General features: G+C 41.6%; 46 protein-coding genes and 1 pseudogene (1 of these 47 running past the window's edge). 31 read left to right on the forward strand and 16 right to left on the reverse strand.

Annotation, left to right across the window (positions count from 1 at the left end):
• Positions 1 to 158 precede the first annotated feature (158 nt).
• Positions 159 to 1,217: an N-acetyl-gamma-glutamyl-phosphate reductase gene (gene argC, locus V7K73_RS07050; protein WP_334878432.1), complete on the reverse strand. Its 1,059-nt coding sequence runs from the start codon at positions 1,215 to 1,217 to the stop codon at positions 159 to 161.
• A gap of 240 nt (positions 1,218 to 1,457) precedes the next feature.
• Between argC and ribBA the strand changes: the two genes are divergently transcribed.
• Positions 1,458 to 3,131: a bifunctional 3,4-dihydroxy-2-butanone-4-phosphate synthase/GTP cyclohydrolase II gene (gene ribBA, locus V7K73_RS07055; protein WP_334878511.1), complete on the forward strand. Its 1,674-nt coding sequence runs from the start codon at positions 1,458 to 1,460 to the stop codon at positions 3,129 to 3,131.
• 125 nt (positions 3,132 to 3,256) lie between these two features.
• Here ribBA and V7K73_RS07060 read toward each other — a convergent pair whose 3' ends face one another.
• The 3 genes from V7K73_RS07060 to V7K73_RS07070 form a co-directional block, all read right to left on the reverse strand.
• The gene (locus V7K73_RS07060) at positions 3,257 to 4,135 is read right to left on the reverse strand and encodes a peptidoglycan recognition protein family protein (protein WP_334878434.1); all 879 of its coding nucleotides are present in this window, start codon (positions 4,133 to 4,135) and stop codon (positions 3,257 to 3,259) included.
• Between the two features lie 611 nt (positions 4,136 to 4,746).
• Positions 4,747 to 5,586, reverse strand: a complete 840-nt coding sequence (locus tag V7K73_RS07065) for a DUF4351 domain-containing protein (RefSeq protein WP_334878513.1) — start codon at positions 5,584 to 5,586, stop codon at positions 4,747 to 4,749.
• Between the two features lie 54 nt (positions 5,587 to 5,640).
• Positions 5,641 to 6,036, reverse strand: a complete 396-nt coding sequence (locus V7K73_RS07070; RefSeq protein ID WP_334878436.1) for a DUF4126 domain-containing protein — start codon at positions 6,034 to 6,036, stop codon at positions 5,641 to 5,643.
• 663 nt (positions 6,037 to 6,699) lie between these two features.
• Here V7K73_RS07070 and metH point away from each other — a divergent pair.
• The 18 genes from metH (at position 6,700) to V7K73_RS07160 (ending at position 32,386) form a co-directional block, all read left to right on the forward strand.
• Entirely contained in the window at positions 6,700 to 10,227 is a 3,528-nt protein-coding gene (metH, locus tag V7K73_RS07075; protein ID WP_334878438.1) for a methionine synthase, read from the forward strand.
• A gap of 171 nt (positions 10,228 to 10,398) precedes the next feature.
• Positions 10,399 to 10,767, forward strand: a complete 369-nt coding sequence (locus tag V7K73_RS07080) for an endonuclease domain-containing protein (RefSeq protein ID WP_334878440.1) — start codon at positions 10,399 to 10,401, stop codon at positions 10,765 to 10,767.
• An 893-nt stretch (positions 10,768 to 11,660) separates the two neighbouring features.
• Positions 11,661 to 16,352, forward strand: a complete 4,692-nt coding sequence (hpsA, locus tag V7K73_RS07085) for a hormogonium polysaccharide biosynthesis protein HpsA (RefSeq protein WP_334878442.1) — start codon at positions 11,661 to 11,663, stop codon at positions 16,350 to 16,352.
• A gap of 24 nt (positions 16,353 to 16,376) precedes the next feature.
• Complete coding sequence (hpsB, locus tag V7K73_RS07090; RefSeq protein ID WP_334878443.1) at positions 16,377 to 17,126, forward strand: hormogonium polysaccharide secretion pseudopilin HpsB; 750 nt, start codon at positions 16,377 to 16,379, stop codon at positions 17,124 to 17,126.
• A 452-nt stretch (positions 17,127 to 17,578) separates the two neighbouring features.
• Complete coding sequence (hpsC, locus tag V7K73_RS07095; RefSeq protein WP_334878445.1) at positions 17,579 to 18,601, forward strand: hormogonium polysaccharide secretion pseudopilin HpsC; 1,023 nt, start codon at positions 17,579 to 17,581, stop codon at positions 18,599 to 18,601.
• Between the two features lie 38 nt (positions 18,602 to 18,639).
• Positions 18,640 to 19,314: a pilus assembly FimT family protein gene (locus V7K73_RS07100; RefSeq protein WP_334878447.1), complete on the forward strand. Its 675-nt coding sequence runs from the start codon at positions 18,640 to 18,642 to the stop codon at positions 19,312 to 19,314.
• Positions 19,315 to 19,499: 185 nt separating this feature from the next.
• On the forward strand, positions 19,500 to 20,459 hold the full coding sequence (gene hpsE / locus V7K73_RS07105; RefSeq protein WP_334878449.1) for a hormogonium polysaccharide biosynthesis glycosyltransferase HpsE: 960 nt from the start codon (positions 19,500 to 19,502) through the stop codon (positions 20,457 to 20,459).
• A gap of 25 nt (positions 20,460 to 20,484) precedes the next feature.
• A complete protein-coding gene (gene hpsE / locus V7K73_RS07110; RefSeq protein WP_334878451.1) occupies positions 20,485 to 21,477 on the forward strand; it encodes a hormogonium polysaccharide biosynthesis glycosyltransferase HpsE in 993 nt (330 codons plus the stop codon).
• Positions 21,478 to 21,479: 2 nt separating this feature from the next.
• Positions 21,480 to 22,559 (forward strand): glycosyltransferase, encoded by a 1,080-nt coding sequence (locus tag V7K73_RS07115; RefSeq protein WP_334878453.1) that lies wholly within the window; start codon positions 21,480 to 21,482, stop codon positions 22,557 to 22,559.
• Positions 22,525 to 23,091 (forward strand): prepilin-type N-terminal cleavage/methylation domain-containing protein, encoded by a 567-nt coding sequence (locus tag V7K73_RS07120; protein WP_334878454.1) that lies wholly within the window; start codon positions 22,525 to 22,527, stop codon positions 23,089 to 23,091. The genes V7K73_RS07115 and V7K73_RS07120 overlap by 35 nt, the downstream gene beginning before the upstream one ends.
• A gap of 32 nt (positions 23,092 to 23,123) precedes the next feature.
• Positions 23,124 to 23,771, forward strand: a complete 648-nt coding sequence (locus tag V7K73_RS07125) for a TIGR04282 family arsenosugar biosynthesis glycosyltransferase (protein ID WP_334878455.1) — start codon at positions 23,124 to 23,126, stop codon at positions 23,769 to 23,771.
• 549 nt (positions 23,772 to 24,320) lie between these two features.
• Positions 24,321 to 25,163 carry a hormogonium polysaccharide biosynthesis protein HpsJ gene (gene hpsJ-B, locus V7K73_RS07130; RefSeq protein WP_334878457.1) on the forward strand — a complete coding sequence of 281 codons (843 nt, stop codon included), beginning with the start codon at positions 24,321 to 24,323 and terminating at the stop codon, positions 25,161 to 25,163.
• A gap of 126 nt (positions 25,164 to 25,289) precedes the next feature.
• Positions 25,290 to 26,198 (forward strand): glycosyltransferase family 2 protein, encoded by a 909-nt coding sequence (locus V7K73_RS07135; RefSeq protein WP_334878459.1) that lies wholly within the window; start codon positions 25,290 to 25,292, stop codon positions 26,196 to 26,198.
• A 302-nt stretch (positions 26,199 to 26,500) separates the two neighbouring features.
• On the forward strand, positions 26,501 to 27,259 hold the full coding sequence (locus V7K73_RS07140) for a DUF502 domain-containing protein (protein WP_334878461.1): 759 nt from the start codon (positions 26,501 to 26,503) through the stop codon (positions 27,257 to 27,259).
• Between the two features lie 155 nt (positions 27,260 to 27,414).
• A complete protein-coding gene (nusB, locus tag V7K73_RS07145) occupies positions 27,415 to 28,056 on the forward strand; it encodes a transcription antitermination factor NusB (protein ID WP_334878463.1) in 642 nt (213 codons plus the stop codon).
• Between the two features lie 246 nt (positions 28,057 to 28,302).
• Positions 28,303 to 29,961 carry a signal recognition particle-docking protein FtsY gene (gene ftsY / locus V7K73_RS07150; protein WP_334878465.1) on the forward strand — a complete coding sequence of 553 codons (1,659 nt, stop codon included), beginning with the start codon at positions 28,303 to 28,305 and terminating at the stop codon, positions 29,959 to 29,961.
• Between the two features lie 137 nt (positions 29,962 to 30,098).
• On the forward strand, positions 30,099 to 30,347 hold the full coding sequence (locus tag V7K73_RS07155; protein WP_334878467.1) for a hypothetical protein: 249 nt from the start codon (positions 30,099 to 30,101) through the stop codon (positions 30,345 to 30,347).
• 647 nt (positions 30,348 to 30,994) lie between these two features.
• Positions 30,995 to 32,386: a PP2C family protein-serine/threonine phosphatase gene (locus V7K73_RS07160; protein ID WP_334878468.1), complete on the forward strand. Its 1,392-nt coding sequence runs from the start codon at positions 30,995 to 30,997 to the stop codon at positions 32,384 to 32,386.
• Between the two features lie 633 nt (positions 32,387 to 33,019).
• On the opposite strand, the gene V7K73_RS07165 is transcribed toward V7K73_RS07160, so the two are convergent.
• On the reverse strand, positions 33,020 to 34,303 hold the full coding sequence (locus tag V7K73_RS07165; protein WP_334878470.1) for an ankyrin repeat domain-containing protein: 1,284 nt from the start codon (positions 34,301 to 34,303) through the stop codon (positions 33,020 to 33,022).
• Positions 34,304 to 34,570: 267 nt separating this feature from the next.
• On the opposite strand from V7K73_RS07165, the gene V7K73_RS07170 reads away from it, so the two are divergent.
• Complete coding sequence (locus V7K73_RS07170; RefSeq protein WP_334878471.1) at positions 34,571 to 35,041, forward strand: DUF4079 domain-containing protein; 471 nt, start codon at positions 34,571 to 34,573, stop codon at positions 35,039 to 35,041.
• 58 nt (positions 35,042 to 35,099) lie between these two features.
• Here the strand turns inward: V7K73_RS07170 and V7K73_RS07175 are convergent, their stop codons facing one another.
• A complete protein-coding gene (locus V7K73_RS07175) occupies positions 35,100 to 35,774 on the reverse strand; it encodes a DUF1997 domain-containing protein (protein ID WP_334878473.1) in 675 nt (224 codons plus the stop codon).
• 179 nt (positions 35,775 to 35,953) lie between these two features.
• Here V7K73_RS07175 and V7K73_RS07180 point away from each other — a divergent pair, with 179 nt between their 5' ends.
• Entirely contained in the window at positions 35,954 to 36,610 is a 657-nt protein-coding gene (locus V7K73_RS07180) for an NAD(P)H-binding protein (RefSeq protein WP_334878475.1), read from the forward strand.
• Positions 36,611 to 36,915: 305 nt separating this feature from the next.
• Here V7K73_RS07180 and V7K73_RS07185 read toward each other — a convergent pair whose 3' ends face one another.
• On the reverse strand, positions 36,916 to 37,029 hold the full coding sequence (locus tag V7K73_RS07185; RefSeq protein WP_334878477.1) for a DUF29 family protein: 114 nt from the start codon (positions 37,027 to 37,029) through the stop codon (positions 36,916 to 36,918).
• Between the two features lie 19 nt (positions 37,030 to 37,048).
• The gene (locus tag V7K73_RS07190) at positions 37,049 to 37,381 is read right to left on the reverse strand and encodes a DUF29 domain-containing protein (RefSeq protein WP_334878479.1); all 333 of its coding nucleotides are present in this window, start codon (positions 37,379 to 37,381) and stop codon (positions 37,049 to 37,051) included.
• A 531-nt stretch (positions 37,382 to 37,912) separates the two neighbouring features.
• Between V7K73_RS07190 and V7K73_RS07195 the strand changes: the two genes are divergently transcribed.
• Positions 37,913 to 38,566, forward strand: a complete 654-nt coding sequence (locus V7K73_RS07195; protein WP_334878481.1) for a glycoside hydrolase family 24 protein — start codon at positions 37,913 to 37,915, stop codon at positions 38,564 to 38,566.
• Positions 38,567 to 38,580: 14 nt separating this feature from the next.
• Here V7K73_RS07195 and menH read toward each other — a convergent pair whose 3' ends face one another.
• The 6 genes from menH to metG all read right to left on the reverse strand — a co-directional run bounded on the left by menH (position 38,581) and on the right by metG (position 43,980).
• Positions 38,581 to 39,390 (reverse strand): 2-succinyl-6-hydroxy-2,4-cyclohexadiene-1-carboxylate synthase, encoded by an 810-nt coding sequence (gene menH, locus V7K73_RS07200; protein WP_334878515.1) that lies wholly within the window; start codon positions 39,388 to 39,390, stop codon positions 38,581 to 38,583.
• A 92-nt stretch (positions 39,391 to 39,482) separates the two neighbouring features.
• Positions 39,483 to 39,626: a hypothetical protein gene (locus V7K73_RS07205; RefSeq protein ID WP_334878483.1), complete on the reverse strand. Its 144-nt coding sequence runs from the start codon at positions 39,624 to 39,626 to the stop codon at positions 39,483 to 39,485.
• Positions 39,627 to 39,707: 81 nt separating this feature from the next.
• Positions 39,708 to 40,109: a metal-sensing transcriptional repressor gene (locus V7K73_RS07210; protein ID WP_334878485.1), complete on the reverse strand. Its 402-nt coding sequence runs from the start codon at positions 40,107 to 40,109 to the stop codon at positions 39,708 to 39,710.
• Between the two features lie 255 nt (positions 40,110 to 40,364).
• On the reverse strand, positions 40,365 to 41,576 hold the full coding sequence (gene lptC, locus V7K73_RS07215; RefSeq protein ID WP_334878487.1) for an LPS export ABC transporter periplasmic protein LptC: 1,212 nt from the start codon (positions 41,574 to 41,576) through the stop codon (positions 40,365 to 40,367).
• Positions 41,576 to 42,205: a LabA-like NYN domain-containing protein gene (locus V7K73_RS07220; protein WP_041565095.1), complete on the reverse strand. Its 630-nt coding sequence runs from the start codon at positions 42,203 to 42,205 to the stop codon at positions 41,576 to 41,578. The genes lptC and V7K73_RS07220 overlap by 1 nt, the downstream gene beginning before the upstream one ends.
• Positions 42,206 to 42,375: 170 nt before the next feature.
• The gene (metG, locus tag V7K73_RS07225; protein WP_334878489.1) at positions 42,376 to 43,980 is read right to left on the reverse strand and encodes a methionine--tRNA ligase; all 1,605 of its coding nucleotides are present in this window, start codon (positions 43,978 to 43,980) and stop codon (positions 42,376 to 42,378) included.
• A gap of 374 nt (positions 43,981 to 44,354) precedes the next feature.
• Here metG and V7K73_RS07230 point away from each other — a divergent pair, with 374 nt between their 5' ends.
• From V7K73_RS07230 to V7K73_RS07250, 5 genes are all read left to right on the forward strand, one after another.
• The gene (locus tag V7K73_RS07230) at positions 44,355 to 45,080 is read left to right on the forward strand and encodes a lysophospholipid acyltransferase family protein (RefSeq protein WP_334878491.1); all 726 of its coding nucleotides are present in this window, start codon (positions 44,355 to 44,357) and stop codon (positions 45,078 to 45,080) included.
• 173 nt (positions 45,081 to 45,253) lie between these two features.
• Positions 45,254 to 46,081, forward strand: a complete 828-nt coding sequence (locus V7K73_RS07235) for an alpha/beta fold hydrolase (RefSeq protein ID WP_334878493.1) — start codon at positions 45,254 to 45,256, stop codon at positions 46,079 to 46,081.
• Positions 46,082 to 46,156: 75 nt separating this feature from the next.
• Positions 46,157 to 46,405 (forward strand): hypothetical protein, encoded by a 249-nt coding sequence (locus V7K73_RS07240; RefSeq protein WP_334878495.1) that lies wholly within the window; start codon positions 46,157 to 46,159, stop codon positions 46,403 to 46,405.
• Positions 46,392 to 46,853, forward strand: coding sequence for a type II toxin-antitoxin system PemK/MazF family toxin (locus V7K73_RS07245; RefSeq protein ID WP_334878497.1), 462 nt, complete (start codon positions 46,392 to 46,394; stop codon positions 46,851 to 46,853). Before V7K73_RS07240 ends, V7K73_RS07245 begins: the two co-directional genes overlap by 14 nt.
• Before the next feature lie 192 nt (positions 46,854 to 47,045).
• Positions 47,046 to 48,212, forward strand: coding sequence for an EcsC family protein (locus V7K73_RS07250; RefSeq protein ID WP_334878499.1), 1,167 nt, complete (start codon positions 47,046 to 47,048; stop codon positions 48,210 to 48,212).
• A gap of 258 nt (positions 48,213 to 48,470) precedes the next feature.
• Here V7K73_RS07250 and V7K73_RS07255 read toward each other — a convergent pair whose 3' ends face one another.
• A complete protein-coding gene (locus tag V7K73_RS07255) occupies positions 48,471 to 48,656 on the reverse strand; it encodes a hypothetical protein (protein ID WP_185580931.1) in 186 nt (61 codons plus the stop codon).
• A 194-nt stretch (positions 48,657 to 48,850) separates the two neighbouring features.
• On the opposite strand from V7K73_RS07255, the gene V7K73_RS07260 reads away from it, so the two are divergent.
• From V7K73_RS07260 to fabD, 4 genes are all read left to right on the forward strand, one after another.
• Entirely contained in the window at positions 48,851 to 50,329 is a 1,479-nt protein-coding gene (locus V7K73_RS07260; protein WP_334878501.1) for a leucyl aminopeptidase, read from the forward strand.
• 258 nt (positions 50,330 to 50,587) lie between these two features.
• Complete coding sequence (gene plsX / locus V7K73_RS07265; protein WP_334878503.1) at positions 50,588 to 51,610, forward strand: phosphate acyltransferase PlsX; 1,023 nt, start codon at positions 50,588 to 50,590, stop codon at positions 51,608 to 51,610.
• A gap of 258 nt (positions 51,611 to 51,868) precedes the next feature.
• Positions 51,869 to 52,861 carry a beta-ketoacyl-ACP synthase III gene (locus tag V7K73_RS07270; RefSeq protein WP_334878505.1) on the forward strand — a complete coding sequence of 331 codons (993 nt, stop codon included), beginning with the start codon at positions 51,869 to 51,871 and terminating at the stop codon, positions 52,859 to 52,861.
• Positions 52,862 to 53,121: 260 nt separating this feature from the next.
• Complete coding sequence (fabD, locus tag V7K73_RS07275) at positions 53,122 to 54,003, forward strand: ACP S-malonyltransferase (protein ID WP_334878507.1); 882 nt, start codon at positions 53,122 to 53,124, stop codon at positions 54,001 to 54,003.
• 9 nt (positions 54,004 to 54,012) lie between these two features.
• Here the strand turns inward: fabD and V7K73_RS07280 are convergent.
• Positions 54,013 to 57,671: pseudogene (locus V7K73_RS07280) on the reverse strand (trifunctional serine/threonine-protein kinase/ATP-binding protein/sensor histidine kinase) (it continues 1,800 nt past the right edge of the window).

Genomic DNA, 57,671 nt, shown 5'->3' on the forward strand with positions numbered 1-57,671 from the left:
GTTTGGAGTTTGGAGTTTGGAGTTTGGAGTTTGGAGTTTGGAGTTTGGAGTTTGGAGTTTGGAGTTTGGAGTTTGGAGTTTGGAGTTTGGAGTTTTTAATTCATGACTAATCACTCCTAAACAGAGGCGGAGCGTCTCCGGCTCCGCTCCTAACTGATTTATGGATAAAACCCCAACTTTGGCAACCCCAAGGTTTCATCCCAGCCCATCATCAGGTTTAGGCACTGAATTGCTTGGCCCGCCTGTCCTTTAATTAGATTGTCAATTGCTGACATGACAATCACACGACCTGTGCGCGGGTCAGCTTCTACACCGATGTAACAAAGATTACTGCCGGTTGCCCACTTGGTTTGGGGATAAATGCCGCTACCGCAGACTCTCACCCAAGGAGAGTTGCGGTAGAAGGCTGAGAAAATTGTAATTAAATCTTCTCGCTCTAGACCGGGATCGCTCATGGTGGCATATACGGTTGCTAAGATACCGCGTACCATTGGGATAAGGTGCGGTGTAAATTGGATTAGGAGTTCGTGACCAGCTAAGTCACTGCAAATTTGCTCAATTTCTGGGGTATGACGGTGACGGCCGATATTGAAAGCTGCTATAGAGTTGTCTGCTTCAGATAGTAATAAATTAGTTTGAGCTTGCCGTCCACTGCTAGATGTACCAGATTTGGCATCGATAATAGCTGTTTCTGGTTTGATTAAGCCTTGCTTTAAGAGTGGCGAAAGTGCAAGAAGGCTAGCGGTGGGATAGGAACCAGGACAGCCAACAAGTTGAGCTTCGGCAATGCGATCGCGATAAAGTTCTGGTAATCCATAAACTGCTGTAGCTGCAATTTTGCGATCGCTTCTCTCAATGCCATACCAATTTGTATAAGTTGTCAAATTACGGAAGCGATAGTCTGCACTTAAATCTAGTACCTTACATCCTTTTTCTAATAATTTGGGCGCGATTTGGCAAGCTAGACCATTTGGTAAAGACAAGAAAACTACTTCACAACGGTGAGCAATTATTTCTGGTTCTACCGCCTCTATTGGCAAGTTAGCTGCATGAGTCAGATGCGGGTAGAGATCCCCAAAGGATTTTCCGATACTGCTCTGATCGCCTAAATAAACCAGTTCAACTTCTGGATGATCCATCAGTAGCCGTACCAACTGTACTCCGCCATAGCCCGACGCGCCAACAATCCCAACGGGTACGCGTCTAAATTTGCCCATGATCTGAAATCCTTATCCCATGAATGGTGAATTCGTTATCAGCTATCAACAATATCAGCGACTAGATGCACACCGTAGAAAATGCCCCCTCATGTTTTACTGTCGCTGCACTTTATAATGGCAAAAATTGTTATCACCTTATCAAATCATTGCTAGTCTACTTCTCTGCCTTATAAAGGAGCTACAATCTAAAAGAAGAAATTGTTAAAAAAATTTACGTTGGTAGCTGGAAATCTTTCTGTGTCACAGCCTAATACTAACCAAGCTTTTAAATTTGATTCGATTGATGCCGCCTTAGCAGACCTAAAAGCTGGCCGCGTCATTGTAGTGGTAGATGATGAAAATAGAGAAAATGAAGGGGACTTAATTTGTGCTGCCCAATTTGCCACACCCGACACGATTAATTTCATGGCGGTGGAAGCTAGAGGGCTGATTTGTTTGGCAATGACAGGCGATCGCCTAGACGAGCTAGACTTACCCTTGATGGTAAGCAATATTACAGATACTAACCAAACTGCCTTCACTGTTAGCATTGATGCTGGCCCAGAATTGGGTGTAACCACAGGCATCTCAGCAGAAGACCGCGCCCGCACTATCCAGGTTACTCTCAACCCAGCCACAAAACCCACCGATTTACGTCGTCCTGGTCATATTTTCCCGATTCGGGCTAAAGCTGGAGGCGTACTCAAACGCGCAGGACATACGGAAGCGGCTGTGGATTTAGCTAGGCTAGCAGGACTATACCCAGCAGGAGTAATTTGTGAAATTCAAAACTCCGATGGTTCAATGGCGCGGTTGCAGCAGTTAGTCGAATATGCCAAACGCCATAATTTAAAAATCATTAGTATTGCGGATTTAATCAGTTATCGCCTAAAGCACGATCGCTTAGTCTATCGTGAGGTGATTACTAAGCTGCCTAGTCAATTTGGCCAGTTTGAAATTTACGCCTATCGCCACACCTTAGACAATACAGAACACGTCGCAATTGTCAAGGGCGATCCAGCTAATTTTAAAGATGAGCCGGTAATGGTGCGGATGCACTCAGAATGCTTAACTGGTGATGCTTTGGGTTCTTTGCGCTGCGACTGTCGGATGCAGTTACAAGCAGCACTGAAAATGATTGAGGCTGCCGGTCAAGGTGTAGTTGTATACCTGCGCCAAGAAGGACGGGGAATCGGCTTGATTAACAAACTGAAAGCCTACTCATTGCAGGATATGGGACTGGATACAGTAGAAGCAAACGAGCGTTTAGGATTTCCCGCCGACTTGCGAGACTACGGGATGGGCGCACAAATGCTCATGGATTTGGGGATTAAAAAGATACGTTTGATTACAAATAATCCCCGTAAAATTGCTGGAGTTAAGGGCTATGGGTTGGAAGTAGTCGATCGCGTTCCGTTATTGATTGAAGCAACCGACTACAATTCCTATTATCTGGCGACAAAGGCGAAAAAACTGGGTCACATGCTGTTACAGACTTATCTGGCAACAGTAGCAATTCATTGGCAAGATGACCCGGAAGTTGTGACAGAACGTTATGAACGCTTGGAGAAACTGCGACACTTAGCGAAAAGTAATGATTTATTGTTACAGGAAGAAGCGCGTCCATTAGCGATCGCTATATTTGACGAGCCATCTTTAACAGTACACTTGGGTTTCGATCAGCCAAAAGTTGCTAGCTGTGATTGGTATCGCCAGGATGGCCATCCTTATATCCAGGCTATCTTCCAAATTCTGGATAACCTCGCAACTTTGCCTTACATCCAGAAAATAGAATTTCTGATTTCTTCTGGTAGCGATCCTTTGAGTAATTTACAAGTTCAACTGGATCGACAGACATTTTCAGATGGTACACTGCCTTCATCGATTAGCGATCGCCTGGAGACACAGCAAATTTATAGCTTTAGCAAATAGCTTGGTTAAATAGACCTGCTTGAGCTTTTACTTGTGCAAAACCTATCCCTCTGGCCCGTCGGAGAGGGACAGACTTCAAGTAAAGTTCAAGCAGGGAGAGGTTTATCAAACTCACCCACGTTAAATTAATTACTTACTCTATATATTGGTCTAATTTGACGATAAGTATTAAGTAAGCTCAGAAATTTATTCCCATCAAAATTTATCGGGTCAACTTTTTTACCAGAACGGTCTACTAGATGGTGCGTAGTAATGCGATCGTCTGGGACTTGACTTTGAGCAATTAACCAAGCAAGAGAATTATATTGAGCCTCCTTATAGCCGCTATGGTTTTGTTGGCTGCTAGCGTCATAACTATCTGGCGGTGTTTCCAAAGAGACGTGATAAGCAAAATTATTCACAGACGCAGGTAAATTCGGATTCGTTTGCACAGTTTCCACTCCTTGTGGAGTTTCAAATACTGAGTTAGCTGCACCAAAAGCCCGCTTTTCTGGCGGTACTAGATAAACTACCGTTCCATCTAACTTGATTAAAGCGTGGTAACTTGCTTGCACACTTTCATCAGTATGGGCTACTTGAAAGAAATTAACCGCGCTGGAAGCAGAATAACCAGTTTCATGGAGGACGATAATTGGTTGATTGTTGACAAGAACGCCGTTAACATCTTGGGTGTAACGTTCTCCATAGTTACTTGGGTCAACCGAAGCAACTTGATAATTAGGTCTGTACTGTGCAAAAGCTTGAGTCGTTACGTACCTTGCTACAGGCTTGTTAATGTTGACTGGGGACTTGATAACATTTTGAGATTTATTCTCTGGGTATTTCGCTGATTGAAATTGCGCTTGGGGATATTGACTCCAGGCCATAATCCGTGGATTGGATATATGGGATGTAGTCGGATTATTTTGTAATTTTGTCGCTCGTCCAATTAGCAGCACTACAATTAAAGCCATGAACATCAGCGAGATTAGTAGCACCCTAGTCGCCCAGTCTTTAAACCTCATTTTTCTAATACCCGTAAAACGGTAGATTTTAATTTATAGCTAAACTGGCATATCCCTCGTAGAGGCACACATCTGTAAACCCCTACTGCTTATAGTATCCAAACAATAATCGCTATAATACCTTAATTCTAGTTAAATATACCTTTATAATCCCTGCAATAGTGCTGTTACGAGCCAACGATTAGCAACTTAGAAAGATATCATTGTTTACCTTCTAACTTGGCTCGAAGATAGGTCAAAATTGCCTGCGTTTCCTGTTCAACAATTTCATCAGGCGGCGAGCTTAATTGTGGATTGTTATTGTAATATTTAAATTAGCAGGGTGCATAGGACGCTGCGCGTAACAAGAACCCCGTAGGGGTACAAGTCGGGAAACCTGCTGTTAGCGCCTAGCTCGACTTTGCGCTAAATCCCCATTACAAAACTTAAATTACTAATTACGAATTATTTTAACGAACTTTGGGGGTTTAAGTCCCCTGTTTATACAGGCAGCGCGAATTGAATGCCTCAGCTAAATCGCACGTTGTAATGCGAGTCGGAAACCGTCCCCACAACAGCACTCTTCGTCACAAAACGTAATTACGAATTACGAATTACGAATTACGAATTATTTAACTGCTTGTATTTTGCTCAAGCCAAGCAACTAAATCAGATACATTTGAAAAATCTAAAAATTCTTCTCCCAATCCTTCCAATTGTTCAGTAGATAAGACTTGGAGACGTTCAATTATTAATGAATTTATCTCACCAAAGCGTCTATTTAAAAGGCGTAAAGTATATTTCAATGCTTCCTTCTGCTCTCCCTTCTGCTCTCCCTTCTGCAAAATATCTTGATAAATTACTGACTCTTGCATAATTTCCTCCCGGAATAATTGACGAATAAAATCTTTTTCAAATTTTAAGCCTGCTAAAATCTCCGTGTAAGCAGCAGTATTTTGTCTCGTCTCGATATCTGGAATTTTAGCAATTTCCTCAGCTACCTGGGATAATAACGCTTGGGCTGAATCTGTTCGCGTTAACGGTGCTAAAGGCAATAACGCCAGATTGCTAAGAAATAGTGCCGAATCTTGCTCCCATAACCGGATAACTCGATAACGGTGGGTTGTGACTTCGCTGATATATTCTTCAGTAAAGGCGATTTTGTCGTTTGTCTGTTGCAAGAAAATTACTACCTGCGTAACAGGAACTTGATATTTACGTACCAATCGAACGTAATAATCTAGCATCCGCAGAGAAATTGGTTTTTGGGATTTGATTGTGGTTTGAAATTCCAGGTGTAAAATCCGATTTTCTGTTTGCAAAAATGTCACCGAATCAGCACGTATTGGTTCGATACCCAATTCAGTTTTTAATATTTCAATTGTTCGCGGTTCTTGATTTAATAACCAACGGGTAAAATCACGGGGATACTTTTCTGCGAGTATTTTACAAAGGTTGTCATATTCTGCCATTTGGCATGATTGCACCTGATTTTATTGATTACCACTAGATTTAGTATCTTCCATCTATAAGTTTGATCCCTGAGTTAATCCTGCGGTTCCACCACCAGCAACTAAAGCTAACGTCCATTGCGCCAGGGGATTCATCTCTGGAGCAACAGATGCTGTTACGATTGTCCCGGCGATAAATGCCGCAGGAGTGGCTACAATATCCAGCAGATGATCCAACCAAGGAATGTAATAACCGGTAATTTCCAGCAAACAAGCGACTGCAAATACAATTACAGCTTGAGGTGTTTCCACCCAATCAAAGTTAGTCGGCAAATCTAAATGTCCAAAAACTGAAGCCACACTTAATGCTAGCAGTGGTACAAAGACTCGAAAGCCAGCCGCCGCGCTCAAACTAATCCCCAGTAATAATTCAATAAATGTATTTAGATTGAACAAAGAATTTAAATCCATAGTAAGACTCAAGTTATACTCCTGGTGTTTTTTCCATCTTTGAGCTGAACGGAGTAACAACTCTAAGCTGTGATCCCAAGATAATAAACTTGGCGAAAATATTTCATCTGACTATGTGTATAATTCAGTGAAACTGTCACACTCACCCACATCCCGCCCAGAACTGAAGTTCAGGGCTGATAGCTGAAGTCCACTCAAGTGGACTGAACGAGCAATTTAGTCCACTTGAGTGGACTTTAGCTATGAGACTCGGAATTCATTCCGAGGCGGGATAGAAACTTTAGCTATGAGACTCGGAATTCATTCCGAGGCGGGATAGAAACGCAGTGCGAGATTTATTAATCGAGATTTATTAATAAAGATATGGCTGCGGCAAGACTTGTGTCCACACCATAGCCGCAAACGGGGAGGGAAGACAAAGCGTAACTTTCGCGGGGTGGGGTTCTTCGAGTTTAATAAGCACTCAAGCGACATGATATGAGGACGCTTTTACATAATTTTACCATCGCCAACCTTGATAAATCAGGTCAAAATGAGCCAATAGTGAGTTTCAGCAAAACAGACTTAATTAAAAGATGCCGAAAATATCACAATCTTGGAAAATAATAAAGTAAGCCGAGTATCACAAGACTCACTTGATATCCTCATTTCTTCTAGGAAAATATGACTCATCCTTTCCTTGAACGCCTGCGTAGTCCAGATAGCCCAGTCCTCGTATTCGACGGGGCGATGGGAACCAACTTACAAACCCAAAACCTGACTGCTGAAGACTTTGGCGGCCCACAGTATGAAGGTTGTAACGAATACTTAGTCCACACCAAACCCGAAGCCGTGGCTAAGGTTCACCGTGACTTTCTCGCGGCTGGTGCTGATGTCATTGAAACCGATACTTTTGGCAGTACGTCCCTAGTGCTGGCAGAATATGACTTAGCAGACCAAGCCTACTACCTCACTAAGACAGCAGCCGAATTAGCCAAGGGTGTCGCTGCGGAATTTTCCACACCAGAAAAACCCCGGTTTGTGGCAGGTTCCATCGGCCCGACAACGAAACTCCCTACCTTGGGACATATTGACTTTGACACCATGAAAGCTACTTTTGCTGAACAAGCAGAAGCGCTGTGGGATGGTGGTGTCGATTTATTTCTGGTGGAAACTTGCCAAGATGTGCTGCAAATTAAAGCGGCGCTGAATGCCATCGAAGAGGTGTTTGTTAAAAAAGGCGATCGCCGGCCGTTGATGGTGTCTGTGACAATGGAAAGCATGGGTACAATGTTGGTTGGTTCAGAAATCAGCGCTGTGCTGACAATTCTGGAACATTACCCAATAGATATTCTCGGTCTAAACTGTGCCACAGGCCCAGACTTGATGAAACCACATATCAAGTATTTGGCAGAACATTCACCTTTTATCGTTTCCTGTATTCCCAACGCGGGTTTACCTGAGAACGTCGGCGGTCAAGCGCACTACCGCCTGACACCGTTAGAATTACGGATGTCATTGATGCATTTTGTTGAAGATTTGGGTGTCCAAGTGATCGGGGGTTGCTGTGGGACGCGTCCAGAACACATTCAACAATTGGCAGAACTTGCTAAAGACTTGAAGCCAAAAGTTAGACATCCTAGCTTAGAACCGGCAGCAGCATCAATTTACACCACTCAGCCTTACGATCAAGATAACTCCTTCTTGATTGTTGGCGAACGTCTTAACGCCAGTGGTTCCAAAAAGTGCCGCGATTTGCTAAATGCCGAAGATTGGGATGGACTCGTTTCAATGGCGAGGGCGCAAGTCAAAGAAGGCGCACATATTCTCGATGTCAACGTCGATTATGTGGGACGCGATGGTGTACGGGATATGCACGAATTAGTTTCGCGCATTGTTAATAATGTGACATTACCTTTAATGCTTGACTCCACCGAATGGGAAAAAATGGAGGCGGGTTTAAAGGTTGCTGGTGGTAAGTGTTTGCTGAACTCCACCAACTACGAAGATGGGGAACCGCGCTTTTTGAAAGTGCTAGAGTTAGCGAAAAAATACGGTGCTGGTGTAATCATTGGTACTATCGATGAAGATGGGATGGCGCGGACAGCAGATAAAAAGTTTGCGATCGCAGAACGTGCATACCGTCAAGCTGTAGAATATGGCATACCACCCACAGAAATATTCTTTGATACCCTAGCGTTACCAATTTCCACCGGGATTGAAGAAGACCGAGAAAACGGTAAAGCCACAATTGAATCCATCCGGCGAATTCGTCAAGAATTGCCTGGATGCCATGTAATTTTGGGTGTTTCCAATATTTCCTTTGGTTTGAATCCAGCCTCGCGGATGGTGCTAAACTCAGTGTTTTTGCACGAAGCGACAACGGCGGGAATGGATGCAGCCATTGTCAGCGCTAACAAAATTTTACCGCTAGCGAAGATTGACGCCCGCCATCAAGAAATTTGTCGCCAGTTGATTTATGACGAACGGAAATTTGAGGGTAATGCTTGCGTTTACGATCCCTTGGGAGAGCTTACCACAGTATTTGCTGGAGTTACAACTAAGCGCGATCGCTCCTTAGATGAAAGTCTCCCCATCCCAGAACGTCTCAAACGCCACATCATCGACGGCGAACGCATCGGCTTAGAAGAACATCTCAAAAAAGCCTTAGAAGAACATCCCCCCTTAGAAATTATCAACACCTTCCTGCTAGATGGCATGAAAGTTGTCGGGGAATTATTCGGTTCAGGACAAATGCAGTTACCCTTCGTCTTGCAATCTGCCGAAACCATGAAAGCGGCAGTTGCCTTTCTAGAACCGTTCATGGAAAAATCAGAATCAGGTAACAATGCCAAGGGAACCTTTATCATTGCCACAGTTAAAGGCGATGTCCACGACATTGGTAAAAACTTGGTGGATATCATCTTATCCAACAACGGCTACAAGGTGATTAACCTGGGAATTAAACAGCCGGTAGAAAACATCATCAACGCTTACGAACAGCACAAAGCTGATTGTATAGCCATGAGTGGTTTGCTGGTAAAATCTACCGCCTTCATGAAAGAGAATTTGGAGATATTCAACGAAAAGGGAATTAGTGTCCCCGTGATATTAGGCGGTGCAGCCTTAACTCCCAAGTTTGTCTATGAAGATTGCCAAAATACCTATAAAGGTAAAGTTGTTTATGGCAAAGATGCCTTTTCAGACTTGCACTTCATGGATAAATTAATGCCAGCAAAGTCCGCTGGTAACTGGGAAGATTTGCAAGGATTTTTAAACGAAATTGAAACTGCTGAAGTTTCAAAAAATGGTCACAAAGAGCCAAAAGCTACAACTGCGGAAGAAACATCTGCTGAACTAAAAGAAGTAGATACAAGACGTTCGGACGCAGTGGCAATAGATATTGAACGTCCCACGCCGCCTTTTTGGGGAACGCAGTTATTGCAGCCTAATGATATTCCCATCGAGGAAATATTCTGGCACTTAGATTTACAAGCTTTAGTTGCTGGACAATGGCAATTCCGCAAACCAAAGGAACAATCTAAAGAAGAATATCAGGCTTTCTTGGCTGAGAAAGTGTACCCAATTTTAGAAACTTGGAAACAGCGAATTTTTGAAGAAAATCTGTTGCATCCCCAAGTGATTTATGGTTATTTCCCTTGTCAAGCCGAGGGGAATTCTCTACATATATATGATTCAGAGAACCAATCACAACAGGTTACAACTTTTGAATTCCCCAGACAGAAGTCATTAAGGCGGCTGTGCATAGCAGATTTCTTCGCACCAAAGGAGTCAGGAATTATTGATGTGTTCCCCATGCAGGCTGTGACTGTAGGGGAGATTGCGACAGAATTCGCCCAAAAGTTGTTTGCTGCCAATCAATACACCGATTATCTGTATTTCCACGGTATGGCGGTGCAGGTAGCAGAGGCTGTCGCTGAATGGACACACGCCAGAATCCGCCGAGAGTTAGGCTTTACTGCTGAAGAACCCGACAATATTCGGGATATATTAGCACAACGCTATCGTGGCTCACGGTATAGCTTTGGGTATCCAGCTTGTCCAAATATCCAAGACCAATACAAGCAACTAGAGTTATTGCAGACTGACAGAATTAACTTGTATATGGATGAAAGTGAACAACTTTATCCAGAACAGTCTACCACTGCGATTATTGCTTACCACCCCCTAGCAAAATACTTTAGCGCCTAATCCATATCCCCTCCCCCTCTCCTTAATAAGGAGAGGGGTGCCCGAAGGGCGGGGTGAGGTTATTATATTGTGAGCAATTCAATCAAGGCGGGATAAACATTTACAGTTATTAGTTGACCTCACCCTAACCCTCTCCTTATAAAGGAGAGGGGACTGGAATTTGAAATAAAAATGACTAAACTTTATAACAAAAATAGTGAAATAGATAAAAGGCGACACTTACGCCAAAATATAACAAAAGCCGAAAAAATGATTTGGGATAAAATCAGAGATAGACAGTTGGAAAACTGTAAATTTCGCCGACAATATAGTGTAGATAAATTTGTTATAAATTTTTATAGTTCTGAATTAAAATTAGCTATAGAAATTGATGGCGAAAGCCATTTTCAAGAAGATGCTGCTGAATATGATAAGGCAAGACAAGAATTTATTGAATCAGCAAGAATTAAATTTATTAGATTTACGAATAATGATGTCTATGCTAATTTGTCTGGGGTGCTGGAAAGTATTGCTCAAAATATACGAAATTTAAGGGGATAACTAGGTAGGCGTAATTAAACATAAGATAAAACCTCACCCTACCTCCGGCTTCCCTCTCCAAAGCATCGGAGAGGGATTGAGGGCAGGGCTATTTCATTCTAAAATGTGACGTTTTCAAAGTCCCTCTCCCAGACTTGGGAGAGGGATTTAGGGTGAGGGCAAAAACTACGGTTCTTAACTTAAATCGCGTTTAAATTCTTATTTTTCTGAAAAAGATTCCTAAAAACTGCCGTAAAAATAGAATGAAATAGCCCTGGATTGAGGGTGAGGTTTTATATTTTGACCCACTTACTTAGTAGTTGAACTTCACCCCCAGCCCCTCTGCTTATGAAAGCAGCTACGTGTACACACAAGTCTCTCTCGACGCAATTTACGGTTTATCGAATAGCCCAAGAAAACCTCACCCTGGTTATGCTATGCAAAACCTGTCCCTCTCCTTAGTAAGGAGAGGGATTAAAGTCAAGATAGGGTGAGCTTTTCACAGTATTGCACCGAAGTTAAAATCCCTATATCTAATTATTTTGCAGCCAGCTGATATCTTTCCTTTAACAGATGGGTATTATAAGCTTACTCTCTTAACAACATCTTCATAAATTTGCTTTTAGATAAGATAAATTTCCGCAAATTTACTGTGAAATTATGCTATTACCTTTATCGGATTTTGATTAAATAATTATCAAAAAATCAGTATTTACCGGATAAACTTAACACTTAATGAATGGTATAACTTTAATAAATTGTCTTTTGTTATAGCTACTTTGTTAGTCAAACAAGATGCAGTAATTAAATAAATATAGCCTCACTTTATGCCTCTAAAAAGACTTTATAGGCAAAGTTGAAGATGTATAAAAAAGTAAAAAATCCGCTATAAACCACTTGACAGGGAAGCAGCTATGTCTCGAAAAACTCAGCTAGTCAAGGCAATTAAAAAAACTTTCCAGCAAATTAGCAAGAAGTTTTTATCTGCAATTAACAAGCAAATTATTTGGTTACTACGGGCTGTTTTTGGCACTCGAAAAAGACGCGCATCGGATAACGCTGGATTTTTATTGCCGACAGTATCAATGGTATTAATAGTAGTCGTATTATTAACAGCCGCCATTTTATTTCGCTCTTTTGAACGCTCTAAAAATGCCAGTAATGTCCGAGTTAATCAGTCTGTACTTAACGCCGCAGCACCAGCCCTTGATAGAGCTAGGGCAAAATTAGACAAGCTATTTACTGATAGCCGACTACCACGAGCCGTACCTTCAGATAAAGTTTTAGAGAGTACCTTAAGTAGTACTGCAAATGGTAGTACTAATTTGTCTGAATATACTTTTGGAGACGAAACTCCACTAAAAGTCCATTTTAACTATACAACTCTACCAACAGGAGAAACAAATCAGCCAGCAGATATGACAACTGCATGGATGTTCCCCATTGATACAAATAACAATGGTAAATTTGACTCCTATACTCTTTATGGAATTTATTTCCGAACTCCACCTATAACTAGTGGCACATACAGCCGCCCTAGAAATCCTCTAGAGGCAAGAACTCCACCCATGACTTCTGGTAGTATAAGCAGCACTTGTAAAAATAGTGTAGCAACAAGTGCTGCTTTGGTGGGGAGTACGGGCTGGGTTAGTATTGCTAGTCAGCTCCAAAAAAGCTTTTTTGTCTACACTGCTAATGTTCCCATCACTAATCCACCAACGACTGGTAGTGATGCAGTTAATTACGAAGCTTTTAAAGGGAATAAAGGTTTTTCAAGTTTAGAATATCAACAAGACCGTGTACAACTACCGCTAGTTAACAATGCGGTGGTTTATAACGATGATATAGAACTTACCCCTGGTCCCAAATTTAACCTAAATGGACGGATCTTGACTAATAGTAACTTCCTGACTGGTGGCAATAATGTGCAACTTTATCAGGTTAGTAGTGTAAATTCCTGTTTCTATAGTGAGGACAATGCCAAAATTTTTGTAGGTGGCAATTTAGGAGCTGGTGGTTTCACTGGTAATGCAAGTAACGGTACTCTAGTGGATTTATTCCAAGGACAAGGAGTTACTCCTATTCAAAATGGTAATACTAGCACTAACATATCAGTCACTGACGGAACGAATAATATTGCCTACAATAGCCTAGCTTATGCACAACGTATCAATCTTTTGGTGCTAGCACAGATGGCTAACGCTGCATCTACTGACCCACAGGAAGTTCAAGATGCCATTACACAGCAACTACAACTATTAAATTTAACTACAGCTACTGCCAGTGCAGCGCAACTAGCTAGTGTCCGTAATAACCAGTTAGTACTTTACTTTCAACAACGTACCCGCCGTGTACCCTATGGGGAAGTTGCTTTTGGTGGAGATGCAATAATAAATCCTACGACTAGTATAGATTATACGACTAGTACAGTCTTACAAGGAAGTGGTAAGTCACTTCGTCCACCAGACACTTGGGTTTATCCCTTTAACCCTAGTGATGGTAAAACTAAAACTAATTATTCCAATTTAACACTTAATATTAGTAGTTCTAACCTGCTACCTAGTGCTACACAACCAACTACACAACAACAACTAGGTAAAGAACAATACGTTGGCGATCGCATTTTGCTTGGCAATAACCTACCTGCATTGTGGTGGAACGGAACGACATTTGTTGGTTCAGATGCTACCACAGATACCCAAAATATTGCAGGTATTAACTGGGATAACGGAAGTGGAACTCGGACTCGCAGCAGTCGTGTACAGCAACTAGCTGATTTAGGAACTGTTGACCGAGATGGAGATTGGGAATCAGCAGCTGCTACAGTACCAACTACTGTCGCCGCTCCTGTGGGTGGCTTGCGGGTAGTCACTGGTGCAGGGATTTATTTACCTCCACTTTTAACTGTTAGTAGTACCCAAACTGTTTTGAACACAGCGGCGGCTGCTACAAATAGAATTTGGTCAGATATGATGCCCGTGCCTAATACTATTGGCATTAATCAAGATACTTACAAGCCTAATATAGTATTACCAGATCCTGTTAACACGCCGTATTTACGGATGCGGGCTACAGCAGTTTATCACTACCAAGCGAGTGGCTACAGTGCGACAAGCCCTAAACCTATTGCTTGTATAAGTAGCTTCTACGACCCTACAAATAGCACTACAGCTAAGAACCTCAATAGTCCTAGTCTTCCGTCTGTGCCAAGTTTTATCTATGACAAAGCTGCGGGTGGTAACTCCCATAATGGTATTGTCTACGCAGCTCCAACAAAGGGTGTTTCTGACTATTTAGCTTTACTAAAATACCAAGCTAATTTAATGTATCCCAATGGGCGGTTAGTAAATCCAACACTGAACACCGCTATGGGGCTAGTCGCTGCCTCTGGGACACTTACAATCTCAGAGCAGTCTGCTATTGATGCTTCTATTTGTGCGATCCAAATATTAGATGGTAGTATCGGCGCTCCAAGTACTAGCGTCATCCCTCACGGGGCAATTTATGAAACTGCTTTTTTAGATGCCAGACAGATTAAGGCAATTCATAATGATGTATCAACAGCTGGTGTAGAAACATTCACCAACGCTGATGGTGTAAATGGAAATGGAACTGGGACATCAACGCTTTGTTACTTTCAATATACCTGTACTATTAATGCAACTGGGACAGTAGCAAGCCCGTCTACAGACTATGAACTCGCTAAAGAAGCCCGCCAACCTCTGGAAATTCGCGCTACTGTATTAGACATTAATAAGTTGCGGACAACTACTTATGGTACAGCAACACCACAAGAATACTTAATTCCCAATAGTGGTATTATTTATGCTACTCGTGATGATGCACTGCCGGATTTGAGTTATCCTGCTGGCATTACAGCAACAGATACAGCGACACAAAGACAAACAAAACAAGATACTCAAAAATCACAAAGCCCTGTAGATTATAAACTTGACCCAACTCGCCGTCCCAATGCCATTATGTTAATCAATGGCAACCCAATCTGGCGTGTTCAGACTTATAGAGATGCAGAAAAAGGCTTGATTCTAGCTTCTAACTTGCCTGTATATATTAAAGGCGACTTTAATAAACATACCAAAGAAGAGTTTAATACAGCTCTAGCTAGTGATTTAAGCAATTTTTACTCTCGCGGTGCAACCTCATCAGACTTTAATCCAAACTTTGCTTGTCGTACTGGTGACCCTAGATTACCAAATTGTACCACTGGGGACGACTGGCGACCCGCCAGCGTGCTGTCAGATGCGGTCACACTTCTTTCTAATAACTTTCAGTTGGGCTACCGCAGCGATGGAGACTATGACCTAAATAATAATTTGGGGGATACTAATTCTATTACCGCATTTAAGAACAATGGGTTTGCTAGCAACAACGCCAATGTCATCAATGCTGCTTGGTATGGTAGCGACGGCTTGCCTAAAGACCTTGATGGTAATACAGCTAATGGTATTCAAGGTAGTTCTTACCTCAATAACTTTGTTACACCAATCCAGCGGAGGAAAACTGGCCCGGAGTATTTAATGGAAGTATGTCTGACACTACCTGTTTCAGCTTGCGATCCGGGTACTGGTACTCCGGGTAAGGGTTGGTACGTAACACTACCCGGTGATGTTGCTGCATATCCAGCAGGTCTAAGAGCCTCGGCTGTTACTGGCACTCAGGGAAATGGACAGACTTTTTCTCTGACTACCCATTTAGCAGGTACAACAGCACAATCACCGACTAATTCTAAATATCTAGGCTATCCTCGTCGTGTTGCCTTTGTCCGTGATGCATCTGGACAACTCACGCTTGATGCTAGTAATAAACCAATCATTATAGGTATCAAGAGCGGCAAAATAACTTCATTTCCACTCAGTACTTTTAGTTCTAGCCACCCAGATAACACAGCTAATGCTCTATGGTTCTATTCAAGCAACAGTGATAATAATCCCCCAACAGTACTTTCACCAACAACATTTACTGCTACAACAACCCAACCAGCTTTATCGCCAGTGTTACAAATTAAAGTTGCTTTCAGCACTAGCGATGAAAATGCATTTGACGTACTGGGTCCTGGCAGCCAACAGAATTCTTCTTGGCTACAATGGGCAACAGCTACCACCTTTAACTTAGCCGCAGCAGGGGCAGACACGCCAGCTCGTCCTACAGAAGATAATGGTGGCTTACACAACTTTGTCCGCTTATTAGAAAATTGGAACCCAATTGGCGGCGGAAGCGATGCTGTTGTAGCTACAATTAACGGCTCTTTTATCCAAAGAACTCGTAGTGCCTATGCTACTGCACCATTGGCAACATCCTTAACTAATTCATCTCTGCAAGTATATCCGATTAATAATAACAGTGGCCGAGTACCTTTTTACCAGCCTCCCATCCGGCAGTGGGGTTATGATGTAGCCTTGCTCTCACAATCACCAGATGCATTTTCGCAAAAGTTAGCGATAACGCCAAATAACAAACCCAATGAGTACTTCCGAGAAGTTGGTCGAGATGATACATGGGTGCAAACATTGTTGTGTGCCAAAAAAGCCTCAGACAGTAGTAATGCCATCGATGCCGATCAACGTCCTACTAGCTGCTCACCATAAAATTTTAGAAGCTGGTGATTATCAATGATTAAGCACAAACAACAAATCTACCCTTCTAGTGAGTCTGGTTTTACGATAATTGAGTCGCTGGTAGCAATAATTGTGGTTGCTATTTTACTGGCAGCGATCGCGCCTACAATCATAATTGCAACAGCAACTCGCGTCCAATCAAGACGCGTGCAACTAGCCACACAAGCTGCCAGAACTTTCATTGATGGTGTTAAAACCGGAGCAGTGACTACTCCTGATCCCACTAACACTAATACCAATATCACTATTACATTGCCTCAATCAACCGTTACAACCAGGAGTTTAGCTGACAATTTACTTACCACCACAAATATGCCGGTTCCTACAACATCAACATCGCAATATTTATATTGCGTGACAAAAGATACAAACAATAACCTAGCTATTAATCCCCCAAACTGTACAAGCAACACAACCAACCTATTTTACATTCAGGTTGTAAAAATTATAGCAACAGGAAGTATTCCAACTAATACCACAACAGGTCAACCAATCGATGGTTACGGTTTGGGAATTCGAGTTTATCGGTCAGATATTGACTTTACTAAAACTGTCAATGCTAGCGACAGTAGTAACAATAAAAGACAAAACACTTTCACTGGGACTTTAGGTAATATCCAATCTCCAATAGTGGAAATGACCACTGTAATTGGTTCTAAAAACACTTCCTTCAATGCTCTGTGTCAGCGTCTTGCTGTTGCTAGTACTACTACTCCTTCTCCTAGTAACAACACTTGTAATTAATTCCTACGCAGTGAGGTTGAAAGATATAACTAAACTTTTGTTGGTAGTGAGCGATTTATCGCTCTATATAAAGTAGGACTTACGCATTAGGTACGAAATGTAGGGGCAATTCATAAATTGCCCCTACGGGAAATCAGGGCTTTCACTACCTTGAAAGCGTAAGTCCTGTAAAGTTGTCAAGGGCTTCAAGCCCTTATTACAAACCTTTAGTTCTTCACGCCCACTTACTTAGTTAACTGTAATCGTTAACCTTGTGAATACATAGTAAGTAGGTCGGCGAGAAAAAAGCAAACTATGTAACGAAAAGTAAAATCTTTGTATTTGGCTCTTAGTTGCGTTTTAGCGCTAAAGCGCAACTACAAACCAGTGATGATTATTTGCGCCGACTTACTTATAACTGTACACGACCATCCGCTATATCTATTTCTATCAATAAGAGACAAACCGTAGTTATGAAGAATGTACTCAAATTTCTTCTCAGCATTCAGCTGAAACACTCTAAATTGGTTCAGCAAGTTAATGGTTTTACCCTGATAGAACTTTTGGTAGCCTTATTGCTGGCATTCCTCGTGCTTACACCACTGCTAGGATTTATGGTTAATATTCTCACTACAGATCAGAAGGAGCAAGCAAAGGCAAATTCTGAACAGGAAATCCAGACAGCAATTGATTATATTGCCAATGATTTACAACAAGCTGTCTACATATACGATCAAAATGCACTGACTACCAATTCAAACACTGTCCCAGCAAGCTCAGGAATTCAAGACCAAATACCCCCTGTTAAAAAAGCTGGTATTTGTGATTCTTCTAATACTACTGTTACTTGTAAACCAATTCTCGTGTTTTGGAAACGCAAGTTTCTCACAGGTGCGATTACACTTTCTAGTAGCACTACAACAAACACAACAGATGACACTTTTGTTTACTCCCTAGTTGCCTACTATTTAATCAAAGATAGTAGTACTACTTGGTCAAATGCGGCTCGTATTGCCAGATTTGAAATTAACGATGGAGTTCTTGCTGCTAGTGGTACTACTACTGGTACTACTGGTAATTGTGGTACTGACTATCCCAATGATACGTATACTGACACCAGCCACTGTCCCAATCCAGGTTTTCAGCGTTTTAACCTGAATTTACCAAGTGCCGCAGGTCTAGGTCAGAAAATGAATTCATGGAAAACAGCCTCAACAGCTTACACTCAACAACCTGTAGTACTAATTGATTATATCGATCAAACCTCTATTGGTTCGACACTTCCTACTTGCCCCATTGGAACGCTTAACTCAGCTAATTTTATGGGCTTTTATACTTGCGTTGATGTTGCCAACACGACAGCACAGGTGTTTTTACGAGGCAATGCACTAGCTCGGTTGCAAACTAGCAATTTTGATTACTCTCCAAATAACCAAACTTACTTTCCAACTGCAAATGTCCGCGTGCAGGGACGTGGATATTTATTTACAAAATAAACCTTGATAATACACAGCACAACTAATGATGGGGCATTATGGGCAACCTAACTTTCAAGTTATTCCACACTAGGATGTGTAATCAAAACATCAAAAAGCGGCTTCATTCTCAACAGGATGCTGGTTTTAGCTTAATTGAAGTGCTTACAGTAGTGGTGATGATCGGAGTTTTAAGTGCGATCGCAACTCCTAGTTGGTTTGCTTTTGTAAATAGACAGAAGGTAAATAAGGCTAACGATGCTGTTTTAGCCGCACTGCAAGAAGCACAGCGCGAAGCTAAAAACAAAAAACTTAGCTACACTGTCAGCTTTCAGAAAAATCCTACAACCCAAAATGTAGAGGTTGCTGTTTATAATACCAATACTGGAAGCCCTACATGGAAACCTTTAGGGGCGGATATAGGCGTTAGCTCTAATATATTACTCTTAGGTGCAAATCTCAGTGGCGAAAACACTGCCAATTCTACTGTATCTTACCCTCCTTCAAGTACGCCAACCAAAATTACCTTTGACTATATGGGGGCTTTGACTTTACCACCTCCAAACTTTGGAACACCTATAGCGCCTTCAACAGAGCCACCTGGGTTAAAAATAGTGGTAGCACTACCAAGCTCTACAAATTCTACATTGGCTAGTAGCCTAAAGCGATGCGTTATTGTGAAAACTCTTTTAGGCTCAATGATCGCAGCAAAAGGCTCCCCCAACTGCGATTAAGTCGTTTTTATAGTAATTTTTTATAAAGATACGTAATAATACTGTATATAAAACTGCACATTGATCGCAAAATTAAAATATCAGGTGCAGTTTTAATGTTTGATAGATTTATTTAAGAGTCGCTGATAACTTAGCCATTGGTTGAGCAAATAAAAGCGTCCTAGTCAAAATATTCCTTTTGTCAAATGACTGAAAACCTTGACTTTACTGTAGCTATTCCAACTTATAACGGTGAAAGTCGTTTGCCTGAACTACTAGAACGGCTACAAAGCCAACTTCACACCGAAAATTTATCTTGGGAAATTATAGTTGTAGACAACAACAGCACTGATAATACAGCTAAACTTGTTCAAAAAACTCAACAAAATTGGCGGTGTCCTTACCCTTTAAAGTATTGCTTTGAAGCGCAACAGGGAGCAGCTTATGCCAGAAAAAAGGCAGTTGCAGAAGCTAAAGGTAAATTCATCGGTTTTCTAGATGATGACAACTACCCAGTATCAAATTGGGTATCCGCAGCTTATACTTTTGGTGAAAAATATCCAAAGGCGGGAGCTTATGGGAGTCAAATTCACCCTGACTGGGAAGTAGAACCACCAGAAAACTTTCAGCGAATTGCTCCATTTTTGGCAATTACAGAGCGAGGTAATTTACCGCTATTATATGAAGCAGCTAAAAAATTACTACCCCCATCTGCTGGACTTGTTGTCCGTAAACAAGCTTGGGTTAAAAGTGTACCAGATAAGTCTATTTTAACCGGTAGAGTTAAAGGCAATATGCTGACCAGTGAAGATTTAGAAATGTTGTCTTATATCCAAAAATCAGGATGGGAGGTTTGGTATAACCCGGAAATGGAAGTTTTTCATAAAATCCCAGGCTTCCGGTTACAAAAAGACTATTTAATTCCCTTTTTTAGAGGTATTGGACTTAGCCGTTATGTAACTAGAATGGTAAATATAAAACATGTGTATAGACCAGTTGCTCTTTTAAGTTATATGATAAATGACCTGCGTAAAATAATTTTACACTTACTCAAATATCGAACTAAGCTAAAGCAAGATTTGGTAGTTGCTTGCGAAATGGAACTTTTTTTAAGTAGTTTCATTAGCCCTTTTTATCTTTGGAAAAATGGATATTTTAAAAAATAAATTATCAATATATTAGGTATGATGTATGACTGAATTAGCAGTTGAAAGTTTAGATATTAGCGTAGCCATTCCTGCATATAATGGGGCAACTCGCTTACCTAAAATTTTAGATAAACTCTTAAGCCAGACAGGAGTAGAACAACTTAGCTGGGAAATTATTATTGTTGATAACAATAGTTCTGATAACACATTTGAAATTATCCAGAATTACCAGAAAATATATCAAGGAAACTGCCATTTAAGATATTTTTTAGAGACCGAACAGGGAGCAGCTTTTGCCCGACTGCGGGCAGTGCATGAAGCCAGAGGGCAGCTAATTGCTTTTTTAGATGATGATAATTTACCTGTACCTGATTGGCTATCAGAAGCATATAGCTTTGGATTGCAGCATCCTGAAGCAGGTGCTTGGAGTGGACAAATTCATGGTGATTTTGAAGTAAAGCCGCCAGATAATTTTGAAAAAATTCAAGCTTTTTTAGCTATCAGAGAACATGGCTCAAATCCATATTTATTTGATGCAGACAAATTAAGGCTTCCTCCTGGTGCAGCGCTTGTTGTCAGGAAAAAAGCATGGCTTGAAAATGTACCACAACGACCTAATTTAAGTGGTAAGTTACCTGGTATTTTGGTGCAGGGTGATGACTATGAACCATTACTTTATATACATTATGCAGGCTGGCAAATTTGGTATAACCCTACCATGCATACTTATCATCAAATACCACATTGGCGACTTGAGAAAGATTACCTCCTAACTTTGGCACGCGGCTGTGGGTTGTGTATTTTCCAGCTACGTTTGATAAATACTAAAAAGTGGCAAAAACCGATAATTTTTGTAAAAACTGTCTTAGGAAATTTACGCCGAGTATTACAACATCTCATTCAGTATAGAGGGCAATTTAAAAATAATCTAATTCCAGTTTTTGAGATGGAGTTTTATTTGGCTAGTATGATGAGTCCTTTTTACTACTTAAAATGTAATTTAGGCAGAGTACTAAAAAATAAAATGGCTTTATAGTTATGATTAAATCCAGCCAAAGGTTACCAAAAATTTCTGTAATTATACCTGCCTATAATAGTGAAAACACTATTAGTCATACAATTAAATCTGTTTTAAATCAAACTTTTTTTGACCTAGAATTAATTATAATTAATGATGGTTCGCAAGACTCAACAATAGAAGTTATTGCAGAAATCAAAGAGTCACGAATAAAAGTATTTTCTTACCCTCATGCTGGCGGTAACGTCAGCCGTAACCGAGGACTAAATCTTGCAGTTGGAGAATTTGTTAGTTTCTTAGATGCAGATGATCTTTGGACACCTGATAAACTGAATTCTCAGTTAAAGGCTCTGCAAGAAAATATTACTGCAAAAGTTGCTTACAGTTGGACTGATTATATTGACGCAAATGGTAAATTTACACTTTCAGGTAAGCGCATTAATCTAAATGGAAATGTTTATGAAAATTTATTACTAAATAACTTTCTAGAAAATGGTTCTAATCCTTTAATTTGTAGAAAAGCTTTAATTAAATTAGGTGGCTTTGACGAATCTCTAAGTGCGGCTCAGGATTGGGATATGTGGCTGCGATTAGCTTCTAAGTTTGATTTTATATGTGTGCCATCTGTACAAATATTATATCGCATCAGTGTTAATTCCGTTTCTTCTAATCTTGTCAGACAGGAAAAATGCTGCTTGCAAGTACTCAAGAGAGCTTACAAAGAAAGGCACTCTTTACGACACGCTGCTGCGCGTTCGACACTAAAACATAATTGGAATATAAGCCTAGCAAATTTATACAAATACTTGACCTGTAAAGCGCTACAAAAGCCGTTTAACAAAAAAAAAGGTCTAGCAGCTGCTATATTTTTGTGGAAGTATTTTTTTTATGACCCTTCAAGACTTCAAAATATAAATTTCACCTTAAAACTTTCACTGAAAATTTTCATAATCTTTATAGTGCCTACGTTGCTAGACAATATTACTAACCACGGCGAAGTAAAAAGGCCAGAAACTGAAACATTGTTCAAGGGCTGGGTAGTTAAAAAGCGATTAGAAGACAAAAATGGATATCCGGGTGCAGTTACTGTTTCTAGTTAATTCCAAAAATCTCTTGAATAAAGACTCCAATAGTGGTTTTACCCTACTAGAAACTTTAGTAGTTGTTTTATTAATTGGTGTATTAGGCACCCTGGCAATAGCCAACTGGCTAGGTTTTGTGCAGACTCGCCACCTCAACACTGCCCAAAACGATGTTTATTATGCTATGCGCCAAGCTCAAAGCCAAGCTAGTAAGGAAAAATTGACTTGGCAAGCCAGCTTTCGTGAACAAAACAGTATTCTTCAATGGGCGGTTCATCCTGCTACACTAAACCCATCTGAGGCTAACTGGAATAATCTAAATTCTAATGTGCGCTTAGATGAGGAAACAACCCTCTCAGAGTCAAATGGCATCAGACAAATCCAATTTGATCACAGAGGTAATGTCAGACAACCGCCACTAGGACGGATAACACTATCAAGCAAGTATGGTGGTAAAGCTAAACGTTGTGTTGTTGTTTCTACGATTTTAGGGGCAATGCGAATGGAAAAAGACCACGCCACACCCGAAAACGATAAGTATTGCTATTAAGATATTTTTAGGTTATTCAAATAAGGTATTGTGTGCTGAACTTACCAATAAGCTCAAAACAGCACCTGATTATTTTTACTCGCTATCCAGAACCAGGGAAGACTAAAACCAGACTGATACCTGCTTTGGGAAGTGTTGGTGCTGCCAATCTTCAACGGGAAATGACTGAACATACAATATTTCAGGTTCAAGAATTGCAAAAAGCCATTGCCATATCTGTGGAAGTGAGATTTGCAGGTGGCGATTTGCAACTTATGCAAGACTGGCTGGGGTTGGATTTGGTTTACCAGTCTCAAGGTGAAGGGGATTTAGGTTCGCGGATGGCGCGATCGCTTTTCGAGGCTTTTGAATCTGATGCCACTAAAGTAATTATCATCGGTACAGATTGTCCTGGAGTCAATGCCCAGATTCTAGAGACAGCCTTTGAGAAGTTACACACCTTTGATTTAGTACTTGGCCCTGCGATCGACGGTGGATATTACTTAATTGGCTTGCGCCAACCCATCCCGGAGTTATTCGTTAACATCGAGTGGGGAACTGCTCAAGTATTCCAGAAAACCGTGGACATTGCCCAGAAACTTAATTTATCTCATGTGAACTTGTCACCTTTAGCTGATGTTGACCGACCGGAGGATCTACCGATTTGGGAACAAGCCGTTGGGGGAAAGGTGGGAGGATGAGGGAGATGAGGGAGATAGTAACTTAGATATTGCACTTAGCCTTGGCGATTACAAATCATAGGTCTACAAACTAAGGCAATTACTGGCGCAAACTAATGTAAAATGAAGGACTTGAAACCCGCATAGGCGGATTTTGTCTGTGTAGCTGGGACTTCCAGCCGCTTGGGTGCAATAAGTAAGTGGGCGCAAATAATCATTACTGGCTCGTAGTTGCGCTTTAGCGCTAAAGCGCAACTACGAGCCAAATAGAGAGATTCTACTTTTCGTTACATAGTTTGGTTTTATCTTGTCTACCTACTTATCTGAGGTAATCAATAAGCTGTAGTCCCCAGTGCCGCATTAGCTTCGTATTTTAAAACACCAAGAATTTCCTGAAGACACTGTACATAACAAATGTTACTCTGGCCTAGTTGAAAACCAAGAGGCAGATAGCCTTTACCAATATTGAATCTGCTTTGTGTTTCTATACAACAGTCACGGTCATAGGCACAATATTCAAGTAGCTTTAAATATGAAAATCACTCGTATTCACCGCCAGTTCAAAAAACTATGGTCAACCGTTTTACTTCCGTGAGTACTGCCCTCACACTTAAGGTAGTTGGAATAATTTGCATTTTGTCCTTTTTCGTTGACTTTTTGATTCTGTTGTTACCTTTTCAACCGACTGATCGGGTATGGCAAATCAACTTGGCAACAGCGCTAGTTGATCGCGGAATTGTGCCTCTAGTCGGTTTGGGGCTGCTGTTTGCTGCCTATTGGATTGATAGTGCTGATGCAGCAAGCGATCGCCCCCAAGGGATCGATTTAAGATTTCCCGCCGTCATCATCTCAAGTATTTTAGGGTTGATGTTCTTGCTGATTTTTCCTTTGCACCTTAATAACGTAAATCAAGCTAAGGCTCAAACACTTAACCGCATTGGCCAAGAAGCAGATCAGGCAGAAACTCAACTCAACAATAGGTTCTCGCAATTGCAAGCACAACTCAATACTGAGCAAGGAAAAGCTCAACTAGATCAACTGCGAGCCCAAACCAAAGCTCAGTTTAGTGAAATCCTCAAAGACGATCAAAAATATAAGCAAGCGCTTGAAAGCTCTCAAATTCCCGCAAATATCAAAGATTTGCTGACGAAGGCTAAAACAAATCCTCAATTACTTGACAAAGCTATTGAACAACAAACAGATATTCAGACGCTGCGAACTCAACAAGTGAGCCAAGTTCGCCAGCGCAGAGACGAAGCCGAGAAACAAGCTAAAGATACTGCTTGGAAGTCTGGACTGCGGATTGGGATTAGCAGTTTGCTGTTGTCGATTGGTTACATTATCATCGGTTGGACAGGCTTAAGAGGTAGGGGTGCTGTACAAGGTAGTAAACCTAGAGCAGCTGCACGCTAATCTATTATTGGCATGGCAGTAAAAGGTATCCAAAAATTATTCACGGCTGATACTGCCATGCGCCTAATAGCTAATAAGAATAAAAAGACAATTATCACTTAATAAAATCGCTATAAAACTTGGGTAATGTTCTCAATTTACATACTGACATATAACGAAGAGTTAGATATTGCTGCTTGTATCGAATCGGCGATGCTATCGGATGACATTATTGTTGTGGATTCATGCAGTAGCGATCGCACCGTAGAAATCGCTAGTCGCTATCCCATTCGCGTCATTCAACACGCTTTTGAAAGCCACGGCCGCCAACGCACCTGGATGTTAGAGTCTATCCCCCCGAAGTACGAATGGGTTTACATCCTTGAAGCTGACGAGCGCATGACACCAGAACTTTTCGCGGAATGCGAAAAGGCAAGTCAGAGTCCTGACTACATCGGTTACTACGTGGCTGAACGTGTCATGTTCATGAATCATTGGATTCGTTACAGCACACAGTATCCCCGTTACCAAATGCGCCTCTTTTGCCACGGTAAGGTCTGGTTTACAGACTACGGTCATACTGAACGGGAAGTTTGTGAGGGTGCAACTAGCTTTTTAAAAGAGACCTACCCACACTACACTTCTAGCAAAGGTTTGAGTCGCTGGATTGACAAGCATAACCGTTATTCTACAGACGAAGCTCAAGAAACGCTATATCAATTAGAACAGGGAAAGGTTAACTGGCAAGATTTATTCTTTGGCAAATCGGAAATCGAAAAACGCCGCGCCTTGAAAGATTTGTCTTTGCGTTTACCCGCCAGACCGTTGCTAAGGTTTATATATATGTATTTTATTTTAGGCGGTTGTTTAGATGGACGCGCCGGATTTGCTTGGTGTACATTGCAGGCATTTTACGAATATCTGATTTTGCTCAAAGTCTGGGAAATGAAGTATCTACCAAAACCTAATTTAGACGCAACAGCAATTCAGGTAGAGGAGAGTACACAACAGTTACAGTGCGCGGATTCGGAAACGACACAGGCTGATGTGGTCTAAAATTTGAAGCAGCGATCGCTATTTCTAGACTTGGAAACAAATTGAGATAAGTCGGCTCGATGAACCAAGAATCCCACGGTTTGAAGGCGTGGGAGTGTCAAAAAGAAAAATAATATCCCTTAAAAATAACCAGTCGGCATCAGATTGGTTAATGTCTATGTGTATGCTTGTAGGAAAATAGCTGATTTCCAGCAACAAGTACGTGTTTTGGCGTCAGCAGTCAAGCTGCTAGCGTTTTGGACAGTTACTTGCGGTAGAAACTGCCTAAAGTTAAAGTCTTCGGAGTTTGACAATCTGCTGGTATGAATACCAATAACAAAAGTTCCTCTAGCTTAAAACAGGAGAATCGGGGCTTGGTAATCGATCGCCTAAAACAGGACTTAAAAAACGACCTGATCGCTGGTTTGTTGGTAGTAATTCCCCTAGCAACTACTATCTGGCTAACGATTACCATTGCTACTTGGGTAATCAACTTCCTCACCCAAATTCCCAAACAACTGAATCCCTTTGATGGGTTAAACCCAATTTTAGTAAATTTACTGAATTTATTAGTAGGGTTGGCTGTACCACTACTAAGTATTTTATTGATGGGCTTGATGGCTCGCAATATTGCTGGGCGGTGGTTGTTAGATTTTGGTGAACGATTATTACAGGCAATTCCCTTAGCGGGACAGGTATACAAAACCCTCAAGCAGCTTTTAGAAACAATCCTAAAAGATTCTAATGGCAAGTTTCGCCGGGTAATTTTGGTAGAGTATCCCCGCCGAGGAATTTGGGCGATCGCCTTTGTTACTGGTGCAATCAGCAGTGATATCCAAGCCCAGATGCCTCGCCCCGTGCTAAGTGTTTTTATACCCACTACCCCCAATCCGACTACCGGATGGTACGCAGTAGTTCCTGAAGATGAGGTGGTAAACCTCTCCATGTCGATTGAAGACGCCTTTAAAATAGTTGTATCAGGTGGCATTGTCGCCCCCAATACGCCCTTAGTTTTCCCCAAATCCACAGAAGTGCAACATAACGAAATCAAGCAGCAGGTTATTCCCGTTGAAGAAAGTTAAATTGGGGACTCTTTATTGGGGACTAGGAACTGGGTACTGGGCTTTGCGGTACTAGTACCTTCTTAGGGTAATGTTGTTTGACTGTACCAAAGTTGATATAATTACAAGTTTGTCTCGTCTAGTTAATCAGTTCCAGCCAATCACCCCTCAGTTTTATGCAACCTCGTAAACCCCAGCAAATTGCTCGTGAATTGGCGCTTTTAAGCCTTAGCCAATTGCCAGTCAACCCAAAGAAATTAGATAAGTTGGAAGACGATCAACTAGTATCCAAGTTGGTGCTAGGAGCAGTACGCACACTGACTTCAGAAGTGCAAGATACCCTCGATAATGCCGCAGGTGAATTGCAACGCAGTAACGATCGCCTTTTAAGTAGCCAAACTCGGGCTTCCGACCTCAATAGTGCCAGGACAATGCTTCAAGAAGCGATCGCCTGCACCCAGACAGCAATCAATCAGTTAGGTACGGCAATTGATTTCCCAGTATTGATTCAGTTAGCTAATCAGGATAAGGGAGTCCGTAATTACGCTAAAGAGCTTGTAATTACCGTCAACGAAAATCGACAAATTATAGATGAACTCCTTTCTACTGCCTTAGTAGATTGGCAAGTAAATCGCCTCGCCCAAATTGACCGCGATATCTTGCAAATCGCTGTGGCTGAAATGAAGTTCTTAGGAGTTCCAGATAGTATCGCCATCAACGAAGCTGTGGAGCTAGCCAAACGCTACAGTGGAGACGATGGTCATCGGTTTATTAACGGTGTTTTGCGCCGATTCACTGAGCAGAAAAAGACAGCATAGCCTTTTTTACTTGCCAAAGTGAGGGAGCAGGGGAAGCAGGGGAAGCAGGGGGAGCAGGGGAAGCAGGGGGAGAAGAACTATTGATTATTGCCCAATGCCCACTTACCCTGAGCGACTCGTGCCGAGCATCTCGAAAAAGCGGACATGGAGCCGGAGCCGAGGTAAGCCGAAGGGATGCCGGATGCCCCAAGTTAAATTAAACTCATAACTTATAACTATTAAACTCATATAACTAATACTGCTGAAATGGTTTTTAATTGGTTCCGTCGTAAATATAACGATTCCTCTGACACTCCCTCTGATAATAAACAGGAAGAAACTCCTCCTGCACAAGAACCTCAGCCAGAGCCAGCCGAAACGTTAACACCAACTGCTAAAACTGATCCAGACACAACGACAGACTTGTTAGCGTTTGCTAAAGCTGCTTACAAAAATATTCAGCAAAAACAACAAGCCGAGGTAGTAGAAACCCCGGCTGATTCAGCAGATGCCTCAATAGCATCAGCACAACCTGAACCCGTAGAAACGGCAATTGCGGAAATTACCGAACCAGAAGCAATTGAGGAACCTGTTAGTACAACCGTAGAAACATCACAGGCAGAAGTTATTCAAGCTGCTACTGAAGAAGAAAGTACAAAAGATTCCTCAGTAGCAGCAATTGCCGATCAAGATGTCAAAAGCCCAGAACTCACGGCAAATGAAGCTGAACCAACGCCTACCGAACCAGTAGCTACGCCAGAGGCAACACAGCCAACAGCACTATCCTTCTTAGAACGGGCGGCGGCAGAACGGCAAGCCAAGCTGGAACAACTAATGGCCACCGCTATTGAAGTTCCATCGGAGGTAGTACAGCCAGTAGCTGCAACTTCAGAGACGGGAGAGGAAATTTCGGGACTGGTATTTGATGATGGGTTTGTCTGGTCGGCGAAAGTTTTAGCCGCTCAAGGTAGAAGTGCAGAAGACGTTTCTATTGAAGAAATTACCTGGCTGAAAAAGCTCCGGCAAGGGTTAGACAAAACTCGTCGTAGCATTCTTAACCAACTGAAGGCGATCGTTGGTCAAGGGCCGCTAAACCAAGCTGCTGTAACAGAAATTGAGGCATTGCTCCTGCAAGCTGATGTGGGTGTAGAGGCGACAGACTTTATTATCAATGCCCTACAAACAAAACTTCGAGAAGAAGTTACCGCACCTGAAGAAGCGATCGCTTACCTGAAAAAAATCCTCCGGGATATGCTGGATGCACCAAGTAAAGCATCCCACAAAGCTACCTTTACCCTAGAAAAAGAAACCTTGAATATTTGGTTAATCACTGGGGTGAATGGTGCCGGTAAAACCACCACCATCGGCAAAATTGCCCACCTGGGACAAAAATCTGGCTATAAATGCTTGATTGGGGCAGCAGACACCTTCCGCGCCGCCGCCGTGGAACAGGTGAAGGTTTGGGGTAGTAGAAGCGGTGTGGAAGTAATTTCCAATCCGGGAAAGAATACAGATCCGGCAGCAGTTGTATTTGATGCGATCGCAGCCGCCCAAGCGCGTCAAACCGAATTACTTCTGGTAGATACAGCTGGGCGACTGCAAAACAAGAAAAATTTAATGGACGAACTTAGCAAAATCCGGCGAATTATCGACAAAAAAGCCCCAAATGCCAAAGTAGAATCTCTTTTAGTTCTAGATGCCACGTTAGGGCAAAATGGACTACGGCAAGCCGAAGTTTTCTCCCAGGCTGCCCAACTCAGTGGCGTTGTTTTAACTAAGCTTGATGGTACAGCCAAAGGCGGCGTTGCCCTTGCCGTTGTGCAACAGCTAGGTTTACCCATTCGGTTTATTGGTGCTGGCGAAGGAATTGAAGACCTCCGCCCCTTTTCTAGCTATGAGTTTGTCGAAGCTCTTTTGAGTGGCTAATTTAAAAATTTGGAGTTAAATATTTTTCTTGACAACTGATAAATTTAGGGATCACCGATCTGGTATTATCACTTGAACTCATTAGAAACAGATCAAGTCGTCTAAATCATCAGTTTGTCAAAATAAATGGATAACTTTTGCTAAAATTTCAACCTAATGCCTTTTTTCACGCTCTGAATGGGGATTTAGTTGCAATACACAAAACCCCGGATGCTTCAATCTTGCAGCAATTTAAAGGGCAAGGGAGACGCTCACCCCCGCAAATGCAAGATGGACAGCAGTCTGAGCCGTTAGCAGTGGGTTGGGGAGCCAGTACAAAGTCCAGAACTGTGGGGGGTTTGCCTTTGCAGGTGATTTATATTGGCTATGGCGACTTGTACTCTTAGGTCGAAGGAACTGCGTTAGCGAGTTGGCACAACTGCACACTGCACGTAACTTACTTAAAAGTGGGAGTACGAGCATCATCTGTTTGCCCAGCGCCGACATCAGGAAAAAAACGGCTTTTGACGATCGCAATTTCGGAAAATCGTCCACTGTGGACTCAAAAAGCGAATTGGTGTAAGTAAGCTGATTCAACACTCCCAGGTGTATTCTCAGTTCCTACTTGCGAAAGTATCTACAAATATTTTCTCTAGTAAATCGAGGTTTTCACTCAAAAAACTTCCAGTCTCCTAGTTGCCTCTGCCCAAACAATTACTCTGAAAGCGTTATGAATTATTCTTTTAATAAAGTATTTTTATGACTTTAGAGATATGCTTTGGTAATTAAGTTATGAAAAAATGAAAAGCTTTCTTAACTCTCAGTGAAAATAGTAATTATTACGGATTGGTTTTTGGCTAAAAATCCCTGATTTGAAATTACAAATATTCCATCATAAATACAATAACCAAATAAAATACTGATAAAAGTTACCTGTTACGTCTTTATACTCTTGCTAAAGTGACAAGTCTTGTCTAAATATGGTTTAGCAATGCCTTAGCCAAAAGATTTATAAGTAATCTAAAATCTGCCAATATAAAGTGCAATAATAACTGTGCCTGTGTCTCAACTGCCCTCTCAACCCATTGACAACAATAGTAGTGCCGCGACAGATGTCACACCAGTCGTAGCACTCAAAGAACTCGTGGCAAGGTTGCACCGGGAACAGAACAAAATTCAAGATTTGCTCAGTTCTTTAGGATTTGCCCTAAGAAGTTTCAATAATTTGAATCAGTTTTTGGAACTGATCCCCCTGATGGCAACAAGAGTGACAGATGCAGATGGCAGCGCCTTGTTTCTCTACAAACCTAACGGTCAAGTAAGATTAGAGCAGTTACATTGGCAAGATAGTGGCCAGCGAAAAAATATCCGCAAAGCACTAGAAATAGCCAGCAGTCAAGTCACGCTTTTACCCAATGCTGCCCCTCTAGCTAATGCGACGGGGATTTTGGATGACCAAATGCATCGCCATTTGGGGCCAGATGTGCAAATCTTTGGTACGGCGATTCTGGTGAAACATACAGAACGGGGATGGCTCTATGTTTTGAGCCGCGATCCAGAATATAGTTGGACAGAAACTAGGCAAAAATTAGTTAGGTTAGTAGCAGACCAAACAGCCGTTGCGATCGAAAACGATGAACTAGCTGTAGAACTAAGAAAAAAAGAACGTCTAGACCAAGAACTAGAAATTGGCGCAGAAATTCAACGGCGACTTTTGCCACGTCAATGCCCCACAATCCCTGGTGCAGTCTTGGCGGCACGTTGTAAACCTGCCAATCGTGTCGGCGGAGATTACTATGACTTTATTGCTACCAATCACAATAAGATTCAGCCCAAGACCAAAGACAGCACGGAAACGAGTCGCTGGGGTTTGGTTATTGGAGATGTCATGGGTAAAGGTGTTCCGGCTGGACTGATTATGACGATGATGCGGGGAATGTTACGGGGAGAAGTGCTACATGGTAATTCTCCATCTGGAATTCTACAAAACTTAAATAGAGTTATGTATGCGGATTTGGAAAATTCCCACCGCTTTATAACCCTATTTTACTCAGAATATAATCCCCACAGCCGAATTTTGTCTTATAGTAATGCGGCACACAATCCTCCCTTGTGGTGGCACGCAGCCACAAAAACTGTCAGCCGTTTAGATACTCTAGGGATGCTAATCGGTTTGGATGCTAACAGCCAATATGAAGATGCCCAGGCACAGTTAGAGCCTGGGGATACAATTATTTACTATACAGATGGTTTGACCGATGCTGCTGCTGCTAGTGGCGATCGCTTCGATGAAGATAACTTTGTCGCTGGCTTCAATACGGCTTGCAAGTACTGCAATGGACCAGAGGAGATTGTGGATTACTTATTTGACCAAGTTGAGCAATTCATTGGTGCTGATAAGCAAAATACTGATGATATGACACTAGTTGTTCTGCAAATTTTATAGTCATTAGCGATTTTTGCTTGCTCAAGTCATGATTAAATAATTCGTAATTCGTAATTCGTAATTCGTAATTAAGTTTTGTAATGAAGAGTGCTGTTGTGGGGACGGTTTCCGACTCGCATTACTTCGGGGGATTTAACCCCAACACAAAAGTTGCCGGTTTTAGAACCGGGGGACTTAAACCCACGGAACTAGTTAAACCGATGTAGCTGGGGATTCACTAGAGTAATTCTACTAAATTTAATTTTTTATTTTTTTTTTGACTTGCCGTAGCGATCGCCTAAATGGTCGCACATCAACCTTTTTTGGTGAATTGTTTGTATTTAGCCTTTCAGATAATACATCAAAAATGATCCTTAGAATACTTTTCGGTTCAACTAAAAACTATATATTTTGCACATCTAGCACAGTAGGAAACGCCAAGGGGGAGACTAGGTAAAATGTACAAGGTAAAAAATAAAAGGTAAATTTATTTCTTCATTTTTGCTTTTTTTCTATCCTTGTGACGCAAGCATTTGGCCTGCTCGTTCTTAGCGTTTTAATTTTTCCTTTCTCCGCCGTAGCAAGTTCACAACAGCTACGACGGAGTTTTGCTTTCTTTGTTTCTTACGCCCGGACTTGGTTTTTTAAATGTGGCTATTCTTGCGCCCCAGCTTTTTGCAGACTCCGCACCACATTTTTATAACCATTAAATTCTGCAATCATTAAAGCAGTATAACCACCCCGGTTTTTCAAATTCACATCTGCCCCAGCTTGCAGTAATAACTGCACAATTTCGCCGTAACCTGCTGAGGCAGCCCACATCAATGCTGTTGCCTTCGCTGAGTCTTGAAAATTCACATCTGCCCCCTTTGCCAGCAACAAATGTATTATCTCTGTGTGCTTGCGTTCGGTTGCTTTGATCAAAGCAGTTTTGCCATCATCGCCCGGAGTGTTGGCATCAGCACCATAATCTAACAGCACTTTCACTGTTTGGGTGTGTCCCTGTGATGCAGCCAACGTCAAAGGTACTTCACCGAGGTTTTTCTCAGTAATATCTGCCCCGGAATGCAACAATGCTTCGACGATATGGCTGTGTCCCTGCAATGCTGCTACAAGCAGTGGCGTATCACCCAGGTGGTTCCTAATTTGGACATCTGCACCCCTGTTAAGCAACACTTGCACGACATCAATGTAGCCTTCCACAACGGCAAGGTGTAGGGCTGTTTCACCATCTTGGTCTTGAAGATTAATTTGGGCATCTTGATTTAGTAAAGCTGCTGCTGCCGCACTATGTCCAGCTGCTGCTGCTGCCGATAGGGCAGTTGCACCATCAGCGTTTTTCAGATTCACATCAGCCCCCGCCGCCAGCAGTGTTTCCACAACCTCCAGATGTCCCAAATCTGCCGCTAATGTTAAGAGTGTCTCACCCTCCTCATCTCGGATATTGACATCGATACCAGTTTGCAGAATTGCTTGTAAAACTTCTATTTGTCCCTGCTTAACGGCGAGTTTCAAGGCAGTATCATCATCTTTATCTGCTATATCCACCTTTGCACCAGCAGCCAATAAAACTCGCACTACATCGATATGACCTTTAACTACAGCTGCCATTAAAGCTGTGCTGCCATCTTCATTAGTCGCATTGACATCACCACCTTTAGATACTAAAAGCTGCAAAATGTCAAGCTGTTTAGCACTAGCCGCCAACATTAAAGCCGTCAAACCATAGAGTTTTCTAGGTAAGTTGATATTTGCCCCAGCATTTAGCAGCGATCGCACAATTTCGGTGTAGCCTAAATTGGCAGCAAACATTAACGCCGTCGTGCCAAGGCGATCGCCAGCGTTTACCCTCGCACCAGCAGCCAATAATGCACTCAGATTCTTAATATCCCCGTTTTTAGCTGCTTGTAGCAGCAAAGTATCGTTGTTTTCAGTCATGGATGAGATCCCACACAGCGGGTTTTGTTCGTCTACCCTCAAAATTTAGTCTGAGATTGTTTATCCACTTTGGCAAGAGGGTTATGCAATTCAAAATTCACTTATTCTAAATTTAAATTGAATAAAAGCAGTCTCGGCAAACATTCTGGCTATTGCGTTGATAAAAATTCTTCTCTTTCTTTGCCTCTTTTAATTTCTGCAACTCTAAGCACAGAAAATAGAATTATGCTAATTTTTATGAAGATTTAATAATTGGGCGAGAACACGATGAGTCTGGAACTTTCTGCGTCGGTGAAATATTGGCTAAATTTCTTTCATCCGGTGCTGATGTGGGCGCTATTAGTACTTTCAATTTATGCTGCCTACTTGGGGCTGCAACTACAGCGTACCAGAAATGCTCAGGGGGAAGAAAAGAAAGAACTGATTAAAGGTAAATATAACGTCAGACACTACCAAATCGGGTCTATACTCCTAGCTTTGATGGTTGTAGGTGCAATTGGCGGGATGGGTGTAACTTACATCAATAATCAAAAGTTATTTGTCGGGCCTCACCTGCTGGCAGGATTGGGTATGACGGGTATGATTGCATTCTCTGCTGCTTTGTCGCCTTATATGCAAAAAGGGGCAAATTGGGCGCGGGCAACTCACATTCTGGTGAATTTTACCCTTTTGGGGCTTTTTGCTTGGCAGGCAGTCACTGGGGTACAAATTGTCCAAAGAATTCTCACTAAAGCATAGTTAAGTAGTGCTTTGTCATTTGTTATCAATTTTTGACAAATGACAAAGAACTGTTGACTTACCGCTTTTGCTTAGAATTAGCAGGAAAGGGTATTTCTAAAGATTTATGAAAATCTTCCTGAACTTTGCGAGTTAAGCGGCGGGAGACTTGGCGGACAATTTGGTTAAGTAAGCGATCGCCTGTAGATTGAATTATAGACTTGGGTAATCGCTGAATAAACCTGGGAAAGTGCAAATCAACTATTAAATCCAATTCCCATTCAACTCTGGTAACTTTACCAATACTACTGGAAGAATCGATTTCTCTTAACTGTAGAGATGCCCGATAGTCTACGTCATAACCAGGCGGTTGGTAATCAGGAATGGGGATTGTACTGATGCGGTAAATACCCTCATCTGGAGGCAACAATTCCAAACCAATTTTAGGTTCTACATCATAACCAAAAGCACCAAAACGACCAATTACTAAAGCGTAGCCATTTTCCCCAAGTAATTGTACCTTCATGGGTTCAGCGCAACGCGAAAACCATGAGGCGTGATTATTAAGATACTGGGCAACCTTCTCTGCTGGGGCAAGCATTTCCATAAAATCTTGATAACGGCCGGAAAATTTTGTGACCGGCGCTACATTTGCTTCTGTTAATGTGTCCTGGGCTGCTTCTTGGCTGGAGGCTACAGGTAAAACTGCTTCTGTTATTTGCCAGGATTTATATTCGCCGTTTGTTGAAAGCATAAATGCATTAATGTATATTTAAACGTTCGTCTATATTAATAATTCCCCGCGTACCTGGATCATTTCACACTAACATCTCATTTTTACCGAAACCTCATTAATCTACCATCAACTCCATAGAATTACTAAAATAAAGAACTGAACAAGCACACAATAGTTTACCCAGGATAGCATTTCTCATGAAAGCATTTGTAGCAGGGGCAACGGGTGAAACAGGTCGCCGGATTGTGCAAGAATTGATAGCGCGGAATATTCCCGTCCGAGCGTTGGTGCGGGATATAGAGAAAGCTAGGGGTATTCTCTCTCCTGAAGCCGAATTAGTGGTAGGCGACGTATTACAACCAGAAAGTTTAACTGCGGCGTTGGGAGATAGCACAGTTTTGTTGGTTGCTACTGGTGCAAAACCTAGTTTTGACCCCACTGGCCCCTATAAAGTCGATTTTGAAGGGACTAAAAATTTAGTAGAAGCCGCTATTGCAAAGGGAATTGAGCATTTTGTCTTAGTTTCTTCTTTGTGTACTTCGCAGTTATTCCATCCACTGAACTTGTTTTGGCTAATTTTAGTGTGGAAAAAGCAAGCTGAAGAGTATATCCAAAAAAGTGGTCTTACCTATACGATTGTGCGACCTGGTGGGTTGAAGAATGAAGATAACCTCGACGCGATCGTGATGCAGAGTGCTGATACACTGTTTGACGGTAGTATACCCAGGCAAAAAGTCGCCCAAGTTGCTGTTGAGGCGCTGTTTGAAGCAAATGCACGCAATAAAATTGTCGAGATTGTTGCAAAACCAGAAGCTACTTCCAAAACTTTTGGGGAATTATTTCAACAATGCTGATATTCCACAGGATTCTATTGCTGAAAATTATCGGCTCAAATTTTCTATGCCTACGCGTTTTGTCAAGTAGCTTTGCTTTTTTCTAAATTGACCGCCCCTTGATTGAACTGCAAGGCTTCAATCCCATCCCACAGGCAAAAGGGTTTAGCAATGCTAAACCCCTACACTGATTTATGATAGACGATCGCTCTGTTATTAAACATCTCCAAAAATTAGGTTTTCACCTAGACAGGATAAGGGTTTGAAATTATTTTTTGGAGATGTCTATTACTTTTATATTCATAAAAAGCGATACAAAATCACTTTTATTCTGGAAAGTACTCATTATTGAAAATATCTTCAGCAGTAAAAGGGCATTTTTCTGGAAAAATTTCAGGCTGTAAAGCTGTTTTTTGAATTGCTTGTCTTCTGGCTTTCATATAAACTGCATCTAAGCAGTTAATAGAATAGTATATAAAGTGTTTTGGAACGAAAATAAAATTCTAGCTCATCACGGAAATTAGTTATCTCTATTTGCCAGCCTCGTTGACAATCTTCTTTTTGGGTTTCCCAATAGCGATAAAGTAAAAGATGAATTAATAATTGTTTTAAGTAACTTTCTACTTTTCGTCTTTGTTCAATCCCCAAAGCTTCAATTTCTTCTGCTAGATGTTGCCAGTCCAGATTACCAATATCTTTATTTTCTAATTGTTTAAGTGTTGTTTCTACCCATAAATAATAATCTTCCTCGTAAAGGGTAGGTTCAACAGATTTTAATATTCCTGTTGTCATAGCTAATTACTCAGAAAATTAGTTATTTAATTATAACATAGGTCAGCGATCGCACTATCCCACACTCAAAATGCAGGGATTTAGCAATGCACCAGTTTTAGAAGTGCGACTCGAAAACAGCACGATTTGAGCGAGGAAGCGATTTATTACCGGAGGTAGGATGCTATAAGAAGCAATTGAGTTTATACTTATAAGATTTACGCAATAACTCTCTGAAACTCTTATTTCTCCGTGCGATCTGCGTCAATACGGTTCGATTTTACGTTACCTGTGCGTAAGTCCTGACTTAGTTGGTATTGTTAGAAGTATCTCGCTTTTTATACTTATTTATGCTCATTTTTCCTAATTTTAAAAATAAGAAGAGCAAATCGGGAATGATAACTAACAATCAGATGTGAACTTTAATCGAATAAATTCGTCGATGATTTTTGTTAGCAAAGAGAACAAATTTGAAGGAGTCGGATTCTGAAAGGCTTTGAATTCAAAGGTGTTGAAAAACTTATTGGCCCAATAGCCGCGCTTCTCGGCTTTGTGTATTTGTTGCAATGGTATATTGGAGACTTGCGATCGCCTTCTGATCCCATCTTTGCAGTTCAACAGCCGCCTTTGGTCATGAAACAGGGCGACCCCTATATTCGCGCTTTAATGCGAACCATCTCGGCGAGTGAGGCCAGTGGTAATCGTCCCTATTCGCTGTTATATGGTGGCCAGCAAGTCAACGACCTGAGCCGACATCCTGAGATATGCGTCACAATTGTCACAGGCCCCAACACAGGTAATTGTTCCACTGCTGCTGGTAGGTATCAAATTATTAACGTTACTTGGTATCGTTTAGCCTCCCGTTATCATCCAAAACCGATGCAGATGATGTTTTGGACTGCCTATAGTTTTGAAGCAGAATATCAAGATATAGTAGTTTACCGTTGGTTAAATGATTCTAAAGTTTGGGGAACTGATCTTTCTCAACTGTTGCGTCAGGGAAAGTTAAATGATGTTTTACGGCGGCTCTCTCCCACCTGGACAAGTCTAGGATATGGTATAGAAACTAATTCTGTTAGTAGCTCTTTGCCTAAACTTTATCAGAAAATGTTGCAAGAGGAATTGACCGCAAAGAGTCAGCCAACAACCAGGGTAACACCATCGCCAACTCCTTCTAGTAAGGCAGTAAAGAAGTTGTCACACTGAGGTTATCCTAATTTTTAAGCTGCATAGAAAAAATCTTTGATATTATCCACAAATGCCAAGGTATTTTCAAAGTGAATATTATGTCCAGCATTACTAATTATTTTTATTTGGGCTTCACAGAGTTGAGCCATTTCTGTATTAATAGATATAAACTTTTTATCATATTCACCCACTAGTAAGAGCAGAGGAATTTTATTCTCTTGTAGCTTTTCCCATAAAGAAGGTTGATATCCAGTTCCCATAAAGCGCAATGATTTATCTAATTCGTATGGATTATTCTGTAACCGACTTTCTATCATGCGATCGTATTCTGGATGATTTTTTATATAACCAAAAATTGGTTGATTGTACCAATTTGAAAGAAAAGCAGCAAAATCAGTTTGAATAATACTTCTGCTTAATTTTCTAGCTATTTGAGCATCACGCCTAACTCGTTCTAATCGTTCTGCTTCTGTTGACAAACCTGGGGAAGCTGATTCTAATACAACTTTAATAAAACGTTCTGGAAAATGTAGAGTTAGATATAAAGCCAATCTTCCGCCCATCGAATAACCAAGTAAATAGCATTTATCTATTTTTAATTCATCTAATAAATTAATTATTGCTTGAGCAGTAGGTTGTATTTTATAGTATTCATCACTTGCTAAAACTTCGGTTTTACCATGTCCGGGTAAATCAAGGGTGAGATAAGAAAAATCCTCCGTTAGTAGTTTTATGGCTTCATCGAATTCATTAATGTTTCCCATGAAGCCGTGCAATAAAAGAATTAGAGGTTTGTTTATATTGACATTTAAAGAATAGTTAAACTTATATAATGCCAAAATGTCCCCTTTCTAATACACGTAAAACACTTATGTTCATTTTGGCATAAATAACCCTTTGTCTAAGAGGTTGTTTGAAAAGTCTAATATTGTTATTACTCACCTGGGCGATTGGAAATCGCGGCTACACAGACTAAACCCACCTCCGTGGGTTTTAAATCCTTGATGAGTGTGTTAGTTTGTGCAGACGGACGAGAGCCTGTGTAGTAGCGAATTATATTCGCCCAAAACTTGTTCATTCATCCTCTAAGTCAATACACCAAATTTCGCATCTCTACAAAATGGCTTGTGGTGCTAGTTAATTTTTATTTTTCTAATTCTTAAGGTAAAAATCGATCTAAAGCAGCTTTTAACTGTTTAATTTCAACGTCAATATTACCCTCTTGTGCAGCCCTAGCAATACACTCAGTTAAATGTTCATCCAAAACAATTCGCGCTACCTTATCTAATGCGCCTCGCACTGCCGCAATTTGCAGTAAAACATCAGGACAAGGGCTATTTTGCTGCACCATAGTTTTAATACCACGAACATGTCCTTCTATGCGCGATAATCGATTGGCAATTCGCCGTAATGACTCTTCGCTATGGACGTGAGCATGAGCCGATTCTCCAGCGTCATGAGTATGATCTGTATGCTCGTGGTCTGTATCGTGATGGTGCAAATGTTCTGCTTGTTGGGATATTGGCAAGGATTCCTTGCCTAATCGCTTTGATCCATTCATGGGTTATCAGAAGACTTATATTACTAAAATCCTAGCCTAGTGCTTGTGGGGAGTGGGGAATCGGGCATTGGGACTCTTGCATAAATCAAAAACAAGAACCTCACCCCGACAAAGCGTAGCTTTGTCTCCCCTCCCCTTAGCAAGGGGAGGGGTTGGGGGGGGGTATTAAGGACTTTTGCAAGATATCTATTGATTATTAATTCTTCTCCCTCATCCCCCTCATCCCCCTACTCCCTACTCCCTACTCCCCTAACTCTACTGCTGACGATTGGCTCTTTCTTGGGGAATGATTTCTGTTACTACCCTACCGCTAGAAGTGCCGCCTTTAACAACAATATTTTCTGTTTGCAGATTACCAACGGCTGTTTCACCTGTAAAATTTAACCGGGGGTCAAATTGTCGATAAACTACATTTCCCTGAGCTTCAACTAACTTATTGTCTAAATACCAAGTTAATGTATTAGATTTCAAAGACTGGCGACGCTGACCAATGGCGTTGACGTTACCTGTTAAATAAACCGTTTTTTGCGGTATTTTCATTTCACCTTGATTGGCAGTGACGGTAAGATTGTCGGCACGCTGGAACATCCGCACGGGGGAATTTGTAGTGACAGTTTCTGCGTTCATGTTCCAGGTCATAGAATTACTAGTTATTTGTACTGGTGGATCTAGTAAATCTAATTGAGCATTTTGTTGAATAGTGGCAATTTTGGTTTTTAAGTTGACTACGCCAGAATTTCCTTTGCCGCGATCGCTAATTTTATTATCTTTGTAATGGTCAATTTGTAAAGGGCGATCGCCAATCAGTTTTTGTTCTTTAATATTCCAGATTAAATGTTCGGTTCTTAGTTGTAACTGGGGATCAATGGAATTTGCTATTACCCCTCCAGAAAATTCCATGCGCTGTTCGCGGGTTTTGACTCGCGCTTCCTGCGCCACAGCTTGTAGTTGTTTATGACTACCGTTAATCTGCTTGCGGACAATCAACAAATCTTCTTGGGGTCGCCATTCTAATTCATTACCTTGCAATACAATTCCATTACTGGGATCTATGGCAAATATCTTACCTTTCAGAAATAACTGCTTCCCATTTTGTTCAATATCTGCGACATCTGCCTTAATTTGGTAAACTACTTTGCCATCTTGATATAGTTCACCATAAGGACTTTGAGCTTGACCGATTTGTTTTTCTTTGGTGTATTGTGCGGTTTTAGCCCTGACTTTCCAAATCGGCCGTCCTACTTCATCTGCTTGTTCTAAGGTGACATCAAAGAAAGTCAAATTGCTATCTTTGTTAGATGAAGCCGCAGTATTTTGTTGAGAAGCTGTGGGAGATTTACCCCCACAGCTTACTAAACCAAATATCAATAAAAAAATTAAAGGAAAAAAAAGGAAGGGAGGAGTGGGGGAGTAATTTTGAATTTTTCTCTCCCCCTGTCTCCCCCTTTGATGAAATTGATACGCCATTATTCTTGAATTTCTAGATGTCCATCACTAGTTCTTGGGTCCTCCAAAAAACCGATCCCAGATAACGGGCGGTATGGATAGCTTTGGCGAGGGGTTTTTTGAATATCTTCTTTGATGGCTTCTAAATCAATGTAGCGATCGCTTACATTAATTAAGCTGTCGCTGGTCATCGAACGCAAGCTCACCACTTCTACCCGCACGCCGCGATAGCTGACTGAATTTACCGCATAAGCTAAATCCCCATCACCGCTAACTAAAACTGCGGTATCATAAGAATCTACTAGCGCCATCATATCGACTGCTATTTCTACATCCAGGTTAGCTTTTTTAGAGCCATCTGGTAGCTGCACTAGATCCTTAGCAATGACTCGATAGCCATTGCGACGCATCCACAACAGAAACCCTTGTTGTTTCTCGTTTGTCCGGTCTACACCAGTGTAGAAAAAAGACCGTAGTAGTCTAGAACCTCCAGTTAATCGACACAACAGCTTCGTGTAATCGATTTCAATCCCTAGTTGCAGTGCAGCGTAAAATAGATTTGAGCCATCAATAAATATAGCGACTCGACCCCGATTCTCCAAAACCTGTTCTGGCGTAAAGATTGAATCGGTTTCAAAATTATTCAACATCATTGTGATACCTCAATTATTATCCCTGTTATTTTTGATACAAATTACCAACTTTTAGATGCTAGTCACAGCGGCTTATGATAATGTTCCGGGACTAATTAATTTAAGTTCAGCCCCGATAAATTTTTTGAGAAAATAAGAAATTGAACAAAATCAGAGTTTGATAAGGATTAATCGTTTTTCGGGGGTTCTATTTTTTTAAAAATCGGCTGGGCTGTACCCAACTGTTGTTTACTAGATAGTATCCCCCATGTTGCATGGGTGGTAAAAGGAGCGGTAATTGAACTTTGTATTTGATCGTTAAAGTTTATTCCAAAGCCCAGTTGCTGATAAATATCGCTACTGATGTTGGGAATAATTGGGGAAAGCAGATAAGCTGCTAGTCTAACCGATTCTAGAACTGCGTACAGAACTTTTTCCACCGATTCCTGCTGTCCCTGTTTATATAATGACCAAGGAGCTTGTTCATCAATAAACTTATTACTGGCTTGCGCCAGTGAAAGGATAGCTTCACAGGCTTCACTGAAAGCTAGCTCTTGGTATGCTTGTTTTACCTGTTCCCCTAGACATAAACCAATTGCTTTCAAAGGATTTTCGTCAGGAATTCCTTCATTGCCGATTGATGGGACATTATTCTGGGCGCAGTATTTCTTCACCATGCTCAAGGTGCGATTAACCAAATTACCTAAATCATTTGCCAAATCTGCATTCAGAACATTAATGAACCTTACTTCATTAAAATCTCCATCCTTGCCAAATTGGATTTCCTTAAGGAAGTAATAACGAACGGCATCACTACCATAGCGCTGAACTAACGCCACAGGATCAAGGGTATTGCCTAGACTTTTGCCCATCTTTTGACCATCTTTGGTCAAAAAACCATGCCCAAATACTTGATTTGGCAAGGGTAAGCCGGCCGACAACAGCATTGCTGGCCAGTAAACTGCATGGAAGCGCAGAATATCCTTACCAATTAGGTGCAGGTTGATTGGCCACCATGTTTCTAAGGCATTTGCTAAAGTCGGTTCTGCATCTGGTTCGAGTAATGCTGTGACATAACCTAACAGCGCGTCAAACCAGACATAAAGGGTGTGCTTGGGATCAACTGGTACGGGAAAACCCCAATCTAGATTTACCCGCGAAATTGAAAAGTCTTGCAGCCCTTGATTTACAAAGCTGAGAACTTCGTTGCGCCGACTTTCTGGTTGAATAAAATCCGGTCTAGATTGATAAAATTCTGTCAGCTTAGTTTGATATTTGGATAAGCGGAAAAAATAGTTTTGCTCGTCTCGCCACTCCACTTCTTTGTTAATATGAATCGCGCAACGGTGTCCTTCTAGCAGATCCCGTTCTTCTTTGAATTCTTCGCAGGATACGCAGTACCAGCCTTTTTGTTGTCCTTGGTAGATATCACCAGATTCCCAGACTCGCTCAAAGAATTCTTTAACGATCGCTTCATGACGAGGTGCAGTAGTCCGACTAAAACGATCGTATTGAATATCCAATAATTGCCACAAATTAATGAAGCTAGGGACAATTTCATCGCAAAACTCTTGTGGTGCTTTGCCTAAAGTTTCAGCCGATCGCTGAATTTTTTGCCCATGTTCATCTGTACCTGTAATTAGTAATACCTGATGCCCCAATAGTCTGTGAAATCGCGCTACTACATCTGCTGCGATCGTCGTATAAGCACTACCTATATGCGGCACATCGTTTACATAATATAGGGGTGTTGTTAGTGCAAATCTCAATTCTTTTTTCTTTACTAGATTCATACAAAATAAAAATTAACTTATAAAACGGATTACTTTTTTTATCGGAAAAACCAAACAATTATACAATATTTTTTCTATTTTTTCCAATAATACCTTAATATTAGCAAACTTTTCAAATCAAAAATTGTTTTGTAATATGCATCAATTCAACTCATTTTTGCTTACAAGAGCAAAATTAACTAATCATAATTTTTTTGAATACTTTATATTAGAAAATATTGTTATTGAGAATACATAATCCCAAATCCGGAAAATCTATCTAGTTATGTGGATTAGATATTTCTATCTTAAGACGGTCATGGCAGTAGTAAAGAAATGTAAAAATTAATTTAAGATAAACTGCCATATTCACCGGAAAAATATATTGATTAGGTATGAGTCGAAATAGCCCCCTGGAGATTTCTCGCGCTTTGGTGGCGGCCCTTTCAACCCAAATGTTTCGTTATTACGAAGATCGCATTCCCCAGGATGCTAGCGTTTTGGTAGTTAGCAATCACCGCAGCTTTATGGATGCACTAATTTTGATGGCGGCGTTATCGAGTCCGATTCGCTTTGCTTGCCATCACTATATGGGACAAGTGCCAGTAATGCGGGAGATTGTCACCGGTCAATTGGGGTGTTTTCCTTTGGAAGAAACTCAAAACCGTCAGCAAAGCTTTTTTTCGCAGTCGCAGGCGCTATTGCAGTCAAAGCAGATGGTGGGAGTATTTCCAGAAGGAACTGCACCAATGGTGAAATTTACTATGCCAAACATGCTAAGTGAGTTTCAACGGGGATTTGCCCATTTGGCATTACGGGCTGATGTGCAGGATTTAGCAATTTTGCCGATTGCGATCGCCTCCTTAGAAGAAGTAAACACTTCTGGTTTCCCGTTAAGGCTTTTGAGTCTATTTGACCCTTCAGAACCTTTATTTAACCAAAGTGGTTGGCATCCGTTGGTACTTTATCGTCGGGTTGCAGTGTTAATCGGTCGCCCTTATTGGATTACGCCCCAACATCATCAAAAATATCATGGCAAGCAAGCCAGAACTGTTGTGGCTGAACTGACAGAACACTGTCATGGTGAAATTAGCAATTTACTGCGTCAAGGTTGCTATTAGAACCATTCGATTTTGGATTTTGGATTTTGAATTTTGGATTGTCTGCACGACTAACAGTTAGCTTGTTCTGAAACCTTTTTTGTTTTTGCTCAAAACTACCGAAGCTCGTAAAACCAACAATCAGCAGTCCAAAAGTTTTATACCATTGACTAATGACCATTGACAAATGACCAATGACTATCTCAGAAGTTGAGCTAAATCCTTGTTTTTTAACTCCTAAACGAGTAAAGCCAGAGTATCCCCTGTTGGTATATTTGCCAGGAATGGATGGAACTGGTCAATTATTGCGATCGCAAACGGCTGGATTAGAAACTGGCTTTGATGTCCGTTGTTTAGCGATCCCACGCAAAGACCTTAACAGTTGGGATGTGCTAGCAAAAAGTGTATTGGACTTAATCTACGCCGAATTAGAAAAAAGCTCAGAAAGACCAGTTTACCTGTGTGGTGAGTCCTTTGGTGGTTGCTTGGCCATGAAAGTAGCGATCCAAACGCCGGATTTATTTAAGCGAATTATCTTAATTAACCCAGCTTCATCCTTTCGTCTTCGCCCTTGGTTGAATTGGGCATCTCAACTTACTTACTTGGTGCCATCAGAGTTGTATGATGTTGGCGCACTGGGGTTGTTGCCGTTTTTAGCATCTTTGCCCCGCATTTCTCAAAGCGATCGCCATGAACTGCTAAAAACTATGCGTTCTGTGCCGCCAGAAACCGTTCATTGGCGGTTGTCTTTACTGCGAGAATTTGATATTGATAACGAACAGTTAGGTCGCTTGACTCAACCAGTTTTGTTGATTGCCGGTGGTAGCGATCGCCTTTTACCTTCTGTAACTGAAGTCAAGCGGATAGGGAATATCTTACCAAATACCCAAATTGTGGTGTTGCCCCATTGTGGACATGCTTGTTTGCTAGAGGAAAATATTAATCTCTATGAAATTCTTAAGGATAACGACTTTTTAGAAAGTAATGCTGATATAGGTAAAGGGCTAGAGGTGACAGCATAGGGTGAGGCGCGATGCCTACGGCGGGCTGCGCCTACGGATAAAATACAAATTAATTAAACAAATTCAAAACCCACTATGACCACAACAACTGTCAAACTGCAAATTCCTTTTGAATCATTTCTAGATGCTATTGCCAACCTTCCTTTAGAAGAAAAACATCAACTGTGGCAATTATTAAATGACGAAATTAATCAAAGCGAAGGAAATTTACTTCCAGAAGACTCTTATGATTGGGGTTCCCAAGGGCAGCCAAAAGGCAAGCCACTAGAATATATCCCTGGAGTTGGGATAAAAGTTCTTGGTCGCAAGAATGCTCCAACCTGATTTACTTGAATGTGGCGACGTAATTATAGTAAGTTTGCCTACAAGTACTCCTAGAGGACGTGAACAGCAAGGAACTCGACCTGCTGTAGTGGTAGGTATACCTTGGGGACAAGTTCGCTATCCAATGCTAATGATTGCACCTTTAACTACCCAGAGTGGTTCTTGGGTGTTCAATAATCCCAGCTTATATCCGCGTTTGTCAGCTGGTGCTGGTGGTTTGTCTGTGTCTTCCATTGTCTTACTAGATCAAACGCGGGGATTAGATATAAATCGAGTTTTGGCGTATTTGGGAACACTCACCCCTGAGCAATATGTTCCTATTGTTGATGGATTAAGACAGGGCTATTTCATTCTAAAATGTGACGTTTTCAAAGTCCCTCTCCCAAGTATGGGAGAGGGATTTAGGGTGAGGGCAAAAACTACGGTTCTCAACTTAAATCGCGTTTAAATTCTTATTTTTCTGAAAAAGATTCCTAAAAACTGCCGTAAAAATAGAATGAAATAGCCCTGGGATTAAGAGAGTTGTTCAGACAATAAAATAGTTAATCTGAAACTGATATTTACGTTTATAGAGGGATGTAGAGCCGCTCATATTTTGTTAAAACCAAAAGAGAGAGGCTTTACAAGATGGTGTCAAGCGATGACAGACAAATCCCAAAAAATAGAGGTGAATAAATCAGTTAATTCACCCGGAGAAACTTCAGAAGTAAAAATTCAGGCTCAATCATCAGTAGAAAATCAACCGTCTATAGTAGAGTCTTTTATTAAAACTGTTGCTGAGACTGGCAAAGCAGTTTTAGACACAGCAGTAGGGGTGGGAGAAGCGACAGCAAAAGAAACACACAAGTTTATTGAGCAAACAACTCAAAGTAGCGGTCAGGTTGTGAATAGCCTGAGCGAAAATTGGCTGATTAGAAAACTATCTGGAGTATTAAATCTAAATTGGCTAATTGGTACTACTAACGCTGTTGATTTGGAAAAAGCAGAAGTTGCGGTAAACAAGCTCAAGCAAAAGTATCCCAAAGAATCACCCAGCCAGATTGCTCACAGAATTATGGTGGAAAAAGCAACTCAAGCAGGGACAGTGGGATTAGCAACAAGTTTTTTACCAGGAATCGCAGTTGCATTGTTCGCAATTGATTTAACAGCAACAACAAAATTGCAATCAGAAATGCTTTATCAAATTGCATCTGTCTACGGGTTGAATTTAAAAGATCCTGCCCGTAAAGGTGAAGTTTTGGCAATTTTTGGTTTGGCTTTGGGTGGAGAGCGTCTTTTAAAAGCTGCGGGATTAGGCTTGCTGCGAAATATCCCCTTGGCGGGTGCGGTAATTGGAGCTAGTTCAAATGCGACGATGATCTATTCATTGGGGTATGCTGCTTGTCGATTTTACGAAGCCAAGCTAGATGAATCAAGTTCGCTCTCATCGCCACAGACTCTGGCAACATTAAAAGCAGAGAGTGAAAAGTATTTAGAAACTGCGATCGCTCAAGAAGCCGTCATGGATCAAATTTTAGTTCATGTAATCCTCGCTAGTCATCCCGAGAAGACTTGGGAAGAAATTTTGCCAGAGTTAAAAGCTGTAAATCTCAGTCATAACTCGTTGGATACCATTGCCCAAAATATCAAATCACTTAAGTCTTTAGATATACTGCTCAATCAGCTGAACCGTGATTTTGCCATACCCTTATTGACTCAGTGTTACAAAATTGCCCAGCTTGACAATAAGACTACACCAGCTGAGCAAGGAATAATAGAGGCGATCGCCAGCAAATTTGATATTGACAAAAATGCAATTGGGGCATAAGGCAGAGGAGGTAAAAAAGTGGAGTTATCAGCAAACTTCACGAGTATCATACACAGAACTAAGTAAGTGGGCGCAAATAATCATCACTGGTTCGTAGTTGCGCTTTAGCGCTAAAGCGCAACTACGAGCCAAATACAGAGATTTCACTTTTCGTTACATAGTTTGGTTTTATCTTGTCTACCTACTTAGCCATTTTTAATAACTTTAAAGCCTGCCAAACTCCAACGGCTTGGCAGGTTTTTCTAGTGTTTTACTAAATTAATGTTCTATCATTAATTTTTTTCCAAATATAACTACCTCTCTTTTTTTAAACCTTTTCCTTTTATCTAATCTAAGTTTTTGCCTAGTTAATTCCTGAGATATTAATTCCTGAGCGCGGCTTTCAATTTTTATTTGGTTTTCAATTGGCTGTTCTTTAATTTTTTCTCTTAAGCTTTTGCCCATTCTTCTTACCCTTCTTCTTTTAGTTTTTTAAGATGACTCTTGTACCGTGCATCAGCCTTTTGAATTAAGTGTTTATAAAAAAAACATTATAGCTACTGGCCCCTGCTCCCTCATCTCCCTCATCTCCCCTCAGCCTGAAACAAGAATTTTGAGCAATACTGGTACAAGAAGGAATATTTACACAAAATCCCAACATGACAATTCAACCTAGTGATAAGCCTTTGCTAGAGTGGGCAGGCGATAGTTTGGCAATTGGATTATTTGAAGATGCAGTAGAACTCACTGGAGAATTGGCAACTTTAGATCAAAAGTTTTCCGGGGTATTAAAAGAACTAATTGCTGAAGAAGAATTTAAAGGTAAAGCCAACAGTAGCATTTTCACTCGCGTAAATCCTGGTAGCCCAGTGCGTAAATTGATTCTGGTAGGTTTAGGTAAACCAGATGAACTAAAACTCGATACTTTGCGACGCGCTGCTGCTGCTGTAGCCAGAGTAGGAAAAAAGCAAAAAAGCAAAATTTTGGGATTTAGTTTCCCATTGTGGAATAACGATCCAGCCGCAAGCGCCCAAGCGATCGCAGAAGGTGTAGAATTGGCGCTTTACCAAGATATTCGCTTTAAATCTGAACCAGAAGATAAAGCACAAATAGAAACCGTAGATTTACTAGGATTCGGTGGACAAGAAGCAGCGATCGCCCGCGCCAAACAAATTGTGTCAGGGGTAAACTTGGCCCGGGAGTTAGTAGCAGCACCAGCTAATGCAGTAACACCAATTACTTTGGCAGAAACTGCTCAAGCGATCGCAAAGGATCACGGTTTACAAGTAAAAATTCTAGAACGAGAAGACTGTGAAAAGTTGGGTATGGGTGCTTTTTTGGGAGTCGCCCAAGCTTCGGAATTGCCACCTAAATTCATTCACCTGACTTACAAGCCAGAAGGTACACCCAAAAGGAAACTAGCAATTATTGGTAAAGGTGTAACCTTCGATTCCGGTGGACTCAACATTAAAGGTGCTGGTAGCGGCATCGAAACCATGAAAATAGATATGGGCGGTGCAGCTGCTATCTTGGGTGCAGCAAAAGCAATTGCTCAAATTAAGCCAGATGTTGAGGTTCACTTCATCTCGGCGGTGGCTGAAAACATGATTAGCGGTCGCGCTATGCACCCTGGAGACATTCTTACAGCATCAAACGGCAAAACAATCGAAGTTAACAACACCGACGCTGAAGGACGTTTAACTCTAGCAGATGCCTTAGTATATGCCGACAAATTGGGATTAGATGCGATCGTGGATTTAGCCACCCTAACCGGCGCTAACGTCATTGCCTTAGGTGAAGATATTGCTGGTTTGTACACTCCCGATGATGCTGTAGCTTCCCAGCTAGAGAAAGCCGCCCAAACTTCAGGAGAAAAGATTTGGCGAATGCCAATGGAAGAAAAATATTTTGAAGGGCTAAAGTCTGGCATTGCGGACATGAAAAATACTGGCCCGCGTCCCGGTGGTTCCATTACCGCCGCCCTTTTCCTTAAGCAATTCGTCAAAGATACACCTTGGGCGCACTTAGACATTGCAGGCCCAGTGTGGACAGATAAAGAAAATGGCTACGACAGTGCGGGGGCAACCGGCTACGGCGTTCGGACGCTAGTTAATTGGGTAGAAGGGAGTGGGGAGTAGGGAGTAGGGGAGGCAGGGGAGCAGGGGAGCAGGGGAGGCAGGGGGCAGGGGAGAAGAGTTTTCCCCTCAGCAAGAGCAGCACCCCGACCCTCTGCCTCTTCCCAATCCCAAATCCCCTATGCCCAAATTCGTGCTATCTTGAGCTTGCCAGCAAAAATTGTTGCAATAGTAACAGAAATAATTTGGCGCTCAGAAAGTTAAGCTTTTTCGGGCTTTGCCATCTGGTAAAATTTGTAAGGTTTCTAAAAACTGTGAGCAATGGGATCGACTCGCGTAAGGATCGCAATTGACGCAATGGGAGGGGATCACGCACCCGGTGAAATCGTTGCTGGCGCATTGCGAGCAAGGGAAGAATTGGGTGTAGATGTATTACTGGTTGGTGATCCTCAACAAATAGAAGCTGCCTTGCCGCCAAAAACGAATTTAGGGCAGGTGGATATCGTTCCTGCTGAGGAAGCGATCGCTATGGATGAGGAGCCTTTAAATGCAGTTAGACGCAAACGCAAGGCTTCTATCAATGTGGCGATGGATTTAGTCAAGCAGCAAAAAGCAGATGCCGTATTTTCTGCCGGTCACTCTGGGGCAGCTATGGCATCTGCTTTGCTCCGATTAGGACGATTGCCGGGAATTGACCGCCCAGCCATAGGGACTGTTTTTCCCACAATTATTGCTGGTAAGCCAGTGTTAGTACTTGATGTCGGCGCAAATGTAGATTGTCGTCCGAAGTTTTTAGAGCAGTTTGCCGTCATGGGATCGGCTTACAGTCAATATGTTTTAGGTACAGCTGAACCGAAGGTGGGTTTGTTGAACATCGGTGAAGAAGAGTCTAAGGGCAATGATGCAGCCGTCCGCGCCCACCAAATGCTCCGCGAAAATTCTCAAATTAATTTTATTGGCAATGCCGAAGGGCGTGATGTGCTTTCCGGTCGCTTTGATGTGATTGTCTGTGACGGCTTTGTGGGCAATGTATTATTAAAATTTGCCGAAGCCGTCGGAGAAGTGATTCTGCAAATTCTGCGGGAAGAATTACCCCAAGGATTACACGGTCAAATCGGTTCAGCACTCTTAAAACCAAACCTGAAGCGGATTAAGCAGCGCATGGATCACGCAGAACACGGCGGCGCTTTGCTGCTAGGCGTGGCGGGAGTCTGTTTTATCGGTCACGGTAGCTCACAAGCTCCTTCAATATTTAATGCAATTCGCATGGCCAAAGAAGCCGTTGACAAGCAGGTGCTACAACGAATTCAGTCCCAATATCTCCTAGAGCGCGAAAGCGGTTAGTCATTAGTCATTGGTGAGCCAGTGGGGTCTTGGGGGTTTCCCCCATGAGCAACTGGTGAACCCGAAGGGTCATTGGTCATTAGTCATTAGTCATTGGTCATTTGTAAAGGACAACTGACAACTGGCAAAGGACAAATGACAAAGGACAAATGACAAAGCGCAAAGTCGGAGCGGAGGTTTCCTCCGATGAGAACTTTGTAAGAGGGGACAAAGGACAAATGACAAATGACAAAAAGCTGATAGCTTGGGAGATTAGGAGTGCAAAACTTAGGCGTAGCAATTACCGGAAGTGGCTCGGCAGTACCAGCAACTTCCCTACACAACCAGACATTGAGTGAAGTAGTTGAAACATCAGATGAGTGGATTGCCAGTAGAACCGGAATTCGTCAACGGCGATTAGCCCTGCCATCTGAGTCCTTGAGTGTGCTAGCTACTGCCGCCAGCCGTAATGCGATCGCAGCCTCGGGAATTAAACCAGAAGACCTAGACCTAATTTTGCTGGCAACTTCCACCCCTGATGATTTGTTTGGTAGTGCTTGTCAAGTACAGGCGCAATTGGGAGCCACCAACGCAGTAGCTTTTGACTTGACCGCAGCCTGTTCTGGCTTTGTGTTTGGTTTGGTTACAGCAGCCCAATACATTAGAACAGGTGTTTATAAAAACGTACTTTTGATTGGGGCAGATATCCTCTCTCGCTGGGTAGATTGGGAAGATCGGCGCACTTGTGTATTGTTTGGTGATGGTGCAGGGGCAGTAGTATTACAGGCTTCTAAAAGCGATCGCTTATTAGGATTTGCCCTTAAAAGTGATGGCACTCAAAACCATCACCTCAGCCTTGCATACACAGGCACTTCCCAAGAACTCCTCCCCAATGTAAATATCACTAAAGGCGGTTACCAACCGATTACTATGAACGGCAAAGAAGTCTACCGCTTTGCTGTGCAAAAAGTGCCAGAGATCATTGATAAAGCCTTATTTCAAGCCAACCTCAGTATTGACAAAATAGATTGGCTGCTATTACATCAAGCTAATCAGCGAATTATTGATGCTGTTGCCCAACGACTGAATGTCCCAGAACATAAAATTATAAGTAATCTCGCCCAGTACGGCAATACCTCTGCTGCTTCCATTCCCTTAGCTTTAGATGAAGCAGTGCGGGAAGGTAAAATTAAACCCAATGACATCATTGCTGCATCCGGCTTCGGTGCCGGTCTTACCTGGGGTGCAGCAATTTTTCAATGGGGAAGGTGAAGAATTAGGAGTTAAAAGTTATGAGTTAAGAGTTATGAATTTTAATTTCTAACTCCAAACTCCAAACTCCAAACTCCAAACTCCAAACTCCAAACTCCAAACTCCTAACTCCTAACTCCTAACTCCTAACTCCAAACTCCAAACTCCTAACTCCTAACTCCAAACTCCAAACTCCAAACTCCAAACTCCTAACTCCTAACTCCTAACTCCTCACTCCTCACTCCTAACTCCTAACTTTTCACTTTTCTGACTATTGACCAATGACAAAAACTGCATGGGTGTTTCCCGGACAAGGTTCCCAAGCGCTGGGAATGGGAATGGATTTATTAGATATACCATCGGCTAAAGATAAGCTTGCCCAGGCTGAGGAAATTTTGGGCTGGTCTGTAACCGAAATCTGTCAAAACCAAGAAGAAAAGTTATCACAGACGCTATACACTCAGCCAAGTCTTTATGTGATAGAAAGCATTCTTGCCGATCTTCTCCGAGAACGAGGACACCAGCCAGATTTAGTGGCTGGTCATAGTTTGGGAGAATATTCTGCCCTTTATGTAGCGGGTGTCTTTGAATGGTCGGCTGGTTTATATCTAGTAAAGCGTCGTGCAGAACTCATGGATAATGCCGTCGGTGGTATGATGGCAGCTTTGATGAACTTTGATTGCGAACAGTTAGAAAAAGTCATTGCCGAAACGCCTGATGTGGTAATAGCAAATGATAATAGTTCGGCTCAGGTGGTAATTTCAGGCACTACTGAGGCTGTACAAGCGGTAATGACTCAAGTCAAAGCAAAGCGGGCGATTCCTCTAAAGGTTTCTGGAGCATTTCATTCACATTTAATAGCACCAGCATCTGCAAAATTCCAAGACATTCTAGAATCTGTGGAATTTCAGCCAGCTATTGTGCCAGTGTTGTCTAATGTAGAACCAATTGCGTCTATAGATGCCGAGACTTTAAAGCAGCGCCTGAACAAACAAATGACTGGTTCTGTAAGATGGCGAGAAATTTCTCTGCAATTACCAGCCAACGGCATTCAGCAAGTAATAGAAATTGGCCCTGGTAAAGTCCTAACTGGTTTAATTAAACGTAGTAGCCCTGACTTAATATTAAAAAATATCCAGAGTGCTGCTGATTTGCCTGATTAATTGCTTTATTTATCCTTCCACAGGTAGGATAATCTCAAATTCCGTCCCCTGTTCTAATTTAGAAACGAAATTAATTTGTCCGCCATGAGTTGACATAATGGAGTAGGCTACAGCTAATCCTAATCCCATTCCTTTACCGACAGCTTTTGTGGTGAAGAAGGGGTCAAAAACTCGTTTTTGGATTTCCTCAGAAATTCCAATACCATTATCGGCAATGCGAATGCTCACACTCTTAGTTAGAGAATTGCTTAGTGCTGTACGAATTGTAATGGTACTTGTTTTTTTGACTTCATTTAAGGCATCAATGGCATTATTCAAGATATTCATGATTACCTGATTGATTTGTTTGGCGTGACAATTCACTTGCGGAAGTTCAGCATAGTCTTTGATAATTTCAATTTCAGTGAGTCGGTGTTGCAGAATTAACAGCGTATTCTCAATACCCTCATGAATATTGACAGGTTTAATATCTGCTTCATCAAGTCGGGCAAAATTCCGCAGAGATAAGACAATATTTTGAATGCGTAGAGTACCCTGTTCCATTGAATTCAGCAGATTTGGTACGTCTTTGATGAGGTAATCTAAATCTTTGTCATTGAGATAAGCTTGAATTTCGCTAGTAGGTTGGGGAAATTGCTGTTGATAGAGATTAATCCCCTCTAGCAAATCATGAAAATGCTCTTTTAAATATGTAATATTACCATAAATAAAGTTAATCGGGTTATTAATTTCATGGGCAATCCCAGCAACCATTTGCCCTAAACTCGACATTTTTTCAGCGTGAATCAATTGAGCTTGGGTTTGTTGTAATTCCTGGAGAGTATGGGACAATTGCTGATTTTTGTGATGAAGTTCTTGGGTGCGCTGGTCTACTTTTTGCTCTAGGGTGTTGTAGAGTAAAGCGTTTTCTAGAGAAATCGCCGCTTGGCTGGTTAATAATTCTAATATATTTAAGCGATCGCCCACAAATGCACCCGTTGTTACCTGATTTTCTAAGTACAAAATTCCTAGTAACTGCCCTTGATTCCGAATTGGCATACACAGCACACTCTTGGGTTGATGCTGGCGCATATATTCCCCAATCACATTAGGCAGATGGGTTTTGAGATCATTAATTACAACTGTTTCTAGAGTGTTTTTCACATACTGGATCAGTTTGATTGGAATACCAGGATGATTATCTAAAGGTGCGTTTTGTAACACAGTATCTTCTAGGGTGGCGATCGCTCGCACTTCCCATAAGCCATTCTGAAAGAGAATTAACGCACACCGATCGGCACCAGCATTTTCGAGAATAATCTGAGTTAGCCTCTGGATTAGCTCATCTAAGTGAATTGCGGTAGAGATGGCTTGGGAGGCTTTAAAGACAGATCCAAAGTCCAGCACCAAATTGCTGTTGGAGGAACTTGAGATATGGGTTGATGAGTGAATTGAGGCACTATATATTACACTCTCACTCAATGTTTCTATTGAGTTAAGTTTGAGATTTTTTTGTTGCAGAATCACCCGCAAAAGTTCTGGATAGCGTTGTTCTAAGTCTTCTACTTTGGTTTTGGCTCCCCAACGGGCATAGCAGTAGTAAGCTTCTTGCATATACGCCTGGGCAACTTTTTCTTTACCCCAGTCAAGGTAGAATTTAGCAGCCAATTCATTGCTAAGTGCTGCTTCTTGGATGTAGCCATTTTCTTTTGCTCCAGCAATGGCAAGGTCGTAAAATTCCATTGCTGCTGTTTTTTGTGCTAAAACCCGATACTTTTCTGCCTCCACCAACTGGAATCGATGCAGATGATTCATGGGTGCATAATTTGCCCATTGTTGCATGGTATCCTGATTTTCTGCTACCTGCTCTAAAATCCTTTGTTGTTCTGCGGGTGACGAAGTAGGAAATAAAGCCACTTGCACCAGTGAATCATAAAGGTTCAGCACTGGGATGTTGATCATTGCATATCCTGAACCGGAATATTCTTTAGCTTTGAGAGCATATTCCACCGCCAAATCCAGTGCTTGAAACAAATAACAAAGCATCAATTTATTTACGAATAAATGCCATAAACCACTAACATGCTTAGTTTGCTTATTTAACGCCAGCATTGACTTTTCATCGTAGGCTGCGCCAACTAATTCCCAAGGAGTGGTTTTTGACTCGATTAAATTCAAGACGACTTGGTAATAAATATTGATGTCATTGAGTGCAGTTTTGTGGCTAATTTTTTCTAGTGCTGCCTTATAAATCACTAATTCATTAGCTAATTTGGTTAATTCTTGACCGGCGATGTAAGCGTGGAAGCAATAAATGTAGGCAGCATAACCAGCATAAGCCAAGTCTCCACTATCTAACCCACTGCTATAGGCTTGTAGTAATGGCTTGAGCGTTGCTGTTACAGGCTCTTTCCAATGGGTAATAAAATGAGAAACCACAATGAGGATTGATGCTTTATATTCGTGATTTTGAAACTTGGACAGCAGTTGCAACGCTAACTTACCAAATTCATAGCCTGTTGGGATACTGTTTGGTTGACCACAAAGGATGAGGCCATACGCTGAGTAAGCCAAGGCAGAGGCAGAAATATTTCCGTATTTTACAGAAAGAGTAACTTCTTTTAGCACCACCAAGCGATGGAGTTGAGGTTTTGCTAGATAAGCAGGAGTAGTTACTTCGGCTAAGACACGCAAGGCTGCACGTAATTCGGGATTCTGCATCTCTGGCAAATCAACCAATTCTGCAACTGTTTTGCCACTTAAGGTAGCTTGAGTCTCTTGCAAAGCGAGAACAAAATCCTTATGTGTTGGTTCTTTGGGAAACTCAATGCCTATCGGCTGCAAAAATTGCATGGCTGTATCGATCGCTGCCAATAATTTTCCTTGAACTGTGTAAGCTTCAATTTTTACTTCATATACAATAGCAGTATCAGTGATAGCTTTCGCGTGTTGTAAAATTTCCTGGGCGAAATCTTCCATTGCGTCAATTTCACCACACAGATAACTGGCTTCGGTGGCTTCGCTATACAAACTTAAAGTCAAATTGTAGTCAGATTCCCAAGGGTTGAATGGTAGTAATTGGATACCTATTTTCAGATATGCAATTGCTGAACTGTATGCAGTTGAGGCTTTTGCTTTTTTCCCAGCCATGAGATTTAACTGTGCGAGTTCATGGCGTTCTTGAGGTTGATGGAAATGTTCAAGCCCAATATTTAGCTGATTAGCGATCGCAAAAATCCGATTTTCTAGTTCAGCTTTAGAGGTATTTTGCCACAGCAGGCGACCAATTTTCACATGGGTTGTCTGTTTGCGATCTTCAGGAATCAGTGAGTAAGCGGCTTGTTGGACGCGATCGTGCAAGAATTTATATGTTACAGCCTGAGCGATTTCTTGATTACTGGCTTGATTTTCTTGACCTACATAAAACTTATAAACTTCGCTCTGTGGTAGAATCAAACTCTCCTGTAATGCTTTCCACAATGCAGCGGCGGTTTCGGTTTGGGATTGTTGATAAAAATCGCCAAGGTATGTAAATCAAACTGATTACCAATACAAGCCGCCAGTTTTAAAACCTCTTGAGTTGCTGGTGTTAGTTTCTGCAACTGTTGTGCCATAAACTCCACCACATCATCTGTCAGCGCCAATTGTTTTATTTGGGCAATATTACATTGCCAATGCCCAATTTCAAA

Origin of the sequence: Nostoc sp. (genome assembly GCF_036916975.1) — a bacterium.
Lineage (GTDB): Bacteria > Cyanobacteriota > Cyanobacteriia > Cyanobacteriales > Nostocaceae > Nostoc.

What these genes read in the sequence shown, in the direction of transcription:
- V7K73_RS07245 (WP_334878497.1), top strand. Translation starts at nt 46,392, where the DNA reads ATGCTCCAACCTGATTTACTTGAATGTGGCGACGTAATTATAGTAAGT.
- V7K73_RS07065 (WP_334878513.1), bottom strand. Translation starts at nt 5,586, where the DNA reads ATGGCAGAATATGACAACCTTTGTAAAATACTCGCAGAAAAGTATCCC.
- V7K73_RS07190 (WP_334878479.1), bottom strand. Translation starts at nt 37,381, where the DNA reads ATGACAACAGGAATATTAAAATCTGTTGAACCTACCCTTTACGAGGAA.
- V7K73_RS07170 (WP_334878471.1), top strand. Translation starts at nt 34,571, where the DNA reads ATGAGTCTGGAACTTTCTGCGTCGGTGAAATATTGGCTAAATTTCTTT.
- V7K73_RS07185 (WP_334878477.1), bottom strand. Translation starts at nt 37,029, where the DNA reads ATGAAAGCCAGAAGACAAGCAATTCAAAAAACAGCTTTACAGCCTGAA.
- V7K73_RS07140 (WP_334878461.1), top strand. Translation starts at nt 26,501, where the DNA reads ATGAATACCAATAACAAAAGTTCCTCTAGCTTAAAACAGGAGAATCGG.
- V7K73_RS07240 (WP_334878495.1), top strand. Translation starts at nt 46,157, where the DNA reads ATGACCACAACAACTGTCAAACTGCAAATTCCTTTTGAATCATTTCTA.
- fabD (WP_334878507.1), top strand. Translation starts at nt 53,122, where the DNA reads ATGACAAAAACTGCATGGGTGTTTCCCGGACAAGGTTCCCAAGCGCTG.
- V7K73_RS07100 (WP_334878447.1), top strand. Translation starts at nt 18,640, where the DNA reads ATGGGCAACCTAACTTTCAAGTTATTCCACACTAGGATGTGTAATCAA.
- V7K73_RS07080 (WP_334878440.1), top strand. Translation starts at nt 10,399, where the DNA reads ATGACTAAACTTTATAACAAAAATAGTGAAATAGATAAAAGGCGACAC.
- plsX (WP_334878503.1), top strand. Translation starts at nt 50,588, where the DNA reads ATGGGATCGACTCGCGTAAGGATCGCAATTGACGCAATGGGAGGGGAT.
- hpsC (WP_334878445.1), top strand. Translation starts at nt 17,579, where the DNA reads ATGAAGAATGTACTCAAATTTCTTCTCAGCATTCAGCTGAAACACTCT.
- V7K73_RS07115 (WP_334878453.1), top strand. Translation starts at nt 21,480, where the DNA reads ATGATTAAATCCAGCCAAAGGTTACCAAAAATTTCTGTAATTATACCT.
- hpsA (WP_334878442.1), top strand. Translation starts at nt 11,661, where the DNA reads ATGTCTCGAAAAACTCAGCTAGTCAAGGCAATTAAAAAAACTTTCCAG.
- V7K73_RS07250 (WP_334878499.1), top strand. Translation starts at nt 47,046, where the DNA reads ATGACAGACAAATCCCAAAAAATAGAGGTGAATAAATCAGTTAATTCA.
- argC (WP_334878432.1), bottom strand. Translation starts at nt 1,217, where the DNA reads ATGGGCAAATTTAGACGCGTACCCGTTGGGATTGTTGGCGCGTCGGGC.
- V7K73_RS07260 (WP_334878501.1), top strand. Translation starts at nt 48,851, where the DNA reads ATGACAATTCAACCTAGTGATAAGCCTTTGCTAGAGTGGGCAGGCGAT.
- metH (WP_334878438.1), top strand. Translation starts at nt 6,700, where the DNA reads ATGACTCATCCTTTCCTTGAACGCCTGCGTAGTCCAGATAGCCCAGTC.
- V7K73_RS07220 (WP_041565095.1), bottom strand. Translation starts at nt 42,205, where the DNA reads ATGTTGAATAATTTTGAAACCGATTCAATCTTTACGCCAGAACAGGTT.
- V7K73_RS07210 (WP_334878485.1), bottom strand. Translation starts at nt 40,109, where the DNA reads ATGAATGGATCAAAGCGATTAGGCAAGGAATCCTTGCCAATATCCCAA.
- V7K73_RS07120 (WP_334878454.1), top strand. Translation starts at nt 22,525, where the DNA reads ATGGATATCCGGGTGCAGTTACTGTTTCTAGTTAATTCCAAAAATCTC.
- V7K73_RS07135 (WP_334878459.1), top strand. Translation starts at nt 25,290, where the DNA reads ATGTTCTCAATTTACATACTGACATATAACGAAGAGTTAGATATTGCT.
- V7K73_RS07165 (WP_334878470.1), bottom strand. Translation starts at nt 34,303, where the DNA reads ATGACTGAAAACAACGATACTTTGCTGCTACAAGCAGCTAAAAACGGG.
- V7K73_RS07060 (WP_334878434.1), bottom strand. Translation starts at nt 4,135, where the DNA reads ATGAGGTTTAAAGACTGGGCGACTAGGGTGCTACTAATCTCGCTGATG.
- V7K73_RS07175 (WP_334878473.1), bottom strand. Translation starts at nt 35,774, where the DNA reads ATGCTTTCAACAAACGGCGAATATAAATCCTGGCAAATAACAGAAGCA.
- metG (WP_334878489.1), bottom strand. Translation starts at nt 43,980, where the DNA reads ATGAATCTAGTAAAGAAAAAAGAATTGAGATTTGCACTAACAACACCC.
- lptC (WP_334878487.1), bottom strand. Translation starts at nt 41,576, where the DNA reads ATGGCGTATCAATTTCATCAAAGGGGGAGACAGGGGGAGAGAAAAATT.
- V7K73_RS07235 (WP_334878493.1), top strand. Translation starts at nt 45,254, where the DNA reads ATGACTATCTCAGAAGTTGAGCTAAATCCTTGTTTTTTAACTCCTAAA.
- hpsB (WP_334878443.1), top strand. Translation starts at nt 16,377, where the DNA reads ATGATTAAGCACAAACAACAAATCTACCCTTCTAGTGAGTCTGGTTTT.
- nusB (WP_334878463.1), top strand. Translation starts at nt 27,415, where the DNA reads ATGCAACCTCGTAAACCCCAGCAAATTGCTCGTGAATTGGCGCTTTTA.
- V7K73_RS07205 (WP_334878483.1), bottom strand. Translation starts at nt 39,626, where the DNA reads ATGAACAAGTTTTGGGCGAATATAATTCGCTACTACACAGGCTCTCGT.
- V7K73_RS07180 (WP_334878475.1), top strand. Translation starts at nt 35,954, where the DNA reads ATGAAAGCATTTGTAGCAGGGGCAACGGGTGAAACAGGTCGCCGGATT.
- hpsJ-B (WP_334878457.1), top strand. Translation starts at nt 24,321, where the DNA reads ATGGTCAACCGTTTTACTTCCGTGAGTACTGCCCTCACACTTAAGGTA.
- V7K73_RS07070 (WP_334878436.1), bottom strand. Translation starts at nt 6,036, where the DNA reads ATGGATTTAAATTCTTTGTTCAATCTAAATACATTTATTGAATTATTA.
- ftsY (WP_334878465.1), top strand. Translation starts at nt 28,303, where the DNA reads ATGGTTTTTAATTGGTTCCGTCGTAAATATAACGATTCCTCTGACACT.
- hpsE (WP_334878449.1), top strand. Translation starts at nt 19,500, where the DNA reads ATGACTGAAAACCTTGACTTTACTGTAGCTATTCCAACTTATAACGGT.
- hpsE (WP_334878451.1), top strand. Translation starts at nt 20,485, where the DNA reads ATGACTGAATTAGCAGTTGAAAGTTTAGATATTAGCGTAGCCATTCCT.
- V7K73_RS07230 (WP_334878491.1), top strand. Translation starts at nt 44,355, where the DNA reads ATGAGTCGAAATAGCCCCCTGGAGATTTCTCGCGCTTTGGTGGCGGCC.
- V7K73_RS07255 (WP_185580931.1), bottom strand. Translation starts at nt 48,656, where the DNA reads ATGGGCAAAAGCTTAAGAGAAAAAATTAAAGAACAGCCAATTGAAAAC.